The sequence below is a fragment of the Acidovorax radicis genome (genome assembly GCF_020510705.1).
GTDB classification, from domain to species: Bacteria; Pseudomonadota; Gammaproteobacteria; order Burkholderiales; family Burkholderiaceae_C; genus Acidovorax; species Acidovorax radicis_A.
The window spans coordinates 3,154,483-3,211,719 of the sequence record NZ_CP075184.1 but is presented as its reverse complement, the minus strand read 5'-3'; the positions used below and the strand labels follow the sequence as shown (position 1 = coordinate 3,211,719).

General features: G+C 62.9%; 47 protein-coding genes, 3 tRNA genes, 1 other RNA gene and 2 pseudogenes (1 of these 53 only partly in view). 29 read left to right on the top strand and 24 right to left on the bottom strand.

Going from position 1 to position 57,237, the window contains the following annotated elements; all coding sequences use genetic code 11:
- Positions 1 to 228 carry the 5' portion of an elongation factor P maturation arginine rhamnosyltransferase EarP gene (earP, locus tag KI609_RS14660; RefSeq protein WP_226450432.1) on the bottom strand. It extends 954 nt beyond the left edge of the window, so the window shows 228 of its 1,182 coding nt (coding positions 1-228); it begins with the start codon at positions 226 to 228; the stop codon falls past the left edge of the window.
- A 35-nt stretch (positions 229 to 263) separates the two neighbouring features.
- Complete coding sequence (locus tag KI609_RS14655) at positions 264 to 1,184, bottom strand: LysR family transcriptional regulator (RefSeq protein WP_226444334.1); 921 nt, start codon at positions 1,182 to 1,184, stop codon at positions 264 to 266.
- A 148-nt stretch (positions 1,185 to 1,332) separates the two neighbouring features.
- On the opposite strand from KI609_RS14655, the gene KI609_RS14650 reads away from it, so the two are divergent.
- The 12 genes from KI609_RS14650 to KI609_RS14595 all read left to right on the top strand — a co-directional run bounded on the left by KI609_RS14650 (position 1,333) and on the right by KI609_RS14595 (position 13,603).
- A complete protein-coding gene (locus KI609_RS14650) occupies positions 1,333 to 2,562 on the top strand; it encodes a CaiB/BaiF CoA transferase family protein (protein ID WP_226444333.1) in 1,230 nt (409 codons plus the stop codon).
- Positions 2,559 to 3,545 (top strand): hydroxymethylglutaryl-CoA lyase, encoded by a 987-nt coding sequence (locus KI609_RS14645; protein ID WP_226444332.1) that lies wholly within the window; start codon positions 2,559 to 2,561, stop codon positions 3,543 to 3,545. Before KI609_RS14650 ends, KI609_RS14645 begins: the two co-directional genes overlap by 4 nt.
- Before the next feature lie 47 nt (positions 3,546 to 3,592).
- Entirely contained in the window at positions 3,593 to 4,573 is a 981-nt protein-coding gene (locus KI609_RS14640; RefSeq protein WP_413463325.1) for a Bug family tripartite tricarboxylate transporter substrate binding protein, read from the top strand.
- 79 nt (positions 4,574 to 4,652) lie between these two features.
- On the top strand, positions 4,653 to 5,633 hold the full coding sequence (locus tag KI609_RS14635) for a Bug family tripartite tricarboxylate transporter substrate binding protein (protein ID WP_226444331.1): 981 nt from the start codon (positions 4,653 to 4,655) through the stop codon (positions 5,631 to 5,633).
- 393 nt (positions 5,634 to 6,026) lie between these two features.
- Positions 6,027 to 8,111, top strand: a complete 2,085-nt coding sequence (gene uvrC / locus KI609_RS14630; RefSeq protein ID WP_226444330.1) for an excinuclease ABC subunit UvrC — start codon at positions 6,027 to 6,029, stop codon at positions 8,109 to 8,111.
- Between the two features lie 45 nt (positions 8,112 to 8,156).
- Positions 8,157 to 8,723: a CDP-diacylglycerol--glycerol-3-phosphate 3-phosphatidyltransferase gene (gene pgsA, locus KI609_RS14625; RefSeq protein ID WP_226444329.1), complete on the top strand. Its 567-nt coding sequence runs from the start codon at positions 8,157 to 8,159 to the stop codon at positions 8,721 to 8,723.
- 70 nt (positions 8,724 to 8,793) lie between these two features.
- Complete coding sequence (locus tag KI609_RS14620; protein WP_226444327.1) at positions 8,794 to 9,888, top strand: tartrate dehydrogenase; 1,095 nt, start codon at positions 8,794 to 8,796, stop codon at positions 9,886 to 9,888.
- Positions 9,889 to 10,154: 266 nt separating this feature from the next.
- Positions 10,155 to 10,460, top strand: a complete 306-nt coding sequence (locus KI609_RS14615; protein WP_226450428.1) for an HU family DNA-binding protein — start codon at positions 10,155 to 10,157, stop codon at positions 10,458 to 10,460.
- Between the two features lie 15 nt (positions 10,461 to 10,475).
- Positions 10,476 to 10,551 (top strand) — tRNA-Val (locus KI609_RS14610).
- Positions 10,552 to 10,611: 60 nt separating this feature from the next.
- Positions 10,612 to 12,540 carry a SurA N-terminal domain-containing protein gene (locus KI609_RS14605; RefSeq protein ID WP_226444325.1) on the top strand — a complete coding sequence of 643 codons (1,929 nt, stop codon included), beginning with the start codon at positions 10,612 to 10,614 and terminating at the stop codon, positions 12,538 to 12,540.
- Positions 12,541 to 12,589: 49 nt separating this feature from the next.
- Positions 12,590 to 12,665: transfer RNA gene (locus KI609_RS14600), tRNA-His, on the top strand.
- Between the two features lie 110 nt (positions 12,666 to 12,775).
- Complete coding sequence (locus tag KI609_RS14595; protein WP_226444323.1) at positions 12,776 to 13,603, top strand: DUF6538 domain-containing protein; 828 nt, start codon at positions 12,776 to 12,778, stop codon at positions 13,601 to 13,603.
- A gap of 43 nt (positions 13,604 to 13,646) precedes the next feature.
- Here the strand turns inward: KI609_RS14595 and KI609_RS14590 are convergent.
- From KI609_RS14590 to KI609_RS14570, 5 genes and pseudogenes are all read right to left on the bottom strand, one after another.
- Positions 13,647 to 15,185: pseudogene (locus tag KI609_RS14590) on the bottom strand (IS3 family transposase).
- Positions 15,186 to 16,021: 836 nt separating this feature from the next.
- A tRNA-Arg gene (locus KI609_RS14585) sits at positions 16,022 to 16,098 on the bottom strand.
- Positions 16,099 to 16,352: 254 nt separating this feature from the next.
- Positions 16,353 to 18,218 carry a M14 family metallopeptidase gene (locus KI609_RS14580; RefSeq protein ID WP_413463431.1) on the bottom strand — a complete coding sequence of 622 codons (1,866 nt, stop codon included), beginning with the start codon at positions 18,216 to 18,218 and terminating at the stop codon, positions 16,353 to 16,355.
- A 490-nt stretch (positions 18,219 to 18,708) separates the two neighbouring features.
- A complete protein-coding gene (locus KI609_RS14575) occupies positions 18,709 to 19,269 on the bottom strand; it encodes a nucleoside-diphosphate sugar epimerase (protein ID WP_226444319.1) in 561 nt (186 codons plus the stop codon).
- 97 nt (positions 19,270 to 19,366) lie between these two features.
- Positions 19,367 to 21,187, bottom strand: coding sequence for a DEAD/DEAH box helicase (locus KI609_RS14570; RefSeq protein WP_226444317.1), 1,821 nt, complete (start codon positions 21,185 to 21,187; stop codon positions 19,367 to 19,369).
- Positions 21,188 to 21,429: 242 nt separating this feature from the next.
- Between KI609_RS14570 and ettA the strand changes: the two genes are divergently transcribed.
- Entirely contained in the window at positions 21,430 to 23,091 is a 1,662-nt protein-coding gene (ettA, locus tag KI609_RS14565; protein ID WP_226444315.1) for an energy-dependent translational throttle protein EttA, read from the top strand.
- A 53-nt stretch (positions 23,092 to 23,144) separates the two neighbouring features.
- Entirely contained in the window at positions 23,145 to 25,631 is a 2,487-nt protein-coding gene (locus KI609_RS14560) for a DUF1631 family protein (RefSeq protein WP_226444313.1), read from the top strand.
- 102 nt (positions 25,632 to 25,733) lie between these two features.
- Here KI609_RS14560 and KI609_RS14555 read toward each other — a convergent pair whose 3' ends face one another.
- The 11 genes from KI609_RS14555 to KI609_RS14505 form a co-directional block, all read right to left on the bottom strand.
- Entirely contained in the window at positions 25,734 to 27,056 is a 1,323-nt protein-coding gene (locus KI609_RS14555) for a TAXI family TRAP transporter solute-binding subunit (protein ID WP_226444311.1), read from the bottom strand.
- Positions 27,057 to 27,228: 172 nt separating this feature from the next.
- Complete coding sequence (locus KI609_RS14550; protein ID WP_226444309.1) at positions 27,229 to 28,245, bottom strand: P1 family peptidase; 1,017 nt, start codon at positions 28,243 to 28,245, stop codon at positions 27,229 to 27,231.
- A 165-nt stretch (positions 28,246 to 28,410) separates the two neighbouring features.
- Complete coding sequence (locus KI609_RS14545; protein WP_226444308.1) at positions 28,411 to 28,803, bottom strand: copper-binding protein; 393 nt, start codon at positions 28,801 to 28,803, stop codon at positions 28,411 to 28,413.
- On the bottom strand, positions 28,800 to 29,258 hold the full coding sequence (locus KI609_RS14540) for a DUF411 domain-containing protein (RefSeq protein ID WP_226450426.1): 459 nt from the start codon (positions 29,256 to 29,258) through the stop codon (positions 28,800 to 28,802). Before KI609_RS14540 ends, KI609_RS14545 begins: the two co-directional genes overlap by 4 nt.
- Before the next feature lie 125 nt (positions 29,259 to 29,383).
- Positions 29,384 to 29,881, bottom strand: coding sequence for a plastocyanin/azurin family copper-binding protein (locus tag KI609_RS14535; RefSeq protein WP_226444307.1), 498 nt, complete (start codon positions 29,879 to 29,881; stop codon positions 29,384 to 29,386).
- 13 nt (positions 29,882 to 29,894) lie between these two features.
- Positions 29,895 to 31,289, bottom strand: a complete 1,395-nt coding sequence (locus KI609_RS14530; RefSeq protein WP_226444306.1) for a multicopper oxidase family protein — start codon at positions 31,287 to 31,289, stop codon at positions 29,895 to 29,897.
- A 1-nt stretch (position 31,290) separates the two neighbouring features.
- Positions 31,291 to 32,718 (bottom strand): TolC family protein, encoded by a 1,428-nt coding sequence (locus KI609_RS14525; RefSeq protein WP_226444305.1) that lies wholly within the window; start codon positions 32,716 to 32,718, stop codon positions 31,291 to 31,293.
- Positions 32,715 to 33,056, bottom strand: a complete 342-nt coding sequence (locus tag KI609_RS14520; protein WP_226444304.1) for a hypothetical protein — start codon at positions 33,054 to 33,056, stop codon at positions 32,715 to 32,717. The genes KI609_RS14525 and KI609_RS14520 overlap by 4 nt, the downstream gene beginning before the upstream one ends.
- A gap of 642 nt (positions 33,057 to 33,698) precedes the next feature.
- Entirely contained in the window at positions 33,699 to 34,328 is a 630-nt protein-coding gene (locus KI609_RS14515) for a YitT family protein (protein WP_226444303.1), read from the bottom strand.
- A 153-nt stretch (positions 34,329 to 34,481) separates the two neighbouring features.
- Positions 34,482 to 35,384, bottom strand: coding sequence for a DUF3703 domain-containing protein (locus KI609_RS14510; protein ID WP_226444302.1), 903 nt, complete (start codon positions 35,382 to 35,384; stop codon positions 34,482 to 34,484).
- Positions 35,381 to 37,603 carry a heavy metal translocating P-type ATPase gene (locus KI609_RS14505; protein ID WP_226444301.1) on the bottom strand — a complete coding sequence of 741 codons (2,223 nt, stop codon included), beginning with the start codon at positions 37,601 to 37,603 and terminating at the stop codon, positions 35,381 to 35,383. Before KI609_RS14505 ends, KI609_RS14510 begins: the two co-directional genes overlap by 4 nt.
- 80 nt (positions 37,604 to 37,683) lie before the next feature.
- On the opposite strand from KI609_RS14505, the gene KI609_RS14500 reads away from it, so the two are divergent.
- The 4 genes from KI609_RS14500 to KI609_RS14485 all read left to right on the top strand — a co-directional run bounded on the left by KI609_RS14500 (position 37,684) and on the right by KI609_RS14485 (position 40,966).
- Complete coding sequence (locus tag KI609_RS14500) at positions 37,684 to 38,148, top strand: Cd(II)/Pb(II)-responsive transcriptional regulator (protein ID WP_226444299.1); 465 nt, start codon at positions 37,684 to 37,686, stop codon at positions 38,146 to 38,148.
- Positions 38,149 to 38,337: 189 nt separating this feature from the next.
- Positions 38,338 to 39,138, top strand: a complete 801-nt coding sequence (locus tag KI609_RS14495) for an MlaE family ABC transporter permease (RefSeq protein WP_226444297.1) — start codon at positions 38,338 to 38,340, stop codon at positions 39,136 to 39,138.
- Positions 39,139 to 39,224: 86 nt separating this feature from the next.
- Positions 39,225 to 40,262 carry an MlaD family protein gene (locus KI609_RS14490; RefSeq protein WP_226444296.1) on the top strand — a complete coding sequence of 346 codons (1,038 nt, stop codon included), beginning with the start codon at positions 39,225 to 39,227 and terminating at the stop codon, positions 40,260 to 40,262.
- On the top strand, positions 40,259 to 40,966 hold the full coding sequence (locus KI609_RS14485; protein ID WP_226444295.1) for a hypothetical protein: 708 nt from the start codon (positions 40,259 to 40,261) through the stop codon (positions 40,964 to 40,966). The genes KI609_RS14490 and KI609_RS14485 overlap by 4 nt, the downstream gene beginning before the upstream one ends.
- Before the next feature lie 92 nt (positions 40,967 to 41,058).
- Here the strand turns inward: KI609_RS14485 and KI609_RS14480 are convergent, their stop codons facing one another.
- Both KI609_RS14480 and KI609_RS14475 read right to left on the bottom strand, forming a co-directional pair.
- Complete coding sequence (locus KI609_RS14480; RefSeq protein ID WP_226444294.1) at positions 41,059 to 41,436, bottom strand: hypothetical protein; 378 nt, start codon at positions 41,434 to 41,436, stop codon at positions 41,059 to 41,061.
- Between the two features lie 153 nt (positions 41,437 to 41,589).
- The gene (locus tag KI609_RS14475; RefSeq protein WP_226444293.1) at positions 41,590 to 41,766 is read right to left on the bottom strand and encodes a hypothetical protein; all 177 of its coding nucleotides are present in this window, start codon (positions 41,764 to 41,766) and stop codon (positions 41,590 to 41,592) included.
- Between the two features lie 454 nt (positions 41,767 to 42,220).
- Here KI609_RS14475 and KI609_RS14470 point away from each other — a divergent pair, with 454 nt between their 5' ends.
- The 5 genes from KI609_RS14470 to KI609_RS14450 all read left to right on the top strand — a co-directional run bounded on the left by KI609_RS14470 (position 42,221) and on the right by KI609_RS14450 (position 47,442).
- Positions 42,221 to 43,453, top strand: a complete 1,233-nt coding sequence (locus tag KI609_RS14470) for a SpoIIE family protein phosphatase (protein ID WP_226444292.1) — start codon at positions 42,221 to 42,223, stop codon at positions 43,451 to 43,453.
- Positions 43,454 to 43,459: 6 nt separating this feature from the next.
- Positions 43,460 to 44,032 carry a SiaB family protein kinase gene (locus KI609_RS14465; RefSeq protein WP_226444291.1) on the top strand — a complete coding sequence of 191 codons (573 nt, stop codon included), beginning with the start codon at positions 43,460 to 43,462 and terminating at the stop codon, positions 44,030 to 44,032.
- A gap of 31 nt (positions 44,033 to 44,063) precedes the next feature.
- Positions 44,064 to 44,453, top strand: coding sequence for a DUF1987 domain-containing protein (locus tag KI609_RS14460; protein ID WP_226444290.1), 390 nt, complete (start codon positions 44,064 to 44,066; stop codon positions 44,451 to 44,453).
- Positions 44,454 to 45,215 carry a GGDEF domain-containing protein gene (locus KI609_RS14455; RefSeq protein ID WP_226444288.1) on the top strand — a complete coding sequence of 254 codons (762 nt, stop codon included), beginning with the start codon at positions 44,454 to 44,456 and terminating at the stop codon, positions 45,213 to 45,215.
- A 94-nt stretch (positions 45,216 to 45,309) separates the two neighbouring features.
- Complete coding sequence (locus tag KI609_RS14450; protein WP_226444286.1) at positions 45,310 to 47,442, top strand: putative bifunctional diguanylate cyclase/phosphodiesterase; 2,133 nt, start codon at positions 45,310 to 45,312, stop codon at positions 47,440 to 47,442.
- Positions 47,443 to 47,499: 57 nt separating this feature from the next.
- Here the strand turns inward: KI609_RS14450 and KI609_RS14445 are convergent.
- Positions 47,500 to 47,622, bottom strand: a pseudogene (locus KI609_RS14445) (IS5/IS1182 family transposase); the annotation flags it as partial.
- Between the two features lie 66 nt (positions 47,623 to 47,688).
- Positions 47,689 to 48,849 carry an IS30 family transposase gene (locus KI609_RS14440; RefSeq protein ID WP_226450124.1) on the bottom strand — a complete coding sequence of 387 codons (1,161 nt, stop codon included), beginning with the start codon at positions 48,847 to 48,849 and terminating at the stop codon, positions 47,689 to 47,691.
- A 99-nt stretch (positions 48,850 to 48,948) separates the two neighbouring features.
- Here KI609_RS14440 and KI609_RS14435 point away from each other — a divergent pair, with 99 nt between their 5' ends.
- A complete protein-coding gene (locus tag KI609_RS14435) occupies positions 48,949 to 50,463 on the top strand; it encodes an alpha/beta hydrolase domain-containing protein (protein ID WP_226444284.1) in 1,515 nt (504 codons plus the stop codon).
- 617 nt (positions 50,464 to 51,080) lie between these two features.
- Here the strand turns inward: KI609_RS14435 and ffs are convergent.
- Both ffs and KI609_RS14425 read right to left on the bottom strand, forming a co-directional pair.
- Positions 51,081 to 51,177, bottom strand: an RNA gene (gene ffs, locus KI609_RS14430) — signal recognition particle sRNA small type.
- Positions 51,178 to 51,215: 38 nt separating this feature from the next.
- Positions 51,216 to 51,764, bottom strand: a complete 549-nt coding sequence (locus KI609_RS14425) for a cytochrome b (protein WP_226444282.1) — start codon at positions 51,762 to 51,764, stop codon at positions 51,216 to 51,218.
- A 121-nt stretch (positions 51,765 to 51,885) separates the two neighbouring features.
- Between KI609_RS14425 and dnaX the strand changes: the two genes are divergently transcribed.
- The 5 genes from dnaX to KI609_RS14400 all read left to right on the top strand — a co-directional run bounded on the left by dnaX (position 51,886) and on the right by KI609_RS14400 (position 56,977).
- Entirely contained in the window at positions 51,886 to 53,949 is a 2,064-nt protein-coding gene (gene dnaX, locus KI609_RS14420; protein WP_226444280.1) for a DNA polymerase III subunit gamma/tau, read from the top strand.
- 45 nt (positions 53,950 to 53,994) lie between these two features.
- Positions 53,995 to 54,327: a YbaB/EbfC family nucleoid-associated protein gene (locus KI609_RS14415; RefSeq protein ID WP_226444278.1), complete on the top strand. Its 333-nt coding sequence runs from the start codon at positions 53,995 to 53,997 to the stop codon at positions 54,325 to 54,327.
- 240 nt (positions 54,328 to 54,567) lie between these two features.
- Positions 54,568 to 55,158 carry a recombination mediator RecR gene (gene recR, locus KI609_RS14410; RefSeq protein ID WP_226444276.1) on the top strand — a complete coding sequence of 197 codons (591 nt, stop codon included), beginning with the start codon at positions 54,568 to 54,570 and terminating at the stop codon, positions 55,156 to 55,158.
- 104 nt (positions 55,159 to 55,262) lie between these two features.
- Positions 55,263 to 55,688 carry an MAPEG family protein gene (locus tag KI609_RS14405; protein ID WP_226444274.1) on the top strand — a complete coding sequence of 142 codons (426 nt, stop codon included), beginning with the start codon at positions 55,263 to 55,265 and terminating at the stop codon, positions 55,686 to 55,688.
- Between the two features lie 233 nt (positions 55,689 to 55,921).
- Positions 55,922 to 56,977, top strand: coding sequence for an ABC transporter substrate-binding protein (locus KI609_RS14400; protein WP_226444271.1), 1,056 nt, complete (start codon positions 55,922 to 55,924; stop codon positions 56,975 to 56,977).
- The last annotated feature ends 260 nt before the right edge of the window (positions 56,978 to 57,237 follow it).

Here is a 57,237-nt window from a genome sequence, read left to right as displayed (position 1 = left end):
TGGGACGGGTGGCGGTGAACCCCAGGTGCGCAGTTCCACGCCGGGGCAGCCAGCGGGCGCCATCCACTCCAGGGCCGAGGCGTCGTCCAGCCACAGGCGCACGCGGTGGCCCAAGCCGGCCAACTGCGCCACCAGGCGCCAGCACACGCCGATATCCCCAAAGTTGTCGATCACGCGGCAGAACACGTCCCACTGGAGGGCGGGCAGGGGCTGCCATGCAGATGGCAGGTCACTGTGCGATGAAAGGTGATGGGTTGGTGGGGTCACGGGGCAGGTTGATGAGGGGGCGAGGGCGGGGTTGATACGTCGCGAAGGTGGTCCACCAGCAAACGGGTCACGCTGGAGAGCGACTCTTCCGATCGCACGCACAGCGCCAGTTGTCGCTGTGCCCAGGGCTCATCGAGTGTGACGGTGCGCACCGCCAACTGCCCTTGGTACAAAGCGGCGCTGCCGCGCGGCATCACGCCGACCCCCAGGCCTGCGTTGACCATGAGGCACATGGCGTCGTAGCTGGTGACCTGGATGCGCAGGCGCAGCGGCAGCCCCGCAACCGATGCGGCCTGCGCCAGCTGGTTGTTGATGGCGCTTCCGGGGTGGGCGCCGACAAAATCAAACGGCAATGCGTCGACCAGCCGCACCGTGCGGCGGCGCGCCAGCGCGTGGCCCGTGGGCACCACCAGCACCAACTCGTCCGTTCGATAGGGCAGCAGCGTGACCCGTTCGCCGTAATGGCCTGCGTTGAGGATGCCCACGTCGGCGGCGTTCTCTGCCACCGAGTGCGCGATGGCGCTGCTGATCTGCTCTTGCAGCCGCACGTCCACCTGCGGGTGCAGCGCCATGAAGCCTTGCAACTGCGCGGGCAAAAACTGCGTGATGGCCGAGATATTGGCCACCACCCGCACATGGCCGCGCACGCCAGTGCCGTATTCGCGCATCTGGGTGGCAATGCCGTCCAGGTCGTTGAGCACACCCCGCGCCAGGTTGAGCAGCGCATAGGCGGCGGACGTGGGCTCGGTGCCTTTGTTGCTGCGCGTGAACAGGCTCACCTGCAAGGCGTCTTCCAGGTCGGCCAGGCGGCGGCTCACGGCCGAGGCGGCCAGGTGCTCGCGCGCAGCGGCGGCGGCAATGGTGCTTTCTTCCATCACGGCCACAAACAGGCGCAGGGAGACAGGGTCGAGTTTCATGGGGCGCCCATGGTACCAAGCGGGCCGGCTTGCCATGCCGGTTTGCGATGGTGGCCTGTTGCATGAGCGTTTTGCGGGTGGGCGGACTGTGCGCATCATTCGCGCCAACAAGCCACGGGCCGACGCCCCGCAGGAGACACGCATTTCCATGGATTCCATCGCTTCCCCCGCCGCGCTGCAAGGCGTGCGCGTCATCGAAATGGGCCAGCTCATTGCCGGGCCGTTCTGCGGCAAGACGCTGGGCGAATTTGGCGCCGACGTGATCAAGATCGAGGCGCCCGCAGACCCGAGCCGACCCGGTGCGTCGGGCGGCGACCCCTTGCGCAACTGGCGCCTCATCAAGGAAGGCACTTCCGTCTGGTGGCAGGTGCAGTCGCGCAACAAGCGCTCGGTGGCGCTGGACCTGCGCCAGAAGGAAGGCCAAACCATAGCCCGCCAGCTGATTGCCGAGGCCGATGTGCTGATCGAGAACTTCCGCCCTGGCACGCTGGAAGGCTGGGGCATGTCGCCTGAGGAGCTGCACGCACTTAACCCCGGGCTGGTCATGCTGCGCATCTCCGGCTATGGCCAGACCGGCCCCTACCGCGACCTGCCAGGCTTTGGCGCCATTGGCGAAGCCATGGGCGGCCTGCGTCACCTGACCGGCGAGCCGGGCCGCGTGCCGGTGCGCGTGGGTGTGTCGATTGGCGACACGCTGGCGGCACTGCACGGCACCATCGGCGTGCTCACGGCGCTGTACCACCGCAAGGTCAACGGCGGCCAAGGCCAGGTGATCGACGTGGCGCTGCACGAGGCCGTGTTCAACGTGATGGAAAGCCTGATCCCCGAGTACAGCGCCTTCGGCGCCGTGCGCGAGGCCGCAGGCAGCGCACTGCCGGGCATTGCGCCGAGCAACGCCTACCCCTGCACGGACGGCTGGGTGCTGGTGGCAGGCAATGGCGACAGCATCTTCAAGCGGCTGATGGATGCGATTGGCAGGCTCGACCTGGGCACTGCGCCTGACCTGGCCAACAACACCGGCCGCGTGGCGCGCGTGGAAGAGATCGACGCCGCCATCGGCGCCTGGAGCGCCCAGCGCACGGTGCAGCAGGTGTTGGACGCGCTGGGCGCCGCCCGCGTGCCTGCGGGCAAGGTCTACACCGCCAAGGACATCGCCGAAGACCCGCACTACCGCGCCCGCGACATGCTGCTGACACAAGAGACGCGCGACGGCTACAGCGTGGAAGTGCCCGGCATCGTGCCCAAGCTCTCGGCCACGCCCGGCACCATTCGCAGCAGTGCGCCGCATTTGGGCGACGACACGGATGCCGTGCTGGCCGAGGCAGGGTTGACGGCTGAACAGATTGCGCTGTTGCGCAGCAAGGGGGTGATTCAATGAGTACGTCCAACAACAATGCCGTATGGCAGGGCGCGAACCGCCGCATCCACATGCAGGAAGTCGGCCTACGCGACGGCCTGCAGATGGAAAAAGCCTTTGTGCCCACAGCCGACAAGATCGCGCTGTGCAACGCGTTGTCGGCGGCGGGCCTGGCCAAGATCGAGGTGACCTCGTTCACCTCGCCTACGGCCATCCCTGCGCTGCGCGACGCCGAGATCGTGATGCGCGAGATCACGCGCCGCCCTGGTGTGGTCTACACCGCGCTGGTGCCCAACCTGCGCGGGGCAGAGCGCGCCATCGAGTCGCGCACGGATGAGCTGAACCTCGTCATGTCGGTCAGCGCCACGCACAACCTGGCCAACCTGCGCATGACGCAGGAGCAGTCATTCGCAGCGCTCGCGCAGGTGGTGGCCCTGGCGCAGGGCGCCAACGTGGCGGTGAATGTGTCGCTGTCCTGCGTGTTCGGCTGCCCCATGGAGGGCGATGTGGACCAGGCCGATGTGTTTGGCTGGGTGCAGCGTTTTGTGGACCTCGGGGTGCGCGGCATCACGCTGTGCGACACCACGGGCATGGCCTACCCCACGCAGGTGCATCAGCTCACGGCTGCAGCCCGCGCGCGCTGGCCGGGTGTGGAGTTCACCCTGCATTTCCACAACACGCGCGGCATGGGGCTGGCCAACGTGCTGGCCGCCATCGACGCGGGTGCGGACCGCTTCGATGCCTCGCTGGGCGGCCTGGGCGGCTGCCCCTATGCACCGGGCACCAGCGGCAATGTGTGCAGCGAAGAGATCGTGCATGCGCTGGCGCTGATGGGCTACGACACGGGCGTGGACCTGGCCCGGCTGGTGGCAGCGGCGCAGCAGTTGCCTGCGCTCATCGGCCACGATATTCCGAGCCAGATCGCCAAGGCGGGTCCGCGCCTGGCGCTGCATTCGGTACCTGCGGATTTCGAGGCGATCCGCGAAAGGGCGCTTTCCCGCTGAACACGGGCGAGCCAGCATTCCCTTCATAAAACCAGGAGACAAAAGCCATGACCTTCCACCCCATGCTGCCCCGCCGCATCCTCACGGCGGCCATACTGTGTTGTGCTGTTTTTGCTGCGGGCGCACAGGACAAGTTCCCCTCCAAGCCCATCACCGTGGTCGTGCCCCAGGCCGCAGGCGGGGCCAACGACGCGATCGCCCGCGTGGTGGCCCAAAAGCTCAGTGAGCAATTGGGGCAGAGCGTGATCGTGGATAACCGTCCCGGCGCGGGCGGCACCTTGGCCACGGCTGCCACGGCCCGCGTCCGCAACGATGGCTATACGCTGCTGCTGACCTCGGACAGCGCGCATGTCATTGGCCCGGCGCTGTACAAGAGCCCGGGGTTCGATCCCACGAAGGACTTTGAACCTGTGGCGCCCGTCGCCACCGCCGGTTATGTGCTGGTGGCCCACCCGTCCTTTGCGGCCAATAACGTGGCACAAATGGTGGCATTGGCCAAGGCCAGTCCCGGCAAATATGCCATTGCCTCGGCAGGCAACGGCACGCTGAACCACCTGATTGGCGAGATGCTGCAAAAGGCGGCGGGCATCCAGCTGCAGCACATCCCTTACAAGGGTTCGGCGGCTGCGGCCACCGATGTGGTGGGCGGGCAGGTGCCGCTGTCGGTGCAAAGCCTGCCCTCGGTCATTGCCTTCATCAAGGCGGGCAAGCTCAAGGTGTTGGGCGTGGTCAATGAAAAACGCGTGGCGGCCTTGCCCGATGTGCCGACGATTGGCGAGACGATCAAGGACTTTGGCCAGGCGCCCTGGTATGCGTTGTTTGCCCCGGCGGGCACGCCTGCGTCCATCGTGGCACAGCTGCAGGCCGAAGTGACCCGCGCGCTGGAGCACAAGGAGGTGGTCGAGAAACTGGCCACCGTGGGCTGCGAGCCTTTCAAGGGAACGGCCACGCAATTGGCGGCGCTGGTGAAGTCCGACCTGCCTAAATGGAGCCGCGTCGTGAAGGACACCGGCGCCACGGTGGACTGAGATGCTGAGACAGCGGTCGCTGACGGCCCTGCTGCCACCCCGAAACGAAATTCAACAACAGAGAAAACGGAGACATCGCATGAATCTGCATCGCAAGCAATTCACCACCCTGGCCCTGGCGGCCATCGCCACGGGGTTGTGGGGCTCGGCCTTGGCGCAGGGCGCCTACCCCAGCAAAACCGTGGTCATGGTGGTGCCCACCGCAGCAGGTGGTACCACGGACCTTTCTGCGCGCATGCTGGCGCAGGCCCTGGGCCCGGTGTTAGGCCAGACGGTGGTGGTCGACAACAAAGGCGGGGGCAACGGCAATATTGCGGCCAGCATCGTCAAGCGCGCCGAGGCCGATGGCTACACGCTGCTGATGCAGTACTCGGGCTACCACGTCATCTCGCCCCACATCACGAAACAAAAGCAGTGGGACCAGGGTGACTTCCAGCCCGTGGCCAATGTGATCTCGGCGCCGCAGATCATCGTGGTGCGGGCCGACCTGCCGGTGAAGACGCTGCCCGAGCTGATCGCCTACGCCAAGGCCAACCCCGGCAAGCTCAACTACGCCTCGTCGGGCAACGGCTCGCTGCAGCACGTGACCGGTGCCATGCTGGAGCAGCAGGGCGCCATCAAGATGGTCCACGTGCCCTACAAAGGCACGGGCCCTGCGCTGCAAGACCTGCTGGGCGGCCAGGTGGACCTGACCTTTGGCACTGCACCGCCCTTCATGCCCCACATCGCCAGCGGCAAGCTGCGCGTGCTGGCCGTGACGGGCAAGCAGCGCCTGCCCAGCCTGCCCGATGTGCCCACCACCGCCGAGGCGGGTTACCCCAAGGTCGATGCCACGTCGTGGTTTGCCGTGTTTGTGCCTGCCGCCGTGCCCAAGCCGGTGGTGGACAAGCTCACCGCCGACATCCGCACGGTGGTGCAAAGCACGGCCTTCAAGCAAAAGGCGCTGGAGCAGGGCGCCACGGCCGACTACCAGAGCCCTGCGCAGCTGGGCGACAAGGTCAAGGCTGATCTGGCCAATTGGGCGTCCGTGGTGAAAACCTCGAAGATCGAAGCAGAATAACAGTCAAATTGGCCTCTGGCGCTTGATGGATAAGCGCTAGAAGCTATTGATTGCATAGCATCTGGTGGCCCTGTGGCTGGGCGCCATGTTGCGCGCAGCCACAATACGCGCCATGTCTAAGAACCTGTTCAATGTTTTTTTGGAAATCACATTGGAGTGCAATCGGGATGAGTGGATGCTTCTGATGCGCCGCATGGGCTCGTGCCCATGCAAGCGGCCGAGGCATTCAATCGCCCGATTTCACTCCAACCCTACGGGCAAGTGTCTTGCCGGGCGGTCTGCGGCGTTGCGGCGCTTGCCGATAACACGGGCTATCGGCTGCACCCCGCGCCTGGCATCCCATCCCGGCAAGGCACTTGTGTGACTCCAAAAAGACATTGAATAGGTTCTAAAGTGCATTCCGAAGAACTCCTGGCGCAGGTGGCTGCGCTACCCGCGCTGCCGGGCGTGTACCGCTATTTCGACGCGCAGGATGCGCTGCTGTATGTGGGCAAGGCGCTCAACCTCAAGCGCCGGGTGTCCAGCTATTTTCAGAAGAACCATGGCGGCACCCGCATCGGCCACATGGTCAGCAAGATCGTGCGTATGGAGACCACGGTGGTGCGCTCCGAGGCCGAGGCGCTGCTGCTCGAGAACAATCTCATCAAGACGCTGAACCCCAAGTTCAACATCCTGTTCAGGGACGACAAGAGCTATCCGTATCTCAAGATCACCGGCACGCCCGGTGCGGTGGCCAGGGGGGACGATGCGCCCGGTCAGGTGTTTCCGCGCATGGCTTATTACCGGGGCTCGGTGGACAAAAAGCACCGCTACTTCGGCCCCTACCCGAGCGCGTGGGCGGTGAAAGAGACCATCCAGCTGCTGCAAAAAGTGTTCAGGCTGCGCACCTGCGAAGACACCGTGTTTGCCAACCGCACGCGGCCGTGCCTGTTGTACCAGATCAAGCGCTGTACCGCGCCCTGTGTGGATCTCATCTCGCCCGAGGCCTATGCCGCCGATGTGCAGCATGCCGAGGCCTTGCTGCGCGGCGAAACGCAGGAGCTGTTGCAGGCGCTGGAGGCACGCATGATGGCGCACTCCGGCCAGCTCGAATTCGAGCAGGCCGCTGAGGTGCGCAACCAGATCCAGGCCCTGTCGCGGGTACTGCACCAGCAGTCCATCGAGATTGCGGACGACAAGGATGTGGACATCCTGGCCGTGCGTGTGCTGGGCGGTCGCGCCTGTGTGAATCTGGCGATGGTGCGCGGTGGCCGCCACCTGGGCGATAGGCCCTATTTCCCGGTGCACGTCGAGGATGCGGCTGCCGTCTATAACGCCGAGCGCACCGATGACGAGGATGCGGGGGCTGAACGCCCTGATGGCCCCCATGGTGTTGACGGCGTTGGTGGCTCCGAGCCTCTTGCACGCGTCGAGCGCCCCGAGCGCCCCGATCGCCCGGGGCGTGCCGTAGAGGCGCTGGTGCTGGAGGCCTTCATCGCCCAGCACTACATCGGCGTGCCCGTGCCCCCGCTGCTCGTGACCAGTGTGCCGGTGGACAAGGCGCTGCTGGAAGCCTTGTCCGAGCAAACGGGCGTGCGGGTGACGGCCATCCACCAGCCGCGCGAGCAGCGCCGTGCCTGGCTGGACATGGCGCAAAAGAACGCCGACCTGCAACTGGCGCGCCTGCTGGCGGAAGAGGGCTCGCAACAGGCGCGCACGCGTGCGCTGGTGGAGGCGCTGGACCTGCCACCCGAAGACCTGGATCAGCTCACCATCGAGTGTTTCGACATCTCGCACACGGCGGGTGAATCCACCCAGGCGTCGTGTGTGGTGTTCCACCACCACAAGATGCAAAGCAGCGAATACCGCCGCTACAAGATCGAGGGCATCACCGGTGGTGACGACTATGCCGCCATGCGCCAGGTGCTCACCCGCCGCTACAGCAAGGTGGTGGAGGCCGCGCGCGAGGCCGGTGGCATCGACTTTGCCGCCACCCCGCCGCCGAACGCCGAGGGTGCCGAGGGCACCGTCAAGTCCAAGGGCGTGGCGCGCCTGCCCGACCTGGTGCTGATCGACGGCGGCAAGGGCCAGGTGGGCGTGGCGCGCGAGGTGTTCACCGCGCTGGGGCTGGATCTCATGCGCATCGTGGGCGTCGAGAAAGGCGAGGGCCGCAAGGTGGGCCTGGAAGAGCTGGTGTTCGCCGATGGGCGTGAGAAGGTCTATTTGGGCAAGGACTCGGCCGCGCTCATGCTGGTGGCACAAATCCGCGACGAGGCGCACCGCTTTGCCATCACCGGCATGCGCGCCGCACGCGCCAAGGTGCGTGTGGGGGGCGGGCAGCTTGAGGAGATTGCAGGCGTGGGGCCGAAGAAGCGGGCGCGTCTGCTGCAACGTTTTGGTGGCGTGCGCGGCGTGGCATCGGCCAGCGTGGAGGACCTGGTCACGGTGGATGGCATCTCGCGCGAGCTGGCGGAAGAAATTTACAAGGCATTGAGATAAGCCCCGTGTGCCGTTCCACGGCCGTGCCGTGACACAATCGCCGCCATGTTCTGGACTATCCCCACCCTGATGACCTGGACGCGCATCGTCGCGATACCTTTGATCGTGGGGGTGTTTTATGCACCGCTGGATCCGGCCACGCGCAACCTGATTGCCACCGTGATGTTTGTGGTGTTTGCCGCCACCGACTGGCTCGATGGGTATCTGGCGCGCAAGCTCAACCAGACGTCTTCTTTTGGCGCCTTTCTGGACCCGGTGGCCGACAAGTTTCTGGTGTGCGCGTCGCTCCTGGTGCTGGTACACCTGCAGCGTGCCGACGTGTTCGTGGCGCTCATCATCATCGGCCGCGAGATCGCGATCTCGGCCCTGCGCGAATGGATGGCGCAGATCGGTGCGAGCAAGAGCGTGGCGGTGCACATGATCGGCAAGGTCAAGACCACGGTGCAGATGCTGGCCATCCCCTTCCTGCTGTACGACGGACACCTGTTTGGTGTGGTTGACACGGGCGTGTGGGGCACCTGGCTGATCTGGGCATCGGCCGTGCTTACCGTCTGGTCGATGGTGTATTACCTTCAGAAGGCGCTGCCCGAGATCAGGGCGCGCGTCAAATAAGTTTGAAGGCTTTTATGCCTGTAGCGCTTTATCAATAAGCGCGGATAGCTATATTTTTAGGAGCAAATGAATGGCGAAGCATCGGATTGCAGTCATCGCCGGTGACGGCATTGGCAAGGAAGTCATGCCCGAGGGCCTGCGCGTGATGGACGCCGCTGCGCGCCAATTCGGGATCGACCTGCAATTCGACCACTTTGACTTTTCGAGCTGGGACTACTGCGAAAAGCACGGCAAGATGCTGCCCGACAACTGGAAGGACCAGATCGGCGGCCACGAGGCGATTTACTTTGGCGCTGTAGGCTGGCCCGAGAAGATTGCCGACCATGTCTCGTTGTGGGGTTCGCTGCTGCTGTTTCGCCGCGAGTTCGACCAGTACATCAACCTGCGCCCCGCGCGCCTCATGCCCGGCGTGATCGCGCCCGTGGTGCGCCGCGACGGCAGCCCACGCCTGCCCGGCGAAATCGACATGCGGATCGTGCGCGAGAACACCGAGGGCGAATACTCCAGCATCGGTGGCCGCATGTACGAAGGCACGCCGCGCGAGATCGTGATGCAGGAGACGGTGATGTCGCGCCACGGCGTGGACCGCGTGCTCAAGTTCGCCTTCGACCTGGCCCAGTCTCGCCCCAAGAAGCACCTGACCAGCGCCACCAAGTCCAACGGTATCGCCATCACCATGCCCTACTGGGACGAACGCGTGGCCGAGATGGCCAAGGCCTATCCCGATGTGAAGGTGGACAAGTTCCACATCGACATCCTCACCGCTCACTTTGTGCAACGCCCCGACTTCTTCGATGTGGTGGTGGCCAGCAACCTGTTTGGCGACATCCTCTCGGACCTGGGGCCGGCGTGCACCGGCACCATCGGCATTGCACCCAGCGCCAATCTCAACCCCACGCGCACGATGCCCTCGCTGTTTGAGCCGGTCCATGGGTCGGCCCCGGATATCGCGGGCAAGGGCGTTGCCAACCCCATTGGCCAGATCTGGTGTGGCGCGATGATGCTCGACTTCCTCGGCTATCGCCCCGCACACGACGCCGTGGTGGCGGCGATAGAGGCTGTTCTGGATCCTGCAAATGGCGGCCCTCGCACCGCCGATCTGGGCGGAACATCCAGCACGAAGGACGTCGGCCAGGCCATCGCCCAAGCGCTGAGTGCCGTTTGAGTGTTGCTGTGATTGAGGTGTCAATCCGTAATGCTGCCCATACGGCGCGTTTGAGACAAAAACACCTTGCGAGCCCTGTCGCAGCTTGAAATGCGACTAGAATTCAACGCAACGCTGACTCAAAACAGCGTGTTGTATTGACACCCTGAACTCGATGGCTTTAATCTGATGCAGCAGCCACTGCTGTGTATGCCAGTCATTCCCCCGTCTACGACCCCCAGCTATTTGCTGTGCTGTCAGACGCGTGAAGACCAGATATCGTCGAGATATTCCATCAACGCTTTTCCGAGAGGCCTCTTGTGAACAAAACCGAATTGATTGAGCACATCGCTACCAACGCTGATATTTCCAAGGCCGCCGCTGCGCGCGCTCTGGAGTCCACGATCGAGGCGGTCAAGAAGACTCTCAAGAAGGGCGGCACGGTGTCGCTCGTCGGTTTTGGTACGTTCGCCGTGGGCAAGCGTGCTGCACGCACTGGTCGCAATCCCCGCACCGGCGATACGATTAAAATCAAAGCTGCTAAAGTTCCAAAGTTCCGTCCAGGCAAGGCATTGAAAGATGCCTTGAACTGACAATCAGTTTAGGTGGGGTCCTTAGCTCAGTTGGTAGAGCGGCTCCTTTACACGGAGTAGGTCGGCGGTTCGAGACCGTCAGGACCCACCATCACCGAACAAAGGCGAACGCAAGTTCGCCTTTTGTTTTTCCCCCTCTGAAAGATCGACCATGTTTGAATCCATCCGCAAGCACTCCAAGATCGTGATGGTCTTCTTGTTCTTGCTGATCATTCCATCGTTTGTACTGGTAGGTATCGACAGCAACTACTTCTCTGAAAAGAGCCCGGTGGTGGCGCGCGTTGATGGCCAAAAAATCAACCAGACAGACTGGGACAATGCCCACCGCATGGAGACAGACCGCATTCGTGCGCAATCCCCGTCGGTCGATCCCAAACTGCTCGATTCACCCAGCGCGCGCTATGCCACGCTGGAGCGTCTGGTGCGTGATCGCGTGCTGGCAGCGGCCGCGCAGAAGATGCATCTCTTGACCAGCGATGCGCGCTTGGCACGTAGCCTGCAAGAAATCCCTGCCATTGCAGGTCTCAAGCGCCCCGACGGGACGCTCGACGCCGATGCTTACCGTGCCTTGGTAGCGGCCCAGGGTCTCACCCCCGAAGGTTTTGAAGCCAACGTGCGCCGCGATATTTCGGTCAACCAGGTGATGGGCGGCGTGATGGGTTCAGCCTTTGCCACCGATGCCCAGGTCAAGCTCGCGCTGGATGCCCTGTATGAGCGGCGCGAAGTCCAGGTGGCGCGTTTCAATGCGTCGGATTTTGCCGCCAAGGTCACACCCACCGACGCGGATCTGGAGGCTTACTACAAGGCCCATCCAGAGCAATTCCAGCAGATCGAACAAGCAGCCGTTGAATACCTGGTGCTCGATCTCGACAGCGTTCGTGCCAGCATTGCCCTGGGCGAAGACGATCTGCGTACCTACTACAAAGAGAACGTAGGCCGCATGGCTGGCAAGGAAGAACGCCGCGCCAGCCACATTCTCATCAACGCCGCCAAGGATGCCCCCGCAGCGGACCGCGAAAAGGCAAAAGCCCGGGCGGGTGAATTGCTTGCGCAGGTGCGTAAGAATCCAGCGAGTTTTGCCGAGCTGGCAAAAAAATACTCGGATGACAAGGGCTCGGCTGTGGCAGGAGGGGATCTTAATTTCTTTGCCCGTGGTGCCATGGTCAAGCCTTTCGAAGAGGCTGCTTTTGCCCTCAAGAAAGGTGAAATCAGCGATGTGGTCGAGTCCGACTTCGGTTATCACATCATCGAGCTGACAGACATCAAAACCCCTCGGCAGCCTTCATTTGAAGAATTGCGCCCCACCATGGAGGCTGAGCTAAAGCAGCAACAGGCACAGCGCAAGTTCGCTGAAGTGGCCGAATCGTTTACCAACAGCGTATATGAGCAAGCAGACAGTCTGCAGCCAGTTGCCGAGAAGCTCAAGCTGAAGGTGTTGACCGCTACAGGCGTCATGCGCAGTCCAGCGCCGAGTGCGAAGGGCCCCCTGGCCAATGCCAAGTTCCTCGAAGCGTTGTTCTCTGCAGACTCCCTGGAGAACAAACGCAATACCGAAGCCGTAGAGTTTGGCCCGAGCCAACTGGTGTCGGGTCGCGTAACGGCTTACACCCCCGCGCGTCTTCTGCCGCTGGATGAAGTGCGTGCCCGCGTGCGCACCCTTTATGTGACCGAAAAATCGGCAGAACTGGCTCGCAAGGAGGGTGAAACCAAGCTTGCAGCATGGAAGGCCGCTCCAGGCTCGGCAACCGGCTTGGCACCCGCTACTGAAGTGTCGCGCGAGCAAAGCCGTAACCTGCCACGGCCCATCGTTGATGCGGTTTTGCGCGCCCCTGCAGACCCTTTGCCTGGTTGGACAGGGGTTGACCTCGGCTCCGCTGGCTACGCAGTCGTCAAGATCAGTCGCGTGATCCCACGCGAGGCTCCTGATGCACAGCGTGCACAACAAGAACGCCAGCAATACGTGCAGTGGCTCGCCACAGCGGAAGGTTCTGCCTATTACGAACTGCTTAAGCAGCGGTTCAAAGTCCAGATCAAGGCACCCCGACCTTCATTGATCACCGAAGGGGTTGCAGAAAAATAACCCCGTTGCTCTTAAAGAGCAAATTTACGGGCTATAATTTAAAGCTACGGTGGCTGTAGCTCAGTTGGTAGAGTCCAGGATTGTGATTCCTGTTGTCGTGGGTTCGAGCCCCATCAGCCACCCCAAAATTCGATAGAAACGTTATAACGGCTTGATTTCATTAGGAATCAAGCCGTTTTCGTTGGTGCGATAAATTTGGTTGTTACACGGTCTGTCACACGCAGTGAGAAAGACCATGAAAGCAGTAGCCGAACACATCTATCAACGCGGTAAGCGCGGAATCCTCTACATCCGCCGCCGTATCCCAGACGCCATCCGCATGACGTATCCCCTAAAAACGACCCATATCACCTTGAGTCTCGGAACTTCCGACCTCCGTGAAGGGAAAGTGCGAGCGCGTGCCGAGTTGCAGCGAATTGATGCAGAGTTTGAGGAAAAACAGCAAAAGTGCGGCATGGGGTGCGCATCTTGGGCACCCAAGAGCATCAGCAGTCTCACCGATGAGCAGCTACAGCTTGTTGGCCAATCTTGGCTTTCCAACGTACTTGCCGGTGACGAGAAGCGTCGCCAGGAAGGGCTGGATGACGAGGACTTCGATGAGCTCGGCGTTAAGCTGAGTACTCAGCGTGCATATTTTGGTCGCTTGCTTGCGCAAGGTAAGACTGAGGGCGTGCATCGACCGCTGTTTGAGTACCTCTCTCTTTGTGGGATTGACTATGTTCCGTCAGAGGAGGAAGCCAAAAGAGCAGGCTTTCTATTTACCCGCGCGGTCGTCGAAACGCTTGACCATCAGCTTGTCCGCCAAGGCGGCGTACTGCACACCGATTCCATCCCCTCACAACCGCCTCATCCGCTTACCGTTGTGGCGGGGATTGGGTCGGTCGATAGTTCCGACAAAGTCGAAGGTGGGCCGACCTGGGATGAGGTGTTTGAGCTGTGGCGGACTTACGTTGCTGATAGACCGAAGTCGACCTCCATCGCGGCTCAAACGCCCTGGAGGGACTTGCAGCGATTTGTGAAGGAAAAAGAGGTTGTTTTTCCTGGTGATGTGACAGCCTGTTAGTGCCAACCCAAAACGGGGGTGCGGATAAAAACTTGGACTGGTTTTATGCCGTGAGTCCAAGGCTCTCTCGGTATTCGATGGGACTGAGTGAGCCAAGGGAGATCTTGATCCGCTTCTCGTTGTACCAGCGGATGTAGTCGTCGACTGCCTCAATGAACTGCGCAAGGGTGACGCTCTTCCAGTCCCGAGGATAGAACAGTTCGTTCTTCAGCCGACCGAAGAACCCCTCGCAGGCTGCGTTGTCAGGGGAGCATGCCTTGCGAGACATCGAGCGGGTGAAGTTGGCATCGCGCATCCTCGATATCCAGCCTGGCCAGCGGTAGTGCCCCCCGCGGTCGAAGTGAACCACAGGCCGGTCAGCGGTGTCTGTCACCGTCTCGATGGCTGCATCCAGCATGGTATTGACCAGCTCAGCATCCGGGCTCGTGCCAATGGTCCAGCTCACCACCATCCCATCGAAGCAGTCGATGATCGGCGACAGGTAGACCTTACCTGCAGGGATCTGGAACTCCGTGATGTCCGTGAGCCACTTCTTGTTCGGTGCCGCGGCCTGGAAGTCTCGGTCGATGATGTTCTCAGGCGCGGGGCTGATCTCGCCAAGGTAGGACGCATACCTGCGCCGCTTGGGCTTAGCCACGACTAGGCTCTCTTGCTTCATCAGGCGCTGCACCACCTTCTCGGAGATTGTGACGTCTTGCCTAGTCAGCGAGGCCTGCAGCCTGCGGTAGCCGTAGCAGCGATGGTTCGACTCGAAGATATCGGTGATGGACTGCCTTACTTCAAGGTACTTGTCGCCGGCGGCCGCTCGGACCCGATGGTAGAAGTACGAGCTGCGTGCAAGACCCAACTGTCCAAGGAGCTTTGGCAGACCATAGTGCTCCTTGAGGGCGTCAATCAGCAGTGTCTTCTCCCGGTTGGACAGGAGCTGCAGATCGACGCCCAGGCCTTTTTTTAGCAGTTCATTGGCCTTGTTCAAGAGGTCCTGCTCAAGGCGCAGTTGCCTGACTTCGCGGCGCAACGCCTCAACCTCGCGCTCGAGCTCATCGCGCTCTTGAGCCCGCGGGGACTGATTGGTGTGTTTCATGGATGCGGGTGCCTCACGTCCCAGAAGCTGGTTCTTCTAGTTGTACAACGTCGGCCTGCTCACGCCAAGCTTCTGAGCAACCGCCTGCGCACTTCCCTCACGAGTGCACAGCTCGAGGACTGCCTGCTTCTTCAGTTGCGGCAGCCGAGGCGCACTGACGGCTCTGCCGACAACGCGCTGGCGGGAGTCAGGGTCCAGTTCATCAATCCAGGCACGCAGCAAATCGCGGCACGGATAGCCCAGCGCCTTGACCGTGGCGACGATGCAGCGCCCGTGCTCGGCGTAGTGTTCGACAGCCTTCTTCTTCTGAATTTGAGAATACTTCGGCTTTGAGCGCGCGTAGCCGGACGGCAGGTCCAGGCGCCGCTCGTACTCCTCATGCCAGCTCATCAACGAGTTCTTCGTCGGATATCCCAACTGGCGGATAGTGGCACCGGTGCGCTTGCCCAGTTTGATGTAGAGCTCGACCGCTCGGATTCGATCTTCGTAGGAATACATGAACTACCTCCTGGTAGTCCAAGTTTTTGTCCGCACCCCCGTTAGTTGTTTATTAAAACAACCAACCAACAAACTACCGGTTTCTCTAGTCTCCTCGGTCTGTGGATAACTTTTCCAGGGCGTGGCGCTCATGCTGCACCCCCTGCGGACTGCTGAGCATCCTTGCGCGGGCGCCCGCGCCCGCGTTTAGCTGGAGGGCAGACAACAGCAGGGGAAGAGGGTCTCTCCTCGCCCCGCAACCAAGCCATGACCTCGTCGGGGAGCCATAGATAAACGCGCCCGATTCGCCTCGCGGGCGGAGGCAGGAGGTCAGGGTCTGTTTTCAGAATCCGGTGAACGACCGGCCGACTTTTCTTAACGACTTCGGCGAGATCGCCGACATCCCACGTGAGCTTCTCGCCCGTAGTTGATTTAGCAGCCATGCTGCACCACTCCATCCAAGCAACCCGCGCAGCGGATCGCAGTTGCGCCGCTTGGTCGCACAGCGGCACACCGGTTCCGAAAAACCGGGCCAAAAGCTCGCGAATCAACGCGAGCGCGACCGGGCGGCACAACTATGGATGGGTGGGTGAGTCACCGTCGTGGTGTGACTCGTGCTTCCAAGTGGGTGCCCATTCCCACCTGGCAGTCCAAGATCCTAACCTTGGACGTCCGGCCAAACCTCGTCGGCTTGGTAACGGTTAGCGCTAGTTTGGCTCGATTGAGGAGTATGTGTCAACGTCCGCGCCACAAAAAAATGTGCGGAATTTGTGCGGATGCAGGGGTATTCGAATGTGCTCCAAAGTGCTCGAAAAGCATTTGGCGTATCTCTACCTCATTGATTTTATTGAGATTGCTGGCCTGCCCGGAGGGACTCGAACCCCCGACCTATAGCTTAGAAGGCTATTGCTCTATCCAGTTGAGCTACGGGCAGATTTTTTCTGTGCTGCTAGTTAGCTAAATGCATGTCCATAGGTTGAACTGCCGCTTGTTTGCAGGGTATGGATCATAGCTGCCTAGCCTCACTCGTTTCGATATCTTTGCTTCTGATCTTCGCATTTTCGACATCTGTTGAATACTCACTCCGGCATGAGCAATCTTTGAGCGCCACGTTCGTGTTTCGATAGAGTCCTTGAGCAGTTCGAAAAAGCTTGCTGCCAAGGCGGCGGCATCAGGCCTTGACGTCGGCTACTCGGTTTCTTCGAACACAAGGGAGGGGTTGCTCATGACTCGCGCTGTCTGATCGAGGTCTGCGATGACATGGTTGGCAAAATAGCTATTTTGCGTGTCAGGCTCCAATGCCGCTACAGCAAGGTTGGCGCGGGGCTGGTTCAGGGGCACGTAAAAACTGCCCGCAGGAGCATCCACCGCGCTGCGCACTGTGGATACTTGCACCCGTACGATGTCTGAATTGCCAGCGATTGTTCCAATGACGTCTTGTCGTTCGGCCGTCCCCCGCGAGGTCTCACGATAAGTTTCTGCCACCATGGAGCCGGGCTCGGCAACGCGCATGACTTGCAAGCCGAGCAGCTTGAGCCGCTCTACCGCATCCGTCGATCCTGCCGCCAGCCAGTAACCGCAAGGACGGGGTCGCGATTTGATCGTGCGCAGCGCCAATGATGAATTCCAGTTGACGTGGATGGTGCGATCTGCTCCGGTGTCCGGGTCGAGAAAGATGAGATCACGTTGCGTTGGGGTTGCTGCGGCCTCTACCACTACTTGGTCGCGGCAGGCTTGGGCGCTCACGTCTCGCGAGACAAACGAACGGACCTGTTCCAGGTTGGCCGCCCGATCGGCTGTACTGCGCAAGGCGCTGGTGATCGCGGTGACTTGTGAATGCACGCGACGCTGAATGTGCATGCGCCCAATGCCAACGCCACGGGTTTCGACGAGCAAACTGACGGCGTTCTTCAGCCCGTTGACGTTGCGGCCGGTATCAGGCTGGGTTCCACCCATTGAGACCTGCTTGTCATCGAGGTTGGTTGGTGTGGTGTAGTACAGCTCGCTGGTGAGTCCCTGGCTTTTGAGCGCCGTCACCATAGGCTGGTAGTACCACTCCTGGGATGCCTTGGTCAAAAACTCAGGATAGTTAGCTGTGGTGGTGTATTGCAGCAACGCGTCGTAGCGCTGGATTGCGTTGAACTTTTTCAGATAGCGCCCAGCCACTGTGTATTCGTGGGCATCCATCACCAGAATAGGGCGGTAGTCGTTGACGACCTTTGCTAGAGCACGGGCTTCAGGGGTGTTAAGGAGCAGGTGATCGCGATTCATGTCAACGCCATTGGCGGTAACGCGGGTCCCAACTTCCGCTCCGTCCGGGTTGGCGCGGGGTACTACGACTACGTTGATGCGGCTCAGCAATGGCTCAAGCAAGCCCTGCGTCAACTCTCTGCTGACTACCAGCAAGGCTTCGCTGCCGGCGGGTTCGTCACCATGTTGCTGACCGATCAGCACTACGGTCGGACGGCCGCTCGCGTCGAGTGCTGCAGGATCTGCGCTTGGGGCGTGAGTGACGAGAAGGCCCCAAATGGGTTCGCCGCGCTGGGAGTCACCGAGATGAAGCAGTTTGGTATGTGTGGCGCTGCGTGATGGTGTGTCTGCGAGTGATTTCAACCACTGGCCCAGTTCGGCATTGGTAGTGAATGCCCTGCGGTCCGGCGTGAGACCGGGCGTGCTATAGGCCGTGGACGGGTCTGGGAAACGGGCGGCAACGGCATCGCCGTAGGGCGGCACCATGGGGCCTTCGTCTCGCACCACCAAGGGGGTTGGCTGGGGCAAGGGGCTGGACACCACATCCGCGTGTTGTGATGGTGGTTGGCCAAGGGGCGTAGGGACAACCGTGCCCTTTTGTGCACGCGGTGGCAATGGTGCCGGGGCATTGGTGCGGTGACCACTGGGCGGCGTGGATGGCCAGGGGGGCAGAGGGGTGCTGCCGCATGCGGTCAACAGCAATGCCGCTAGCGTGAGGGAGGTTTTCCAGTAGGTGGGCCGTGCCGGGAGCGGGTTGGGCTGGTCGGCGCAGGAAATTAACGTAGAGCGAAAGGATGAATGCATGGTCATGGTGGGGGCTGCCAATGGATGCCCCCACAGAGGGCGTTTGTTACGGCGATGTTACCTGCGTGGGTACGCATGTCGGTGTCAGCGTACATCCCGTTGCAAAGCTGCGATTGACATGGTCAGGACGTGTTTTCTCACGCCTTTTGATCCGCCGAATCCATAGAGGCTCGGGGTGTTACCGGCATCTTGAGTTGGAGCCGCGCGTACACAGAACCATGATTGTTGGAGCGCGCGCAGTCACGACCTTTGTGACGGTGGCCATCAACACAATCGACCCTGCGCGCATCTCTGCTGTTGTTGCAACCTGGCGCCATGAATTCTTCGCTCGCCGGAGACGGCTGGTTTTCGTGGAGCACCTGTCCTGGATTTACCAGGTTGATCACGTTGGTGGCGGCTGCCATCGGCGTAGCCAGGGGGTGGTGAAGGCCGTGAGGGCGCATGGAGGGCAAGCGCAGCATCAGCGCGGGCAAAAATGCTGCGGGCCAGGTCAGGTGGCCTGCAGCGCACGACCCGACAGCACGCGCAGTCCGGCCGGGCCTGTCTGTACGGCACGAACCAGTGCACGCGCGATATCGGCGCCGGGGCGGGCGCGGTAGTTGGCGGGGATGATCGGGTTCAGCCACCTGAAAAGCTGGATGGAGAGGGATTCCGCCGGGCGTATAGCCTGCTGCAACGCCTGACGGTCGCCGATCATCAGAGAGGGGCGGGCAATGACCAGTGTGGTGAAGCCCAGCGCCTGCAGGTCGCGTTCGACCTCGCCTTTGATGCGGTTATAGAAGATGCGCGAATGCGCATTGGCACCCATGGCTGTGACCACACCACACCGGGTGGCTCCAGTTGCGCGCGCTGCACGAGCGGTGGCCAACACGGCGTCGTAGTCGACGGCGCGAAAGGCGCTTTGACTGCCGGCTGCCGCGATGGTGGTGCCCAGGGTGATGTAGACATCATCCACCGGTGGTAAGGCCGGCAGGGCCGCGAAGTCGACCGCGTGCAGTTGAAGGCGGGGATGGCTCAGCGCGGGGACCTGCCGGTCCCGTGCATGCAGCACATGCACGGCAGCTGGGGTTTGGCCGTCTGGAGAGAGGCGTGGCGAAGCGGCTGCAATGGATGCTGCCGGTGCCTCGACGTCCCTCTGATGGCCTGTCTCAGCGGTTAAAAGAGCCGCGAGAACCGCCCGGCCCACGAGACCCGTTGCCCCGGCCACCAGAACCACCCGTGCCTCCGCCATAGCCGCCACCTCCTTCGTTGCCGCCACGATAGCCACCGCCGCCACGGCGCCCACCGCCGCCCATGCTGTCCACGCTGGTGCGCATCGGGTCGGGTTGGCCGCCAGCGCCGGCTGCATGGCCTGAGTTGCGGTTGCCTGGGTTGGCGTGGCCCATATGTGTGCCCAGGTGGGCATTGGCGCGCGGGGGCTGCGAGTCGTCGTAGCGGTTGCCGCCTTCGTAGCCGCCACCATTACCACCGGTGCGGCCGCGTGCAGGGGCCTGACCGCCAGCGCTGCGTGCGCCGCCGCCCTGGCCGCCACCACCGGCGCGGCCGCCACGCGGGCCATTGCCGCCACCGCCGCCTGCTGCGGCACCACCACCAGCCCGGCCGCCACGGCCGCCGCCGCCACCATTGCCACCACCGGCAGGGCGGGGACCACGTTCACCACCGCCACCACCAGCACCCTGGCCAGCCTTGTTGGTGCGGATGCGTTCCATCATTTCACTGCGGGCAGCCTTGGCTGCGGCCTGCATCACGTCACGGCTCGGGGGCTTGCCAGCGCCGCCCCAGATGGTTTGGCGGCCCATGGCAATGGGTTCTGCCTTTTCACCTGCGTCGGGGCCGAAGCCTTCAATGATCTGGACGGGAATCTGCTGCTTGGTAAAGCGCTCGATGTCCATCATGAAGCCTTCTTCGTCCATGCAGACCAGGCTCACGGCTTCGCCGGTAGCGCCGGCACGGCCCGTGCGGCCGATGCGGTGCACGTAGTCTTCCGAGACGTTGGGGATTTCAAAGTTGACGACATGGGGCAACTCGTCAATATCGATGCCGCGCGCTGCGATGTCGGTTGCCACCAGGGCGCGGATGTCGCCGCTCTTGAATCCGGCCAAGGCTTGCGTGCGGGCACTCTGGCTCTTGTTGCCGTGCAAGGCCATGGCCTGCACGCCGTTCTTCGTCAGAAACTCGGCGACATTGTTGGCACCAAACTTGGTGCGGGTGAACACCAGCACCTGGCTCCAGTTGTGTTGCTGGATGATGTGCAGCAACACTTGCTTCTTCTTGCCGCGGCCCACGGGGTGGATCACCTGGGTGATGCGCTGCACGGTGGTATTGCTGGGCGTGACCTGGATGCTTTGCGGGTTCTTGAGCAAGGTGTTGGCCAGCTCGCGGATTTCATCGCTGAACGTGGCCGAGAAAAGCAGACTCTGCTTGTCCTTGGGCACCAGCGCCAGCACCTTTTTCACGTCGTGGATGAAGCCCATGTCGAGCATGCGGTCGGCTTCGTCGAGCACCAGCACCTGCACGGTGGAGAGGTCAAGGAAACCCTGTTGCTGCAGATCCAGCAGGCGGCCGGGGGTGGCTACCAGAATGTCAACGCCGCGCTTGACGCGGTCTATCTGTGGATTCATGCCCACACCGCCGAAAACGACAGTGGAATTGATGTCCAGGTATTTGCCGTACTCGCGCACGGATTCTTCCACCTGGGCGGCCAGTTCGCGGGTAGGTGTCAGCACCAGGGCACGGATGCCCTTGCCGCCGAACTTGTTCTTTGGGGCCGCGCTCAGTGAGAGGCGGTGCAGCATGGGCAGGGTGAACGCGGCGGTCTTGCCGGTGCCAGTCTGCGCGCCAGCCAGCAGGTCGTGGCCTGCAAGAACAGCGGGAATGGCCTGGGCCTGAATGGGCGTAGGGGTTTCGTAACCCGCTTCGTGTACGGCCTTCAGGATGGCAGGAGCCAGATTCAGTTCGTCAAATGTCATGTCTTTGGATGCGCCCGTCCGGGGCGCTGGGTATCGGCCTGTCGTGCAACCGGTGGGTTGCCGAGCCAGTCTCAGGCTGATGAGGTTCAGGATTGGGAGCCCGGAAGCGTTGCTTCTTTCGTCCCCAGCAGTGTGCTGATGTGACGGGCAACTGGAGCCCGCTACGGCCAGTATTGTCGCATGGCCCGATAATCTCGGTTTGAACGCAGAATTTCTGCTCACTTTTGCAGGTTTGACACTCAATGGCCCAATACGTTTTCTCTATGAACCGCGTCGGCAAGATCGTGCCGCCAAAGCGGCAGATCTTGAAAGACATCTCTCTGAGCTTTTTCCCTGGCGCCAAGATCGGCGTGTTGGGCACCAATGGTTCCGGCAAGTCCACGCTGTTGAAAATCATGGCGGGCCTTGACAAGGAAATCGAAGGCGAAGCCATCCCCATGGCTGGATTGAACATCGGCTACCTGCCCCAGGAGCCTCAGCTGGACCCCACGCAAACTGTGCGCGAGAGCGTGGAAGCAGGCATGGGCAAGGTGTTTGCCGCCAAGGCGCGACTGGAAGAGGTTTACACCGCCTACGGCGCCGAAGACGCCGACTTTGACGCCCTGGCCGCCGAGCAGGCTGAGCTGGAAGCGATCATTGCCACCGCCGGGACCGACTCCGAGCACCAGCTCGAAATTGCTGCGGATGCGCTGCGTCTGCCGCCGTGGGATGCCAACATCGGTGTGTTGTCCGGTGGCGAAAAGCGCCGCGTGGCCCTGTGCCGTCTGCTGCTTTCCAAGCCCGACATGCTGCTGCTCGACGAGCCAACCAACCACTTGGACGCCGAATCGGTGGACTGGCTGGAGCAGTTCCTGCAGCGCTACTCGGGCACCGTGGTGGCCATCACCCACGATCGCTACTTCCTGGACAACGCCGCCGAGTGGATTCTTGAACTGGACCGTGGTTCCGGTATTCCCTACAAGGGCAATTACTCCGACTGGCTGACCCAAAAGGGCGCTCGTCTGGAGGCCGAACAAAAGGGTGAAGAAGCCCGTGCCAAAGCCTTGAAGAAGGAACTGGAATGGTCACGCCAGAACCCCAAGGCCCGTCAGGCCAAGAGCAAGGCGCGCCTGGCCCGCTTTGAGGAGCTGAGCGACTACGAATACCAAAAGCGCAACGAAACCAACGAAATCTTCATCCCCGTCGCTGACCGTTTGGGCAGCCAGGTGATTGAGTTCAAGAACGTCACCAAATCCTTTGGTGACCGAGTGCTGATCGATAACCTGAGCTTCAACATTCCCGCAGGCGCTATCGTCGGCATCATCGGCCCCAACGGCGCCGGTAAATCCACCTTGTTCAAGCTGATCGCAGGCAAGGAAAAGCCGGATTCTGGTGAAGTCGTCATTGGCTCCACCGTCAAGATGGCATTTGTAGACCAGCACCGGGACGATTTGTCGAATGAGAAGACTGTCTGGGAAGACGTGTCGGGCGGTCTTGACATCTTGAATGTCGGCAAATTTCAGATGGCCAGCCGCGCCTACTGTGGTCGTTTCAACTTCAATGGCGGCGACCAGCAAAAGAAGGTGGGGATGCTTTCCGGCGGAGAACGCGGCCGCTTGCATCTGGCCAAGACCCTGATTGCGGGCGGCAACGTGCTGATGCTCGATGAACCATCCAACGATCTGGATGTGGAAACCCTGCGCGCACTGGAAGACGCACTCCTGGAATTCGCGGGCACGATGTTGGTCATCAGCCATGACCGCTGGTTCCTGGACCGCATCGCCACCCACATCCTGGCCGCCGAAGGCGACAGCCAGTGGACGTTCTTTGATGGCAATTACCAAGAGTACGAAGCGGACAAGAAAAGGCGCCTGGGTGAAGAAGGTGCGAAACCCAAGCGAATGCGTTACAAGGCCCTCAAATAACGCATCAGTTCAAGTAGGATCGCAATCGGAAACCTGCTCGACTCCTTCCCACCATGTCCCAACCCGCGTCTCGTCCGAGAACCGTTTTCCGTGCCTGTGTTGTCAACGCCGTGCGCGGGGGCGAGGCACTCATGGGCAAGCTGATCAAAGTCACGCAAGGGGCATTGGCCAGCGAGGAGTCGGGTAGCCGCGACATTCAGCAGCGCAATCTGATCAGTGACAGCTTGCGCCTGCTCAACCAGCATGAGCAGGCCCTCTCCAAGGGCTATCCGATGGCCTTGCTGGAGATTTTTGCCGAAGGGCCGGCCATGGCCAAGGGGCGGGCGGCCGAAGACACCGGTATGGACTTCGGTGAGCTTTCGCTCTTGGACGAAAGCGAGATGCTCGCGCAGGTCGAGCTCTCCAAAGCGCAGCAATCCGCCCTGCACGCGACCGATGCGGTGCTGGCAGATCTCAACACCCTTGTCAGTTCCGCCCAAGGGCTGCGCAGCGTGCAGCCCGAGCGCAACCCCCTTCGCCCAGAGAGTTACATCCGTGCGCTGCAGCAGGTGGTGAGCGAAACAGGCGTGTCGTCCGAAGTCCGGCAACTGTGGATGCAGCACATGCGCGACCTTCTGGGCAAGCTGCTGGTCGATGAGTACAAGAGTGCCGCCAAGAGCTTGCGTGAGCACGGGGTGCAGCCGGTGGGCTACGCAGTCGTTGGTGCCCCTGGGGGCGGCGGTGGCCGAGGTGGCCCGGGCACCGGGTATGGAGGGACCGGTTATGGCGGCACCGGACACGGCACGGGTTACGGCGGCCCCGGCACCGGGTATGGCAGCAGCTACGAGGGTTACGGCCAGTCGATGAATGCGCCTGTGGGCGACTATGGCAACACGGGTTACGGGCGTGGCATGGCGCCGGGGTGGGGCGGAGAATCCCAGCAAGGCGCCATGGCCCCGGCGGCTGAAGAGGCACTGCTCACTGTGGGCATTCTTCGCCAGATGCTGGCCGGTGGTGGTGATCCGTTCGACCCCCGCGCCTATGGCGGCGCGCCTATGCAGCCGGTAGGTGTTCACCCAGGGGCGGTGCCGGTGGGCTGGGTCGACCCTCGCGCTGGTGGGGCGAGTGCACAGTCTTCACTGGCTGGGGACTATTTCCCATCGGGCGCGGCCGCAGAGGCGATGGAAGACATGGCCCAGCTCGAGCGGCTGGTAGGACGGCTTGCCAATGCTGGCGGAGTCAGTCGTCCCGCCTCACTTCCTGTTCCTTTGCCAAATGGGCGCGTGGCTGGCGTGGCGCCACTGATTTATGCGGCGATGCCCATGGAGGCCGCCGCACGATCACCCGCCTTGGCCATCGAGGTGGTGCGCCGCATGATGGAAAACATCGCGCAGGATGCCCGTTTGCTGGCGCCTGTGCAGCTCGCGGTGAAGAGCCTTGAGCCATCACTCAAGCAGTTGGTGCGACATGATGGACGGTTTTTTACCGACGAAAACCACCCGGCGCGCCGTTTGCTCGATGAGCTGACGCAGCGTAGCCTGGCATACACCGCCGAGACCGCGCCGGGCTTCAGCCGCTTCATGCGGCTGATCACCGAAGCGGTGGGGCATTTGTCCGCCAACGAGATCAAGGATTCAGGCCCTTTCGATACGGTGCTCAAGGCCCTGCAATCTGCCTGGGACGCCCAGGAACAAAAGGCCAAAGAGAAGCAGGACGCGGAACGCCAAGCCCAGCTTCATGCCGAGCGGCGCGAGATGTTGGCCGAAAAAATGGCAGCAGACATTCGCAAACTGCCTGATCTGGAGCGGGTGCCTGCCGATATCCTCGACTTTGCTGCGGGGCCTTGGGCCGATGTGGTGGCCCTGGCGCAGGTGATGAAAGCAGAGGATGACGCGAATGACGACCCTGGCGGTTATCTTGCGTTGGTCCCTGTACTGCTCTGGACTGCCCAGCCTGATTTGACTCGGCAAGAGCCTGATCGGCTCAATGAAGCTATTCCGGGGCTTTTGGCCAAGCTGCGCAAGGGCCTCAAGACCATCAACTACCCGGCGGTGCAAACCAGTGCCTTTTTGCAGCGGCTGGTGGGTTTGCACCAGGCGGCGTTTGAACCCGGCGGGCTGCCGTCGCCGCTGGCTTCCCCACCTGAGACCGGCGGCGATGCGGTGGCCCTGGCGCCAGACGAATCCTCCATGTCGTCGCTGGCCCCGCAGGATAGCCAGCAGGCCCCGGTCGACGCGCCGGATCCGTACGCTTACTTCAAAATCGGCGTTTGGGTGGAGTTGGTCACGAATGGGCGCGTGGTCCGCACGCAATTGACCTGGACCAGCCCGCACGGCACGCTTTTCCTGTTCACAGCGGCCGACGCCAGCACGCAATCCATGACCCGGCGGATGCGTGACAAGCTCGCCGCAGAGGGCTTGCTGCGTTTGGCACCCACACCCGTCACCACAACGCGGTCTGCGGAGCTTGTGGCGGCCGAACCGGCACATACCAAATCTGTGGGGGCCAAATCGTCGTCAGCGCCGCTGTCTGCGGCCCCCCGCTCGGGGAAGAAGCGCTGATATTGGCGTTGCTGCGGCGCCCCGCTGGCGCTGATCCCGTGCCGCACGCGTGAAACGCCGGCTCGGTGCGCTTGGGGCGGGGTTTTTTCTATATTTCCTGTGTCACGTGCGCAGCAGCTTTTTGCGCACCAGATGGATGTGGTTGCGCAACGCGTACAACTCGTCGGCATACGACAGCGGTACGGTGACCTTCTCGGCCTGCGCCTCCAGTGCATCCAGCGCCTTGATGAGTTCTGCGGGCGGCGCCATCCCCTTTTCCATGTCGATCTCAATCTCCCGCAGTCGCCCATACCAGCGGAACACGCGCGAGCGCACCCGGAACTGGTACAGAGGGGGCACGATGCGCGACAGCGGCAGCATGATGGCCAGCAAGATGCCCAGCACCAGCCACATGCGTTCGATCAGGTTGGCCAGCCAGAACGGCAGGTAGCGCTGCAGCATGGGCACGGGCTCGTTCATGGCGCGGTCGCCTTCCTTGGCAATCGGTAGCTCGCTGCCCCGCGTGTTGGGGAACTCGCGTGCCCGGTTGAACCAGCCTGCGCCGCTGTGCAGTTTTTGTGCGTTTTGTGCGAATAAGGTCAGCAGCGCGGGGTGTGTGCCTTCGCGTGCCAGCAGCGAGGTGGTGGGTGCCACCAGCCGGACATCCCGAGCAGGCACGTTGGTTGCCAGGTCCACCACGCCGCGCGGCAGCGTGACGGGCGTGAGAAATGGAAACCTCCGCGTATAGGCCTCGTGCTGTGCAAAGTCCAGCAATTGCACGCCCGGTGTCTGCAGCAGCATCTGCACCATCAGTGATTCGGGGGCCGATGCGAACACAATGGCGTCGAGCTTGCCCGCCAGGAAGTCCACGGTGGCTGGGGTCTGCTCCAGCTGGGAGATTTTCACGGCGCCGGGCTCCACCTTGTTGGCTTCCAGCAAGCGCTCCATGAGCGTGGGCACCCCGCTGCCTTCTGATCCCACGTTGACACGCCAGCCCCGCAGTTGGCGCAAGCTGTCCAGGCGGTTGACCTTGTGCTGCCTCCAGGCCGTATCGGTGCGGTAAAAAACCCACACGGGCTCCACAAAAAGGCTGCCCAGAGACACCAGTTCGTCGTGATCGTCCGGCATCAGTTCGGCCGTGCCCCCTTGGACAAAAGCGACATCGGCCTTGCCTTCGCGCAGCAGTTGCAGATTGGCCGACGAACCTTCGCTGGGCAATAGTTTCACCTCAATGCCTTCAACCGCCAGCGCCTTCTGGTAGCGCTTTCCAAATTCTTCATACGCGCTCTGCGCAGGGCCCGTGGCAAGGGTGACGGTCTTGGGTGGGTTGGGGTTGAGCCACCAGTACGCGAGCACAAGCACAGCCACGCCCACAAAAGCCAGTGGGCCGGCAGACACGATCAAATCGCGCAAAGAGAGCAGGGTGTTGCGTAGAGCCTGGGACATAGAGGACGGGCAAAAAAAAGGGGCAGGCGGGCGACAAAACCGGACGATGGCAACGGACGAGAAGGTAGCGAGGGCGTGCGGGTTGCAGGATCGTGGGGCTGCGTGTACTTGGCATGTGTGGATGCCGACGAACACCTCGCTCAGAGCCGTTGCGTCCGCTAGGCCTGCGCCGTTACAGCACCTGCTTCATATCGCTGATGGCGGGCAAATACAACCCTTCAGCGGTGGTGAGCGAACGGGCCGCTCGCGCAGCGCGGGCGGTGGCAATGGCGGTGGCTTCTGCTGCCATGGTGGCCAGCACCATCATGCCCACACTTTTGCCCGCACGGCCCGTGCCCAGGCAAAAAAGGGTGTCGCCGTCGGACATGGTGTGCACCGGGTTGATGCTGCGGGCCAGGCCGTCATGTGCCGCCACGGCCAGGCGGTGGGCCTGCACCTTGGTAATGACGGCATCCGTGGCCACGACGCCGATGGTGGTGTTGGTGCCTGCCAGCAGGGGCTGGGGTAGGTCGCCGCGCAGCAGCGCGCGGCGCGTGTCGCGCAAGTGCAGGCCGTCGTCGGTGCGGGCGCCAGCAATCACCTGGGCAGTGTCGGGGTCGATCACGTCGCCCAGGGCATTGCAGGCAATGAGGGCCCCCACAGTCACACCGTCCACCGTGATCGACGCCGTGCCGATGCCGCCTTTCATGGCCCGCTGGATGCCAAAAATCTTGCCCAGGGCGGCGCCAGTGCCTGCCCCCACGTTGCCCTCGGCCGGGTCGTCGGTGGATGCTGCGTCGCACGCCGCGTAGCCTGCCGCGGCATCGGGGCGTATGCGCATGTCGCCCACCAGCAGGTCGAACAGCACGGCCGCAGGCACGATGGGCAGGCGCCCCACGGCCACATCAAAACCTACGCCACGCTCTTCGAGCCAGCGCACGGCGCCGGTGGCGGCGTCCAGCCCCCAGGCACTTCCGCCGGCCAGCATGATGGCGTGCACCTTGTCCACCAGGTTGGAGGGGTTGAGTAGGTCCGTCTCGCGCGTGCCCGGAGCGGCGCCGCGCACATCCACGCCTGCCACCGCGCCTTCGCGGGTGATGATGACGGTGCAGCCGGTGGGGCGGCGGGTTTCGGTGAAGTGGCCCACCTCAATGCCCGCCACGCGGGTGATGCTGCCAGCGTTGCCGGCCAGAACGTGTTGAGAACTCATGGCCGGTGATTATGGTGCGCGGCGCTGGGGCAGGCAGGAAGGCCCCGTGTTGCCACGCTCTCGGCGCTCGCGCATCTTTCTTCTCAACGGCAAACTATTCGCCATGCGGCCGCTGAGTGCCGCGCACAGAGACGGGCCGAGGGCGGGATGCGGCCGTGTGGGGCTTTAGCGTGCGGCTTCCATGCGGGTGATGACATACCCGACAGCTTGCCGCTCTACGCGAAAGCGCACCGTATCGCCGGGCCGGAAGGGCGCGAGCATGCTGGCGTCGTTCACGCGGAACACCATGGTCATGGGCGGCATGCCCAGGTTTTTGATCTCGCCATGGCGCAGCGTGACCTTGAGCGTGCGCGGATCCCAGCGGATGATTTCGCCTTGGCTCAGTTCGGTCATGGCGCTGGCTTCATTGCCTGCGGCCTGTGGTGGCGGCGTGACAGCGGCGGGCTCGCTGGGATGGTGGCTATCGTGTGCGTCGGCCGGTGCCTGCGTCTGCGCCAAAGCGGGGCCCATGGCACCGGCCAGCACCAGAGCCCAAAGGGGGGAGACAAGTGTTTTCATGACGAGGCCTTCTGGTTGTAGCTCTTGAAGATGCGGGTGCTGCCATCGCGAGCCACCAGCAGCACGTCGTAAGGGTCGCGGCGGTTGCCGTACACCGCGCCGTCCATGCCGGGCGAACCCACGGGCATACCGGGCACCGTGAGGCCCAGCGCCTTGGGCTTTTGCTGCAGCAGCGCGCGCACGTCGCTGGCGGGCACATGGCCTTCGACGAGGTAGCCGCCCACCAGTGCGGTATGGCACGACCCGAGTTTTTGCGGCAGGCCCAGGCGTGCGCGCACCGCATTGTTGCCGGTGTCGTGGATGGTGATGCGGAAACCATTGGCCTCCATGTGCGCGATCCAGTCATGGCAGCAGCCGCAGCTGGGGTCTTTCCAGACTTCGACGGGGGTGCTGGTGGCGGCGCGCACCAGGCGCGGCGCGAGCAGGGTTGCGCCGGCCAGGGGCAGTGCGGCCATCAGCAGGTGGCGGCGGCTCAGGCCTCTGTGGGTTGCGGCGGGGGCGGAGGAAGAATCAGGGGTTCTGAACATGGTGGAGTCCTTCGAGTCAATAGTGCAACTTGTGAGCCACTTGCGTTGGCAGGTCAGCGATTGCGCGGCCGCACGGTGATGGTTCCGGTCATGCCGGCCTCGTAGTGGCCGGGGATCAGGCAGGCAAAGTCAAAAGTGCCAGGGCGGTTGAAGTGCCAGACGATGTCGCCGCGCTGGCCTGCGCGCACATGGGCCATGTAGGGGGCGTCGTGCTCCATGTCGGGAAACTTCTGCATCAACTGCGCATGCTGGTCGAGTTCGGCTTTGGTGCCCAGCACGATTTCGTGCAGCACCTTGCCCTTGTTTTCGGCACGCAGGCGCACGGTGTCGCCTTCGTGCACTTCGATCTGGCTCGGCATAAAGCGCATGTCGTCGCCCATGCGCAAGGTGATGGTGCGGCGCACGGCCTTGGCGTCGCCCGCAATGCCCCAGTCCTTTTGCTCCTTGGCCACGGGGGCGCCAGCGGCATGGTGGGGCATGGATTCATGGCCAAAAGAGGCGGTAGCGCTTATGAATAAAGCGCAAGCAGCTATGAATTTGATAGTTTTCATGGAGGGTCCTTGTTCAGTGTTGGTGCGTGCCGGTGGCGGGCTTGCGTGCGCTGGCCGCACCGGGGGCGGTGCCTGGGGTGTCGGTGCGCACTGGGCGCGGGGTGTTGGCTGCTGCGCCTTGCCATTCATAGGCCTGGTTGCCGCTTGGCTGCTTGAAGTCGCCGGGGTCGGCGTAGCTGCCTGCGGGCTGGTCGGCACGCACCTTGAGGGTGGTGAACATGCCGCCCATCTCCAGCGGGCCAAAGGGCCCGGTGCCGGTCATCATGGGGAAGGTGTTGTCGGGCAGCGGCATCTCCATGGCACCCATGTCGGCCATGCCGCGCTCACCCATCACCATGTAGTCGGGCACGATCTTCTGGATCTTGCCCACCAGGCCACGGTGGTCCACGCCGATCATGGTGGGCACGCTGTGGCCCATGGCGCCCATGGTGTGGTGGCTCTTGTGGCAGTGCAGGGCCCAGTCGCCTGGCTCGTCGGCAATCAGCTCGATCTGCCGCATCTGCCCCACCGCCACGTCGGTGGTCACCTCGGGCCAGCGCGCGCTTTTGGGCACGGGGCCGCCGTCGGTGCCGGTCACTTCAAATTCGTGGCCGTGCAGGTGGATGGGGTGGTTGGTCATGGTGAGGTTGCCCACACGGATGCGCACGCGCTCGCCCTGGCGGGCCACCAGTGGGCTGATGGCGGGGAACACGCGGCTGTTCCAGCACCAGATGTTGTGGTCCAGCATGGTGTTGACCTTGGGGGTCATGCTGCCGGGCTCCACGTCAAAGGCGTTCAGCAAAAAGGCGTAGTCGCGCTGCACCTTGGCGATGTGCGGGTGCGTGGCCCCCTTGCCCACATTCGGGTGGGTGATCCACAGGCCCATCATGCCCATGGCCATCTGCACCATCTCGTCGGCATGTGGGTGGTACATGAAGGTGCCGGGGCGGCGCGCCACAAACTCGTACACGAAGGTCTTGCCGGGCTGGATGGCGGGCTGGGTGAGGCCGCCCACGCCGTCCATGCCGTTGGGCAGGCGCTGGCCGTGCCAGTGGATGGTGGTGTGCTCGGGCAGGCGGTTGGTGACAAAGATGCGCACGCGGTCGCCCTCGACCACCTCGATGGTGGGGCCGGGGCTCTGGCCGTTGTAGCCCCACATGTTGACCATGAAGCCGGGCGCCACCTCACGCACCACGGGCTCGGCCACCAGGTGGAATTCCTTGACGCCCGCGTTCATGCGCCAGGGGGCGGTCCAGCCGTTCAGGGTGACCACGGGGTTGTAGGGGCGGCCGGTGGGCGGGTGCAGCGGTGGCGCGGTGTCGGCGCTGGACTGTGTGGCGGGCTCGGGCAGCGCGGCCAGGGCCACGCGGCTGACGGAGGCTGCAGCCACGGCCGTGGCGGCGCCAGAGAAGAAATTGCGGCGGTTCATGTCAGTGGCCTTGTGGGGTGGTGGAGGCAGCGGCGCCAGAGGTGAGGCCCTGCAGTGCGCCGGGCGAGGTGCCCGTCAGCGCAAGTTGCAGGTCGGTCTCGGCCAGCCAGAAGTCGCGCTGCGCTTCGATGGCGTTGGCCACGGCCTGGGTGCTGTTGCGCGCTTCGGTCAGCATGTCCCACACGCTGGCCAGCATGCCGTTGTAGCGCAGCGTGGTCTCCTGGGCGATGAGCTGGCGCAGGGGCACTACTTCAGCCTGCTGCTGGCGGGCCAGGTCGAGGGCCGTGCGGTAGGTGAGCCAGGCGGCGCGCACCTCGCTGCGGGCGCGCACGGCGGTGTCTTGCAGCTGGGCGGCGCTTTGCTCTACCTCGGCCTGCGCACGGGTGCGGGCGGCACCGCCCCAGTCGAACAAGGGCAGGGGCAGGTCGATCTCCCAGCCGCGCTTGATGTCGCTGCTGCCGGTGGCGCGTTCGGTGGTGGTGTTGCGGCTGTACGCCAGGCCGATGTCGCCAAACACGGCGCCCGCGCGGCTCCAGCCTTGGCGCGTGGCCTGGGTGTCGAGTTGGCGGCGGGCCGCCTGCACATCCAGCCGCTCGCGCAAGGCCGTGGCTTCGATGCCGTCGGCGGGCAAGGCGGCAGCGGGCAGCGGTGGCAGCTGGTTGGCCAGCTGGTATTGGGTTTGTTGCCCCCACAGGCCCATGCGGCGGTTGAGCTGTTCGCGCTCGGTGGCGGCGGCCAACTGGGCACGCGCGCGCTGGCGGGTGGCCTCGTGCAGCACGACCTGCTCGCGGGCCTGCTGCAGGCGGCTCCAGTTGCCCACCTGGGCCATGCGGCGGGCCAGTTCGGCCCCGGCCTCGGCGGCTTCGACCATGCGCTCGTGTGTGGCAGCCACCTGCTCGGCCGCCACGGCACGCAGCCAGGCGCGGCGGGTGTCGGCGGCGAGCGTGACCACGTCCTGCGCGGTTTGCAGCGTGGCGATCTGCAGGCGCTCGGCCTGCCGCGCCGTGCGCCAGGGCAGGGTGATGAGGTCCAGCAGGCCAAAGGCCAGGGTGCGCTCCATCTCACGTTCCTGGCTGGTGGTGAAGCGCCCCAGGGTCAGGTGCGGGTTGGGCAGCGTGATGGCCTGCACGCGCTCGGCATCGGCCACGCCCAGCGCGGCCAGCCGGGCCAGCAAGCCTGGGTTGTTGAGCAGGGCGATGTGCACGGCGGCGTCTTGCGTGAGGGGCTGGGCCAGCCAGTGGTCGATGGACTGTTGCGCTTGCGCGCGGGCGGCGGGGGCCATGGCGGGCAGGGCGGCCTGTGGCACACCGGCGGTACGGCCTGCCGTCAGTGCAGTCACGTCGCCGCGCAGGCCGTCGGGCGAGACGCTGGCGCAGCCGGCCAGCAGGGCGGCGGTGGCCAGTAGCGAGAGTCGGCGTGCGGTGGTCATGGCGTGTCCCCTTGCCTGTGCATCGGTTTGTGCATGGGCTGGTGTGGGGCCGCAGCGGGTGTGGCGCCAGACTGCTTCTCCCACGCCAGGATGTCGGCATGACCGCGGGGAAAGGCGGCAACCGCGTCGTGGGCCTCGCGCCAGGCGTTGGGGGCTGGCGCATCGTCCCCTTGCTTGAAGGGGGGCATCTCAGGGTGAATGAGCGGGGCTCCAGGGGCATCGGGGTTGGCGGCATCCGGTGCGGATGCCAGACCCTGGGCGAGCGCCATCAGCGGCGTCAGCAGCAACAGGCATGCGGCCTGCCGAAGCAAAAAAAACAGTGGATCAAGGGGGCGCAAGGCGATCTCCAGACAACAAACAGAACATTGCGCTGCCGCCTGTTGCACGCTCGTGGTGCAAGGTCAGGCCATGGCAGACGCACTTCGGGCGTTGGAGATCAGGCGATGGGCGGTTTGATGGCCAGCGCTGCAGGGGCGCTGTGAAAAGGCGCAGAGGCCAATGGGCGCGTATGCCCCCGGGGGAGAGCCGCGTGTGCCAATGGCGCAGACGGCGCGAGCACGGCAGAGTGGCAGATGTCGCAGGCCGAGCAAGTGCTTGCGTGATGCCCCTGCGCGCCACATGCACCGGTAGCACCATCGCACGGTGCGGCTACCTGCGAGGGGTGACCCGCTGGGCTCGCGTGGTGGCCGTGGTGATGGTCCAAGTCGTCTGCGGCTGCCACAACCACCGCCGCAGCATCAACATCTGCGGCATCGCCATGCGTGTGGCCGGCCTGCGCCAGCACGGAATGCGCACCAGCGGGCATCAAGGGCGGCAAAAGCCCTGTGGCCATGGCGGTGCCTGTGAGGCCCCGAAGGACCAACACCACCATCAGCACGAAAAAGAGGCCGCGACGCATACCGTAATGATACGGCTGCGGCCCCGATGGTTCCCTGGGGCTTTTCAATCGACTGTGTGAGGTGGGATGGGGTGGCAGGCGCTCACACCGCCATGTACCGCCCTGGCCGATGGTTCATGGTCAGCACCAGGTTCAGTGCCACGGCTCCGGCAATGGACCAAGCCACGCGCAGGGGCTCCACCGTCCACAGCGCCAGCAGCACGATGCAGCAGTCCACGGCCATTTGCACTTTGCCCGCGCGCCAGCCATAGCGGTCTTGCAGGTACAACGCCAAAATGCCGACCCCGCCCAAGCTGCACCGGTGGCGGAAAAGCACCAGAAAACCTGTGCCCGTGATCAGGCCACCCGCGATGGCCGCATACAGCGGCTGGATCTGCGCAAACTGCAAAAACCGCGACTGCAGCTCGGTCAACACCGACAGCAGCAGCACGGCGGCAAAGGTCTTGAGCGTGAACGCACGCCCCAGCTTGCGCAGCGCCAGCCAATAAAACGGCAGGTTCAGCACAAAGAAGATCTTGCCAAAGCCGACGCCCGTTGCGTAGTGCAGCAAGAACGCGAGGCCGGCGGTGCCGCCCGTGAGCAGGCCGGCGCTGGTGAAGAAGGCCACACCCACCGAAATCAGGAGCACACCAGTAAACAGCGCCATCGCGTCTTCGGTGTGGCTGTGGGGTACCGACAGTGGAAGTGGTGCGGTGGTGGCGGGGGGGTTCATGGGCGACGTCAACAAACAAAACAGCGTGGCAGGGGGGGTGCATTGAAGCATGCAAGGCCTGTGCCCGGCTTGTGCTGCGTCAAATCGGTTGCGTGGCTGTGTCAAACATCTTGCTATCAAAAAAAGTAGCTGAAGACGCTTTATGTATAAGCGCTAGATGCCGATTTGGATCGAATCTTTGTGAACAAGTGGTGGCTGGGTGGCGGCCAGTGCTGCGTCAACCAGCTCAGTCAGCGGGGCACTGGGTGGCATGGGGCGCCAGATGTTGACGTGGGCCCGCCCCGTGTTGCCTGTTGGCAGGCGCTGCAGCAAGTGGCCCAGCGGCACGAGCGCCAGGCGCAGTCCCTGGGCCGACACCTCGCGCCAATCGCCTTGTTGAAATGCCAGGCGGAACATGGCCAGGCGCGCGCGCCAGTGCAGGCCCAGCAAGGGCTGGCCCAGCACATGGGCGGCCTCTAGCCACCGCCAGCGCTCGGCAGGTGGCTGGCCCATGCTGGCTTCAAACGCAGCCAACAGGTGCTCGAAAGCCTGTCGGCGCCAGGGCGGAATCGGGCCGTGGCCGCTGGTGTGCTGCTGCGCAAGCTGCCGCCAGCGGCGCTGGCGGTGGCGGTAGAAAAGCTGGGCAAACGTGGCACTCAAAGGTGTCATGAGCCAGGGAAGATGGCGCGCTTGCAGCACGACTTCATCGGTATAGCGGGTGCTGCCGTCTGGCAGAGACTGCAGCGTGATGCGGTGGTCCCATTGGCGCATGAGCTGTCCATGGCCGTTGTCGCGCAGTTGGGGCCAGTCGCCCGCAGCCGCGCCGGGGCTCACGCTGATTTGCGCAGTTTGCCTCCCCAGGGGCAGCAGACCGAACAGCGACAGGCGCAGTTCCAGCGCGCCCGGTGTCCAGTGCGCAGGCCAGGGGCCGATCGATGGCGCAAAACACAGCAGCGGCGCTGTGATGTGGCGAAACACGGCGGTGCTTTGCAGCTGCGCAGCCACCCACTCGGCGGGTGCGGGGAGGGTGACGCTCAGGCGCACGCGCCGGGTGCGCTTGGTGGCGGCCGCGCTCATGCCCGGGGCGCCTGGGCGGGCGCACGTTCGGGGCGCAGCATGCGCAGCCCGTTGCCCACCACCAGCAGGCTGGCGCCCATGTCTGCAAACACGGCCATCCACATGGTGGCATTGCCCGTCAGCGCCAGGCCAAAGAACACCAGCTTGATGCCCAGCGCCACCGCAATGTTCTGCCGCAGCACGGCATGGGTGCGGCGGGACATGCGCACTGTTTCGGCCACGCGGCGCAGGTCGTCGTTCATGATCACCACGTCGGCGGTTTCCATGGCCACGTCAGTGCCCGCACCGCCCATGGCAAAGCCGATGTCGGCCTTGGCGAGGGCCGGGGCGTCGTTGATGCCGTCGCCCGCCATGGCGGTCATGCCGTGTTTTTGTTGCAGGGCGGCGATGGCTGCAAGCTTGTGCTCGGGCAGCAGGCTGGCCTGCACGTGGTCGATGCCGGCGTCGCGCGCGGCGGCGTGGGCAGAGGCGGCGTGGTCACCCGTCAGCATCACGGCCATGATGCCCATCGCGCGCAGTTCGGCCACGGCTTGCACGGCCTGCGGCCGCAGGGTGTCCGACACGGCATAAAGCGCACGCACCGCCTGGCGGTCGGCCAGCAGGGTCACGCTGCGGCCCTGGGATTCGTGCTGTGCGGCGGCGGCTTCTACCGCGTCGGTCCACAGGTCGTTTTCCTGCATCAGGCGGCGGTTGCCCAGCAGCCAGGTCTCAGCGCCCACGCGGGCCTGCACGCCGCGGCCGGGCAGGGCGGTGAAGTCCTGCACGGGCAGCGTTTCGCGCGGCGTGGTGTCTTGCGCACGCAGCCCTTCGACAATGGCCAGAGAGACGGGGTGGTCCGACCGGCCCGCAAGTGCGGCGGCCACGTCGCTGGCGTTGTCGCCGCCCAGCCTGTCTTGCCCCACCAGCACCGGGCGGCCGGCAGTCACGGTGCCCGTCTTGTCGAAGGCCACCACGCGCACCCCGCGCGCCAGTTCCAGCCAGTTGCCGCCCTTGATGAGAATGCCGCGCCGTGCGGCAGCCGCCAGGCCGCTCACCACCGTGACGGGCGTGGCCAGCACCAGTGCACAGGGGCAGGCGATCACCAGCAGCACCAGCGCGCGGTAGATGGCCTCGGGCCAGGTCCAGCCCAGCAGCAAGGGCGCGCCCAGGGCCACACCCAGGGACAACACAAACACGGCAGGTGTGTAGATGGCGGCAAAGCGATCCACAAAGCGCTGCGTGGGCGCACGCGCGCCTTGTGCTTCTTCCACGGCGTGGATGATGCGGTCAAGCGTGGTGTGCCCGGTGGCCGCCGTCACCCGAAGCGTGAGCTCGGATTGCGCGTTGAGCGTGCCGGCATAGAGCGGGTTGCCCGGCGTCTTGTCCACCGCCAGGCTTTCGCCGGTGACGCTGGATTCATCCACGGCGCTGCGGCCCGCTGTGACGACCCCGTCCAGCGGCACCCGGCCCCCGGGTCGCACGCGCAGGAGGGCGCCCACCGGCACATCGGTGGCGGGCACGGTGCGCCACTGGCCGTCGATTTGCTGCATGTCGGCCTGGTCGGGGCTCAGTGCTAGCAGCGCCCCGATGGCATCGCGCGCACGGCCCACGGCGCGCTCCTCAATGCGCTCGGCCAGCGCATACAGCGTCATCACCATGGCTGCCTCGGGCCACTGGCCGATCAGGAAGGCGCCCGTGACGGCCACCGACATCAGCGCGCTGATGCCCAATTGCCCGCGCAGCAGCGACTGCCAGCCGCTGCGGTAGATGCCCACACCAGCCAGCCCGATGGCCAGCGCTGCCAGCCCCATCCCAGCGTAGTGCCAGACCGGTGTGTCCGGCGCGGCAAGGTGCAAGCCCTCGGCGCACAACGCGGCGAACAGGGCGGCGCCGATGCGGCCCCAGCCGGGCAGGGCGCTGTGGTCGTGGCCGTCATGGCCGTCACCCTGGCTGTCGTGGTCTTTGTGCCCATCGTTCCCATCGTTCCCTTGGTGCCCATCGTGTGAATGCGCGCCGCTGCGCCTGTCGGCTGTGTTGTGCCCTTGCGCAGCGCTGGCCTTGGACGCAGCGACCGGGCTCGACGCAGAGCAGCCGCCTGCACTGCAGCACGACACCTCGATGCGCGGCTTACCGCTGCGCGTGGTGGGGACGCTGGTTCCGGCCGTGGGCAAGGGCTCATGGGCGTCTGCGTGCCCTGTATGGCTGTGGCGTGGGGTGTGCGTAGGGTGATGGTCCGTCATGGTTTTCCTGGCGTTGCGCAGCAGCGGTGTGCGCTGCCATGCCATCATTAAAAACGTTGAAGTCACTAGAAGGTCAAAACATGTCCACACAAAGCCCCTATTTGCGCATTGGCCAAGCGGCCGAGCAGTCGGGTGTGTCGACCGCCAACATCCGCTATTACGAAAAAGAGGGCCTGCTGACCCCCGGTGTGCGCGGCGACAACAGCTACCGCCTGTACAGCGATGCCGACGTGCACCACCTGCGCTTCATTCGCCTGTGCCGCGCCATGGACATGTCGCTCGATGAGGTGCGCAGCTTGCTGGCGCTGGACTGGAGCCGCAAGGAAGACTGCGCCGCCGCCTGCACCACGCTGGACGACCACCTGCAGCATGTGCGCACCCGCCTGGCCGAGCTGCAAGCGCTGGAGGCAGACCTGCTGGCGCTGCGCAACCGCTGTGACGGCACAGACTCGCGCTGCCACATCATCGCCACCTTGCATGAACGCGCCGACGCGCCGCAGCCCGCCCTGCCAGCATTGGCGGGTGTGGGTAAACGGCATGTGTGAGGCCCGCACCGCGCCGCATGGGGCGATGCGGGTGGCATCGGCTGGATTGCCTGCACGCCACAGGGAACAAGCCATCGTGCATCAAAACGCTCTATATTTGATAGCTGCTTGCGCTTATGAATAAAGCGCAAGCGGCCAAAAGACCAATACTTTGACGGTGCTTGCCGCGCCCGCCGCTATGATCCGGCCATGATCTCGCGCTTGCCCGGCCTGTCCCTTCCTGAACGTGTGTGGAACACGGCACGGCGCTGGGCGTTGGCATGGTGGCGCATCCTTTATCTGGGCGCTGTGGTGCTGGTGCTGGTGCTGTCGCCATCGAGCTACGGCAAAAGCACGCGCAGGGCGCTGGCCCGCCACCTGTACCTGGACACGGCCCCCGTGCTGCTGGGTTTTACCGTGCTGGCCGCCTTGATAAGCCTCGTGCTCACGCGCATCGTGGTGGTCACTGCGCTCAGTTATGGCCTGTCGCGGTATGCCCTTGAAATGGTGATTCGCGTGCTGGTGCTGGAGCTCATCCCGCTGACCGCGGCACTGTTTGTGGCCATGCGCTGCACCATCCCCAACGGCGCACAACTGTCGCGCCTGCGCCAGACAGGCCGTTTCGTTGCGCTAAGCCAGCAGGGCGCCGATCCGGTGCGTGTCGAATTGCTGCCCCGTGTGGTTGCCGGCGTGTTCGCCTGCGTCACGCTGGCGGCGCTCAGCTGTGCGGTGGCACTGGTGCTGGCGTATCTGGGTGTGTATGGTTTCAATGTGGCGGGCCTGCCGGGCTACACACGCATGTTTGGCCAGGTGTTCACGCCCAGCGTGACCCTGCTGTTTGCATTGAAGACGCTGTTTTTCAGCCTTGCCGTGGCGCTTATTCCCATGGCTGCAGGTTTGTATGGCACTGGTGAACGCACGCAGCCCCATTCTGAATTGGGTGGGCTGGCCCGCATGTTTGCCGTGTTGCTGCTGATTGAAGTGGCCTCACTCATGGGCAACTATTACTGACACTGAGCACCCCCATTGCTGCCCACCCGGATTCTTATGTTCCTTTGAACAGGCTCTTACACCTCGATGAACCCTGCTTTGGTCTCATGAACGAACAACCCCGCACGCCACCCCCCATTGCTTCGGCGCCAACTGCCGCGTCTGGCACCGCTGCTGACGTTTCATCCGCCGAGGTGTTGCGCCCGGTCGCCTATCTGGAGCTCAAGGCCGCCGCGCTGCTGCTGTTCACGCTGGCGCTGATCGTGGGCTCGGGGCTATATCTGCTGTACGCACGCGGCGCCTTCGAGTCCACCCAGACCCTGGTGCTGACCGCCGACGATTCGGAAGGGGTGGTGGTGGGCATGGACATGACGTTCTCGGGCTTTCCCATCGGCCGTGTGCGCCGCATCGAGCTGGCGGAAACCGGCAATGTCCGTATCCTGGTCGACGTCCCTCGCAAGGACGCACATTGGCTGCGCGAATCCAGTGTGTTCACTCTGGTGCGTGGCCTGGTGGGCGGCACCAACATTCGCGCCTACTCGGGCATCCTCACCGATCCCGCGCTGGCCGATGGCGCCGTGCGGCCCGTGTTGCGCGGCGATGCCACGGCCGAGATCCCGCAACTCATGTCGTCCGCGCGTGAGCTGCTGGGCAACCTCAATACGCTGACTGCGCAGGACGCAGCACTCGGGAGCAGCCTGGCCAATGTGCGCGCCCTCACCGAGCGGCTCAACGGCCCTGGCGGCATGCTCGGTGTGCTGATGGGCAATGAGACCGACGCCAAGAAGATGGTTTCCACACTCGAACGCGCCAACGCATTGCTTGCCCGTCTGGACGGCATGGCCGCCCGCGCCGACAAGCAGGTGTTTGGCAGCAACGGCAGCAACGACGCGCTGGTGCCCGAGGTGCGTGCCACGGTGGCCCAGCTCAACGGCCTGCTGGCGGACACCCGCAACAGCTTGCAGAAGGTGGACGCCGTGCTGGTCGAGGCGCAAGCCATCGGCGCCAACGCCCGCGAGGCCACCACCGACCTGGGCGCCTTGCGCGCCGAGGTCGAGAGCAATCTGCGCAAGGTCGAAACGCTGGTCAATGAGATCAACCGCAAATGGCCTTTTGCACGCGACACGGAGCTGAAACTGCCATGAAGCCACTTGTTTCACTGCGCCTGCGCTCAGCGTCTTCATGGTGCTGTGTCGCGGTTTGCACCGTGATGTCGGTGGTCGGTTTGATCGCCTGCTCCAGCAAGCCACCCACACCCGACTGGCAGATGAACGCACAGGGCGCCGCGCAAAAAGCCGTGGAGGCCTATCTGTCAGGCAACACGCGCGTAGAGCAGCTCGAATGGAACAACGCCCGTGCCGAGGTGTCCCGTACCGGCCGTCCCGATCTGCTGGCTCGGCTGGAGTTGATGCGCTGCGCCGCGCAGGTCGCCAGTCTGGCGGCACAACCCTGCGATCGTTTTGAAAACCTGCGCGCCGATGCTGCAGCCCCCGAGCAGGCCTATGCAGACTATCTGGCCCATCGCTTGCAGCCGCAGCAAATACCTCTTTTGCCCGAAGCGCAGCGCCAAGCTGCGGCGTCGGGTGATGCTGCCGCGCTGGCGGGTATTGCAGACCCACTGTCGCGCCTGGTGGCAGCGGGTGTGCTGTTCGAAGGGGGCCACGCCAGCCCTGAGGTGATTGCCTCGGCGATCAACACCGCGTCCGCACAGGGCTGGCGCAGGCCACTGATGGCGTGGCTGGGCGTAGAGATAAGCCGGGCCGATGCCAGCGGAGACGCAGAAGCTGCCGCTGCACTTCGCCGCCGTATGGCCATCGTAGAGAAAGTGGGCGGCGAAGCGCCGCGCTAATTGTCGAATATCACAGTGCGCCCCGAGCGCACGCCTGGTCGACCTCGACCGTTGCAGGCATGCCTGCAAAACCGTTCATTCTGGGTGAGGGGTCAATGCAGGCGTGCTTGGAGCTGGGTCTCAATATCGTTGCGCTGCAAAGCAAACTGCTGAGCGCTGATTTCGTTGGACTCGAACTTGCGCGCGGCCGATAGCAGAAGCACGGTGTTCTCAAGGCGCCTATCTTGCTGGTACGACGAAGGCAGTGCAGTGAGCCGATCAAAGCTCTGTTTGTAGAGATCACTCCAGCTCAAGGAGCCCGCCTGGGCCTGCGCGTGCGCGCCATCATGCCAGCGGCTAAATTCATCCCAAGCATTGTCGCGGGGGCTGCTGCAGCCCCACAGAGGAACCACGACCGCCAACGCGGTCAAAAATCGAGATAGGAAAAGAACCGACACCGAAAGTGCAGAGTTTTGTTCACGTGGCTTCACGATCATCCTCCATTCTTGAATGCTACCCAGGACTGGGGTATGCAGCGCCGAATGGTACTCTGATGCTATGCTTTTTGCCATCGTTTCGCGTTGAGGCCCCGCCTCACGCAGTCGGTGTGGCTGCTCACGCCAATCGTCGTGGGCCTCCGTGGCTCAAAAACGAGTGGTCAATAACTCGTCCCACCCTGTCGGCAGGTGTGACATCGAATCCACCGACTGCACCGCCGTATCGGGCATCAGCACCAGCACTGCAGCCAATACGGCCAGAACCACGGTTCCAATGAACGCAGCCAAAGGGCGCGCGCCGGGAGTGAAGACATGGCGTTTCATTGCAAGTCCTTCCAAATCAAAAAGGAACGGGAACCTCAATGGCCCCCAACAGCCTCAATGGCTGGTGGAGGCATTTCAGCAAACGGCTGTCAGGCCGTCTGTCAGACAAAGGCGATACCGGCTGTTTTTGAGGAACGTTACCGTTGGTTGCGCTGTGGCGCGAGGGGCTCCACCCGGGCCCAGAATTCATCCGTCACGTCCCACGATTGGGCTGAGCCTTGACCATCTCTCTTGCCTGCGCCGAGTCACGGTCGGCTCAAGGCCGTAATTTGCTTAATTTACGGCTAATTTTTAGGCAATCATGCCTGGGGGCGAGCGTGCGTGACTAGCCTGCGACCGTTCTGGCGGAATTCATATCAGATCGCTCGCCCAACGCTGAGCGTGTCACGAAACTGCAACCTGGCAGCCGTAACATTTTGACACAGCGACCTCCACTCCCCTTTTGCCACGCTTCATGCCCGAAACCACTGAATACCTAAGCGATTTCCGGCCCCGATTCCGTCAGCCCAGCGCGGCCGATCTGTGCATCGAAGTGCCGTGTATGACCACTGATCAGACGAACGACAAAGTGATGGAGGTATTCAACCGCCACCGCGATCTCGTGAGCCTTCCCGTGGTGGAGGGCAATCAGCCGATCGGTCTCATTAATCGGAGCATCTTCTTGTCGCAGATGAGCAAGCAGTTCCGTCAAGAGCTGTACGGTCGAAAGAGCTGTATCGCCTTCATGGACAAGGAGCCGTTGATCGTCGACGAGGCCCTGGACATCGACGCGCTGACGTTCAAAACGGTGGAGTTCGGAGAAAAAGCGCTGTCCGACGGCTTCATCATCACGCGCGACGGCGCGTTCGCAGGCATCGGCAACGGATTGCAGCTCATGCGGGTGGTGGCAGACATGCAGGCCTCTCGCAACCGCCAGATCATGCACAGCATTGAGTATGCGAGTGTGATTCAGCGGTCCACCCTCCGTAGCTCGCTGGATGCCCTGGCACGGGCCTGTCCAGAGGCCGACCTGGTTTGGCAGCCGCGGGACATCGTCGGAGGCGACTTTTACCAGTTCAGCACGGACTCGGACGGTTGGTTCGCCACGGTGGCCGATTGCACTGGGCATGGGGTTCCGGGCGCATTCATGACCTTGATTGCGTCCGCCAGCCTGAACCAGGCCATTGAGCAAAACGGACCTCGGGATCCCGCGAGATTGCTGGGTCATGTCAATCGCAGCATCAAGCAGATGCTGGGCCAGATGAATGGCCAGGATGGGACGCCCGGTTCTGATGACGGCATGGATGCCGCCTGCTTCTGGTTCGAACCTGCCAACGGTCGGCTGATCTTCGCGGGCGCTCGGCTTTCAATGTTCGTGCTCCGCCCTGAAGCCGATGCTGTGGAAGTGCTCGATGCACAGCGCAAGGGAGTGGGCTACGTGGACAGCGACTTCGACTACGCGTGGCAGAACCAGGAAGCAACTCTTCCCTCGGGGAGCGTGGTCTTCGTCAGCACCGATGGGCTGGTTGACCAGATCGGCGGGCCTCGCGGCATTGCTTTCGGCAAGCGCCGCGTTCGGGAGCTATTGCTTGAGCATAAAGACAAGACACCTTCGGAGGTCAACGCGGCGTTGCTGGAATCGCTGCGCCTTTGGCAGGGCGAGCACCACCGGCGCGATGACCTGACCTTCTTCTGCTTTCGCACATAGACAGATATGACGTCCTGCAAAATTGCCGACAAGTACGGCTCGTTCTTCAACCTGGCGCGTGAGCACCAGATTATCTTTTATTACGTCGGGTATTTCTCACAGCACATCGTGGCTGCCATGGCCGACGCGGTGAAGCTGCAACTGGAAGTCGCCGGGGTCGCCGCACCAACCCGACGCAAGCTTTTCTCGTCGTTTGTCGAGATGGCGCAAAACATCATTCATTACTCAGCGGACTCGCTCACCCCAGCCAGCCAAACCGATGGCGAACTGCGCCACGGCTCGGTTTGCATCCGCCGCGAATTCGACGGTAGCTTTTCCCTGCTCTGTGCGAATCCCATCGAACCTCTGATGGCCGAGGGGCTTCGCGTCAAGCTGACTGCGCTGCGCAGCATGACACTCGAAGAGATCAAGCTGGCCTACCGCCAGACGCTGCGTGAGGACACGCCGGATGGGAGCAAGGGCGCGGGATTGGGGTTCCTGACAGTGGCGCGGGACGCTCGGGAGCCACTTGAGTTTGATTTCGACGCCAACGATGAGTCTGGCGATTCCCCCGTCTTCTATCTGAAGGCGGCAATCTAAGCATTGAGAGATCGACGCATCGAGACTACTGATGGACAACCTCTATATCGCACCGACGCCCAGTTCGCCCGAGGTGGACTTCAAGTTTGACACGCACATCCTCAGTCTGAGGGGCGAGTCATATCCCGAGAACGCAGCAGCCTTCTATGGGGATATCGTCGCGCAACTCAGAGAGTTTCTGGCGATGCAAAGCGCAATCACATTGGAAGTGAACATCGCATTGGCTTACTTCAATAGCTCCAGCACCAAAATGCTGTTTAACCTCATTGAAGCGCTGGACAACGCCGCCGCAGCCGGGAACCGCGTCGTGCTCAATTGGTATCACGACGAAGAAGATGACACCATTCTCGAGTTCGGTCAGGAACTGAGTGAAGATTTCCCGGCCATCGAGTTCATCAACCGTTCGGTTGGAGCCGTTTGAATGGTAGGCGCTCCTGCCGGACCCGCTCCCGACATTTTCGACGCAGAGAATCGAACACTATTGGCGGCTAGAGCTGCACAGGCGGCCTGCGCACGCTCCCCGCAAGATGCGTGTGGGCAAGCGCTCGGTGACTTAATTCTTGCCTACGAACGACTCCTTCGGGAAACGCGTAGGCTTGTGCGTCGCAGCGACCGGGCCGAGTTGGAAATGAACCAGATGAACACGCGGCTTCAAGACCTGGCTGCCGAACTGGAACACCGCGCCAATCACGACCCACTCACCGGCGTCCTCAATCGAGCGGCTGTGATTGAGTTGGTCAATCGACACTTTGGCCGCGAAGATCTCGCGTTGATTGTTCTAGACATCGATCATTTCAAGCGAGTCAATGACAGCTTCGGGCATCCGATGGGTGATCGGGTCATCCAGGGCGTGGTGGCTTGCCTTCAGGCTGTCGTTCCCGCGACTGCGCACATCGGGCGCGTTGGAGGCGAGGAGTTCACGGTCGTGCTTCCGCAACACGGTGGATCGGCGTCCGAGCGCGTAGCGCAAGAGTTGCGCCACGCTATCGAGGCCTACGCGTTCAATCTACCTGACGGAAGTGGCGTCACTGCCAGCTTTGGTGTGTGTTGGGGGCCTGCCGGCAGTGACTTCGACAGCGCGTACGGTCTTGCCGATGAAGCGCTCTATGTCGCCAAGCGAGGGGGCCGAAATCAGGTCCATCTCGCGACCAACGCCTTGCCGTCCGCCGAGCATGTTGTCTGAGACTGAGGGGCGCTGGACAGATGCAGGGTTGGTCACTGCGGACACAGCACGACAAGACGAGCGTGACAGCAGGACCAGTTGGCGAATCCTCGTCGTGGACGGCGATCCCGATGTTCACACTGCAACTCTCAGTGCGCTGGAGGGCCAAACGCTGTTTGGACGACCCTTGGCATTTACGCATGCGTTCTCGGATGACGAAGCAAGATCGCAGCTGCTGCGTACACGTGATCTCGCCATGGTCATACTCGACGTGGGGACGGAGCAGGCCGGATCGGAACTCGACCTGGTCGACTTCATCCGCCATTCCGCAGGTCTGAGAAACACCCGCATCGTCCTTCGAACGGGCCAACCGGGGCAAGTCCCTGATTTGGAAACACTGCTCAGGTACGACATCAACGACTACCGGACCAAGGCGGAACTCACGAGAGACCGTCTTTTGGCGATGGTCGTGACAGCAATTCGGTCCTACAAACAGCTCTGCGCTGTAGATGCCAGCCGATCAAGCCTCGAACTCATCGTCCGATCAAGCGCATCTCTTCTCGAAACGAAGGGCGACTACGAGTTCGCTTCGGCTGTGCTGACCCAAATCTGTGCACTGCTGAAGGTAGAACGAGAAGGCCTGGTCTGTGCACAGCGCGGGGAAAGCCATCGTGACTACTACGTAATGGCTGCTTCCGGGAAATTTTCCGAGTTTATTGAACTGCCGCTCTATCTGGTCACGCCAGGACCGGAACTGGACCTGCTTCTCAAGTCGGTGGAAAGCAAAGGCAACGTCTACGGTCAGGACGGGGGGCTGGCACTGCACATCGGTCACAAGGATGAGCAAGACCTCGTCGTGTTCATCCATGTGCCCAGGGACCACTATGGACTTGACCAGCAGGTACTGGATGTGCTGCGCACCAATTTCGGAACCCTCCTGCACAACCGGGGTCTCCTTCATCGTCTGCATGAGAGCGCGTACCACGACCCATTGGTCAATCTTCCCAATCGCGCCCACTTTGTCCACGAGGTCAACGAGTGCGCACGGCACGGAACGAACGGCCTCCTTATGGCGTTGGTCGACATCGACGACTTCAGCGCTACGAACGACGTAATGGGTCACCGTTTCGGTGACCGCCTTCTGGAAAAGGTCGCCCGCTGCCTTGAAGCGTCTTTGCCCCCTGGTGTGCTCCTGGCCCGTCTCGGAGCAGATACCTTCGGCGTCCTCGGATCAGTACGACAAGTGCAGCCTAGACAGCTGCTGGAGTGCATCCGGCACCCGCTGAACATTGATGGCGTTCCGCACAAAGTCTCGCTCACCTGTGGGTATGTGCTTTTGCCAAAGGAGCCACGAGCGGGGGCTGACTTGGTCAAGGATGCCACCATTGCCCTCAAGCGTGCCAAGCGAGACCACCGAGGCCATGAACTCCAGTATGCGGATCTGATGGGGACGGAGGCACGAGCTCGCGCATTGCTGCGATCCGAGCTGAGAGAAGCCATTGAAAACAAGCAGCTGTTCCTCGTCTATCAGCCTCAGCTGAACCTCAGCAGCCATGCTCTGGTCGGGCTCGAAGCTCTGCTGCGATGGCGCAGGGGAGACGGGGAATTTGTCCCTCCAGATCAGTTCATCCCCGTTGCCGAACATTCCGGCCTCATCGTGGGATTGGGCGAGTGGGTGCTCAACACAGCCTGCGCAACGATGCGCGAGCTTCTGAATGCAGGTACTGCGCCCCAGAGAATGGCCGTGAATGTTTCCACGGTGCAGTTGCAAGATCCTGGGTTCTTTGACGTTGTCCGTGCAGCGCTCGCGACCAGCGGATTGCAGGGACTGCACCTGGAGCTGGAGATCACAGAATCAGTCGCTGCGCTTCCAACGCAATTCTTGGAGCAAACCCTCTCAGCGCTGCGTGCCCAGGGCATATCCATTGCAATCGATGACTTCGGGACCGGATACTCGTCGCTGAGCTATCTTGAGCGGCTGCCTCTGGATCGCATCAAGATTGATCGTTCCTTTGTTCGCCAGTTGCGTGAGCCGCGCGGCGCCCGAATCGCCGAGATGGTGGCTCAGTTGGGTCGAAAGCTGGGCCTCAGCGTACTGGCGGAAGGAATTGAGGATGCCACTGTCTGGGACGCACTGGTGGGAATGGGCTGCCAGGAAGGCCAGGGGTACCACATCGCAATGCCTATGGAAGCGATCGCACTGGTCGACTGGGTTCAGCGCCATATGGAGCGACGTGCCACGCTCTAAAAAGTGGCGGATGTTCCAGCGTTGGATCATCGCAGTCGCTATTCTATTTTTCGCAGGCTGTCCCGTGTAAGCCAGCAACTTGTGCCTTGCCATCCACAGATTGCCCAGCGCAAACAGCGTGACGATCTGCGCCGTGTTCTTCAGGAGTCCTCAGTAGCGCACCTTCACGTCCCCAAGCTGGACAGCCTGGCTCGGTGTAAACGATCATTACGCAGGAACGCTCACCGGTCACTATGGGCGGCAGATTCAACCGGTCGATGCAACACATTCGCTGAACATCTCAGCGGGTGTGTGGAAGCCCAGCGTCTTGCGCGGCCTCTCATTCAATTGTCTCGCAATGGCGTTGAGCTGAAGCTGTGAGAGACCCGAGAGATTCATGCCCTTGGGCATGTACTGCCTGAGTAAGCCGTTCGTGTTCTCGTTGCTTCCCCGCTGCCATGGGCTTCGCGGGTCGCAGAAGTACACCTGGATGTCGGTAGCCATCGTGAATTGCTTGTGAGCATGCATCTCCGAGCCTCTGTCCCAGGTCAGTGACTTGTACAGTTCCTGCGGTAGCTTGCTGGCGCTCTTGATGAGTGCCTTGACGACCGACTGCGAGTCTTTGCCATTCAGCTTCACCAGCATCACGTATCGCGTTTGACGTTCAACCAGTGTCGCAATTTGGCTGTTGCCACTGCCAAAGACCAAGTCGCCTTCCCAGTGACCAGGCACTGCCCGGTCCTCGACGCAAGCGGGGCGCTCGCTGATCGAAACAGCGTCAACGATCTTTCCGTGAATTGCCGTCTTCTGTGTGTAGTGCCGTGATCGGCGCATTCCACGAGTGCGTCTGAGGTGCTCCAACAGCTCCTTCTTCAAGGCGCCACGCGCTTGAATGAACAGACTGCGGTAGATGGTCTCGTGTGACACGTGCTGGCTCTCGTCGCAAGGATAAGTTTGCTTGAGCCAACCTGCAATTTGCTCCGGCGACCACAGCATCCGCAGCTTGTGAGCCACGATCCGGGCCAATGCACGGTTCTGCCTGAGCTTGCAGCGCTTTGGGCGCTGCGCTCGATTCCAAGCCGCTTCATCTGCCTGAGTTGCACGGTAGCCATCACAGCCGCCATTGCGCTTGATCTCTCGGCTGATCGTCGACGGTGCTCGCCCGAGCCGCGTTGCGATGGAGCGAATCGATTCGCCTGACACCATCGCCCGCGAGATCTCCTCGCGCTCTGCCAACGTCAATGCAATTGCTGCACGTGATCGCTGCGCAGGCCGGAATCCGCCCGTCTCTGCAAGTATCCGATGGATCGACGAGTGGGCGCGATCAAAGAGCTTGCCGATCTCATGCAGCGTCCAGCCTTGCTTCCAGCGCTCCCACATCAGCGCCTTCTGGGTATCTGAATAGTAGATTCTTGGTCGCTGTTTCATCTGCAACACTCCTTGCGCCTACGCGGTGGTTAGTGTGTTGCATCGACCGGTTGAATCTGCCTCCAAGACCTGGCACTGGCAACCACCAACGCCAAGGGCATGGTCGAGTACAAGGCCGACTTCGTCATGCTCAAGCCCAAGAACATGGCCAAGGCCACCCGCCGCGCCAACGAGACCGATGCGCGTGTGCCCGTGCCCGCCAGCGACTGGAAGTTCGCCACTTGCGACACGGGCGCCAACGCCTTCCCCGGCACGCCCAGCCCTACCAGCGTGTGCCTGAAAGACGGCTTCGACCCGGCGTACCTGTATGAATTGGTCTACGTGGCCAAAGACCCGAAAGTGATGGGCGTGGGCCTGGCCGCGCTGCGCGACACGGTGAGCTTCTTCCGCAGCAAGGCAGCGGACTCGATCGGCACCCCCAACCCACTCGCAGGCCGCATCCAGTACACGCTGGGGCAGGGCACCTCGCAGTCGGGCAACGCGATGAAGACCTTTTTGCACCTAGGCTTCAACCAGGCGCTGGATGGTGGCAAGGTGTTTGACGGCGTTTTTGCCCATGTCGCAGCACGCCAGACGCACATCAACACCCGCTTTGCCGTGCCCGGTGGGGGTGGTGGCCTGCGCACCGACCATACGGCCTTTGGCCAGACGGCACCGCGCGGGCTGGACAAGGACTACATGGACGACATCAGCGGCCGCCAGGGCGGCGTGATGAAGCGCTGCGCCGCCACCAGCACCTGCCCCAAGTTCTTCCTGGGCCTGTCGGGCACCGAGTTCTGGCAACTGCAGGGCTCGCCCGTGCTGACCGATGCCAACGGCACCAAAGATCTGGCGCAGCCCGACAACGCCCGCATCTACTACTACGCCAGCACCCAGCACGGCGGGGCAGGGGGCACGGCCAGCATCGGCTATGCACCCACGCGCGCCACGTACCCTACGGGCACGGTGGTTCACTTCAATGACACCTTCCGCGCACTGTTCCTGAACCTGGAAGACTGGGTGGTGCGCGGCACGCTGCCGCCCGCCAGCCAGGTGCCCAAGGTGGCCGATGGCACGCTGGTGCGGCCCGAGGCGCTGGCATTCCCGGCCATGAAGGGCCTGACCTGGGCGGTGGGTGGTGTGCAGACGGCTATTCCTGACTTCAGCTATCGGGGCCTGTACAACAACTTCCCGCTGTTCGACTTTGGCCCGCAGTACGTCCCGCAGGATGAATCGGGCATCGCCACCATCCTGCCCCCGCGCAACCTGGGTCGCGACTACGCGATCATGGTGCCGCAGGTCGATGCCAGCACGGGTCTCACCCGCACCGGTATCCGCAGTGTGGAAGCGCGTGCGCCGCTGGGCACCAGCATCGAGTTCAACTACGTGGCCACGCCCGGCATCACCGATCTGGCCAACCTTACGGGCAGCTACATCCCCTTCCACAAGACGCGCGCCGCGCGGCTGGCGGCAGGCGATGCGCGGCCCTCGCTGGAAGAGCTGTATGGCACGCAAGAGGGCTATGTGGCGGCCGTGACCGAGGCCGCCAACACGCTGGTGGCGCAGCGCCTGCTGCTGCAGCGCGATGCGGATGGACAGATCGCCCGCGCGAAAGCCACGGTGGTGCTGCCTTAGTGTCGATGTAACCGCCCGACAAGGGTGCCGCGTGGGTGGGCGGCGATGCCGTGAGTCATGTTGACGCCCAAGACAACTGAACCCAGGCGGCGTGGTGGAGCAGCCTGGGTTTGGTCTTTCAACGGAAAATTCTGAATGAAGGCTACCTTGCGGTGTTCTGCAAACGCTTACCTTTTCCCTTGGTTTGGTGGGAGTCACCAAGCCATGGTGCCTCCACCAACGATGGTGCAGGTTGGCTGCGCAGGGATGCGTCTCTCAAGACATGTTGAGCCCCATCGCGCCGGGCGGCAGAGCCTGCGGCGGTGTAGTGCGTACCGCCCGATATGCTGAAATGGCACCTTCTTGTAAACCGAGATGCAGCACACGCGGCAGCCCATATGCAAGACGGTCAGCGGGCTCTACAGCGCAAACCGATGCGATATGAATGGGTCAAGGCGGCGGCGTGGCGAGATTGTGCATGGCGGCAACCACGCGAAGGAGCTGCTGGACCGCTGCAAGAAATGGCGCACTCCCCATGGAGCCCATGGCCGCTGTGTAGGAGATTCTGGAATGCGCAATAGCCGCAGATCACGGGCTTTGGCAAAAACGCCGGACGAATGCCCGGCGAAAAAAGAGAAGTTGACGAGCCTTACCCCCGGCACTGGCTCCACAGTTAGGGCTGCTTGGTTCCCCACCTGACCCGGTTGGCCGCTTCACCATGCGGGGAGGCCCGTCAAGCGCTATTGTACGCCATGGCGCGGGGCGTTATCAGCTCAGCGCCTGCCCGGCAGCATGCGCAGCAAGGTGTTGTCGCGCTGAAAGTAATGGTGAAACAGCGCGGCAGCGGCGTGCAGGCCGACCAACACGTAGCCCACCGTAGCCCCGGTTTCGTGCAGTTCTTTCAACCAGTATGCGTTGTCGCGGCTCGCCTCCAGTGGCAGCAGGGGCAGTTGCCAGCCCCACAACAAGGCGACAGGCTTGCCATCGGCGCTCAGGGTGAGCAGGCCCAGCACGGGCAGACCGATCATCAGTACATACAGCGCAATATGCACAAACACGCCGAAACGCGCTTGCCAGGCGGGCAACGCGGGTTGGATGGGCGGTGTGGAACCTACCGAGCGTGCCAGCAGGCGCAGCCACACCAGGATAAAAATGCTCGCACCGAGCATGTAGTGCACGGCCTTGAGCGTGTCCCGTGCTGCACTGCCTTTCGGGTAGATACCCTTTAATTCCATGGTGGCGGCGGTGGCTACCAGCAGAGCGGCCATCAACCAGTGAAGTGCGATCGAGGCGTTGGTGTAGTGCTGTTTGTCGTGTTGCATGGCTGTTTGTGACTCCTTCAAGGAGGCTGATGATGGCCGCTGAATCTGAAGATACGCTGAAAACGCCAGTGCAATTGTTTCGCGCCGTGGCCGGGTATGCCGGGCACATAGAATCACGCCCATGTCTTACCTCGTGCTCGCCCGCAAGTACCGCCCCCGCAATTTCACCGAAATGGTGGGGCAGGAGCATGTGGTGCAGGCTCTGACCAATGCGCTGACCCAGCAGCGTTTGCACCACGCCTACCTTTTCACGGGCACGCGGGGTGTGGGCAAAACGACGGTGTCGCGCATCCTTGCCAAGTCGCTCAATTGCCAGGGCCCCGACGGGCAGGGTGGTATCACGGCCACGCCGTGTGGAGTGTGCCAGGCTTGCCGCGACATCGACAGCGGCCGTTTTGTGGATTACACCGAGCTCGACGCGGCATCCAACCGGGGCGTGGACGAGGTACAGAGCCTGCTGGAACAGGCGGTGTACAAGCCGGTGCAGGGCCGCTTCAAGGTCTTCATGATCGACGAAGTGCACATGCTCACGAACACGGCGTTCAACGCCATGCTCAAGACGCTGGAAGAGCCGCCCGAATACCTTAAGTTTGTGCTCGCCACGACGGACCCGCAGAAGGTGCCGGTCACCGTTCTCTCGCGCTGCCTGCAATTCAACCTGCGGCCCATGGCCCCCGAAACCGTGCTATCGCACCTCACGCAGGTGCTGGCCGCCGAAAACGTGGGCGCAGAACCCCAGGCGCTGCGCCTGCTGTCGCGCGCGGCACGTGGGTCCATGCGCGACGCACTCTCGCTGGCGGACCAGGCCATCGCGTTTGGCAGCGGCCAACTGCACGAAGCCGCCGTACGCCAGATGCTGGGTGCGGTGGACCGCTCTTATGTGTTTCGCCTGATTGAAGCCCTGGCGCAGGGCGACGGCAAAACCGTGGTGGAGACGTCGGACACCCTGCGGTTGAATGGCTTGTCGGCGGCATCCACCCTGGAAGAAATGAGCGCCGTGCTGCAGCGCATGGCCGTGTTCCAGGCTGTGCCCCAAATAATGTCCGGTGCGCTGGATGCGGACGACCCTGAAGCGGCCGAAACTGCCCGCCTTGCCGTCCTGATGCCTGCGGATGAAACCCAGCTGCTTTACAGCCTGTGCCTGCATGGGCGCGGTGAGCTGGGCCTGGCGCCGGATGAGTATTCCGCACTGACCATGGTGCTGCTGCGCCTCCTGGCCTTCAAACCCCACGGCGGATCGGCTGAAAAAAAAACTCTGACGCTGCCTGAAAGGGCGGTGACAGGGGGGGCTTTGGCTGCGGGCGAGGCGGCTGCGTTGGCATCTGAGGGCTCCTCTGCGGCGGCCCCTTCGCCTTTGGCGGCGCCGGCCGAATTTGTGTCTTCTGCCGCTGGAGCTGCGCCGGCTGGGGCTGCTCCGGCTGGAGTTGCGCCGGCTATTGCGCCAGCCCTGCCGCCAGTGGTTTTGACGGCTGCTGTGCAGCCGCCCACCGTTGCTCCGGCCGTTGTGACCCCCGCAGTCGAACACCCAGAGGCCGCTGCGCAAGATGCGTCGTCAGAACCGCCTCCGTGGCCGGGCTCTGAGGAATCAGACCACGCACTTGGGGCTCCGCCTGTCGCCATGGCGCTGCCTGTGCGCCCATCAGAGCGTTTTGAACAAAATCAGCCTCTGGCGCAAACAGGCAAAGCGCAGGCAGCTCCTGAATTTGTAGCAATTCCCGTGCGTGAAGTGCCTGAACCCGGTGCCCGCCTGCAACCCACGCCCCATTCGGTGCCGGTGCCTGCATCGGCCCGCTACACGCCCACCCCTGAGGGCGATATATGGCACGCCACAGTGCAGCAGATGGTGGTTGCCGAGGCTATTACCGCGCTGGTGCGCGAGTTGGCGCTGCAGTCTCAACTGGTGGCGCGCGATGGTGGGCATTGGCTGCTGCGTGTGGAGCGCGAGTCGCTGAACCAGCCCACCGCGCGGGAGCGCCTGCGCGCGGCGCTGGAAGCCGCGGGCCACGCTACCCAGATCAGCGTCGAGGTGGGCGTCGTCATCGACAGCCCCGCTCGCCGCAATGCAGCTGCGGCTGCGGAGCGCCAGCGCCGCGCGGAAGAAATTGTCAACAACGACCCCTTTGTGCAGTCGTTGATGCGTGACTACGGCGCGAGAATCGTGCCGGGCAGCATCAAGCCTGCATGACCGACCCTCTCCACATTCCACAGAAACTGAAAAGGAAACCACACCATGTTCAACAAGGGACAACTCGCCGGCCTCATGAAGCAGGCCCAGGCCATGCAGGACAACCTCAAGAAGGCACAGGACGAACTGGCCTTCGTCGAGGTGGAAGGCGAATCGGGCGCCGGCCTGGTGAAGGTGCTGATGACCTGCAAGCACGACGTCAAACGCATCACCATCGACCCGAGCCTGCTGGCCGAAGACAAGGACATGCTGGAAGATCTGGTGGCTGCTGCATTCAATGCGGCGGTGCGCAAGGCCGAGGAGACTTCCCAGGAGAAGATGGGCAAGCTCACAGCAGGCATGCCAGGCCTTCCCGGCGGCATGAAATTCCCTTTCTGAGGCTGGCTACCGAGCGGGCGATCTGCGTCGTTGGGCGGTGCTCGGAATCCTCACGTACAGGAAGTACGTTCCGGTTCCTGCGCTCCGGCCGCCTAGCAGCTCATCCCGCTCGCTACGCCCTTGAGGGCGGGGGGTGAAGGCAGGGTAGAAGTCCGCTCCTTGACAACCGTTCGGGCTGAGCTTGTCGAAGCCTGTGCCCGCCTTGCCCATATTTTTGCCCCGTCCCCTGATTGCCCACCCATGTCCTCCACCAACGCCCTTGATGTCTTGATTCAGGCGCTGCGCCGTTTGCCGGGGGTGGGGGTCAAGTCTGCGCAGCGCATGGCGTTTCATTTGATGCAGCATGACCGTGCGGGGGCCGAGGTCTTGTCTGCGGCCTTGCATGATGCGGCGCAGAACGTGCACCACTGTGCGCGTTGCCACACGTTCACGGAAGACGACATCTGCAGCACCTGCCTGGACCCGGAGCGCGATGCCTCACGGCTGTGTGTGGTCGAGACCCCGGCCGACCAGTCGGCGCTGGAGCGCACGGGTGCGTTCAAGGGGCTGTATTTTGTGCTGATGGGGCGGCTCAGCCCGCTCGATGGCATTGGCCCGAAAGAAATTGGCTTGCAAAAACTCATGGACCGCGCCACCAACGGTGAGGTGCAGGAAGTGATCTTGGCCACCAATTTCAATGCCGAGGGCGAAGCGACGGCCCATGTGATCAGCGAGGCGCTCAAAAGCCGGGGGCTGCATGTGACGCGCCTTGCGCGGGGAGTGCCGGTGGGCAGTGAGCTCGAATACGTCGATCTGGGCACGATCGCCCATGCACTGGTCGATCGACGTTGAGATCGGGCAGCGATTAGTACCAGTGGAACCTCGCTAGAATACTCACAAATTAATAGCTGCTTGCGCCTATGAATAAAGCGCTAGAGCCCAAAATAGCTTAAAAAATGAATACCACCATGCATGTTGCGCGCTTCACGGTTGCCTATTGGTGCGTGCTGATTGCGGCCTTGCTGCCGCTGGGGTGCGCATGGCTTGCCAAGAGTGGCAACCTGGGCAAGCCGCGCAAGGACGGCGGTTATGACAACCACGACCCCCGCGCCTGGATGGCCCAGCAAAAAGACTGGCGGGCCCGCGCGAATGCCGCGCAGGCCAACAGCTTTGAGTCACTGCCGTTTTTTATCGGCGCGGTGATCATTGCGCACACGCTGGGTGCGGGGCAGACGCTGCTCGACATCCTGGCGTTTTTCTACATCATGCTGCGCATCTTCTACGTGATGACGTATGTCTCTGACATGCCCACGGCGCGCAGCGCGGTGTGGGCTGCGGGTTTTTTCGTCAACATCGCGATCCTCTTTATCGGGTATCGCTGAGCCTCTCTGGGGCCGCAGGCGCCCTTGGCGTTTGTTTCTGCGCGGCGGCGCGTCCAAGGTGCCCGCGCAACACGCGATATGCGGCACGCGCTCCACGATGGGGCGCTTTGTGTGTCGCTTCGTGTTCTTTACCCTCGGTATACGTAGTTCTCCGCAGGGAATCACCCTGATTCGATTTGTTCAGCACGGCGGCACAATTGTTGCGGTGCAGCATTGTGTGTTCTCCTGATTCCATGACCTCCTCCGTACTGAATCGACGCGCTTTTGGCGCCGTTTCCGCCTTGTCGGCGGCGGCGGTGTTCGCGCCTGCCATCGTTCGTTCGCAAGGTGAGAGCATTCCCGCGTTGGGGCGCGTCACGGTTGCCGTGGGAGGGCAGGGGTTGCTGTACTACTTACCCTTGGCCCTGGCGGACTCTCTGGGGTTTTTTCGCGCACAGGGGCTGGAGGTGGTGACACGCGATTTCCCGGCAGGGGCGCGGGCGCTTCAGGCGGTGCACGATGGTGCGGCGGATGTTTTTTCGGGTGCTTTTGAGCACACGCTCCGTGCCCAAGCGAGGGCGCTACCCCTGCGTTCGCTGGTGCTTATGGGGCGGGCTCCACAATTGGCGCTGGGGGTGTCAACGCGGGTGTCGCCAGGGGGCAAGGATTTTGGCGACCTGGCTGGGCGTCGCATCGGGGTGTCATCCATCGGCTCTTCCACCCACCTGGCCGCCAGCCTGATGCTGCTTCGGGCGGGGCTCGCGTCGCCGGACGTAACTTTTGTCGGCGTGGGATCTGCGGGCAATGCCATGAACGCGTTCCGCTCAGGGCAGGTGCATGCGCTGTGCCATGCCGATCCAGTCATGACGCGGCTTGAGCAAACCGCAGACATGCGTATCGTGGGCGACTTGCGCTCACTCAAGGCAGCGCAGGAGGTTTTCGGCGGCGCCATGCCCGGTAGCAGTTTGTGTGCGCCTCAAGCCTTTGTGCAAAAACAGCCGGCGCAGGCCCAGGCGCTTGTGGACGGCATTGTCCACGCACTCAAGTGGCTGCAGACAGCGGCCCTTGCAGACCTTGTGAAGACGGTGCCTTCAGCATATTTGATCGGAGATCGCAGCGCTTATCTGGCCGCCTTCAGTCGCGTGCGCGAAACCTACTCCGCCAACGGACAGATGCCGGACGATGGCCCGGCCACCGCGCACCGGGTGTTGTCGCGCGTCTTGCCCGGCTTTGCCGACACCAAGCTTGACCTTGCGCGCACCTATACCAACGACTTTGTGCGCAAGGCGCGGCAGAAGTACAACGTCTGATAGGGCTTGGGGAGCAGGGCCACGGGGCCCTTTGGCCGATCATGGCGGTTTTGTGTTTTTGTGCTTTTGCTGAAACCCGTGCTCCAGCGGGGGGCCGTGCACGCAGCGGCGGCTTGGGCCCACGAGGGGGTAGGCGAAACGGACCTACGCCATGGCACGCATTGTCTGTAATACATTGGGTGCTGACGGCATTTTTGTGCAGAACAAAGTGCCACGGCTTTCACCGGTTTTCATTGATTTTCACTTTTTCAAGGATTTTT

Bases quoted from the DNA above. Each gene is read 5' to 3' on its own strand.
- KI609_RS14655 (WP_226444334.1), bottom strand. From the start codon at position 1,184: ATGAAACTCGACCCTGTCTCCCTGCGCCTGTTTGTGGCCGTGATGGAA.
- KI609_RS14650 (WP_226444333.1), top strand. From the start codon at position 1,333: ATGGATTCCATCGCTTCCCCCGCCGCGCTGCAAGGCGTGCGCGTCATC.
- KI609_RS14645 (WP_226444332.1), top strand. From the start codon at position 2,559: ATGAGTACGTCCAACAACAATGCCGTATGGCAGGGCGCGAACCGCCGC.
- KI609_RS14640 (WP_413463325.1), top strand. From the start codon at position 3,593: ATGACCTTCCACCCCATGCTGCCCCGCCGCATCCTCACGGCGGCCATA.
- KI609_RS14635 (WP_226444331.1), top strand. From the start codon at position 4,653: ATGAATCTGCATCGCAAGCAATTCACCACCCTGGCCCTGGCGGCCATC.
- pgsA (WP_226444329.1), top strand. From the start codon at position 8,157: ATGTTCTGGACTATCCCCACCCTGATGACCTGGACGCGCATCGTCGCG.
- KI609_RS14620 (WP_226444327.1), top strand. From the start codon at position 8,794: ATGGCGAAGCATCGGATTGCAGTCATCGCCGGTGACGGCATTGGCAAG.
- KI609_RS14605 (WP_226444325.1), top strand. From the start codon at position 10,612: ATGTTTGAATCCATCCGCAAGCACTCCAAGATCGTGATGGTCTTCTTG.
- KI609_RS14595 (WP_226444323.1), top strand. From the start codon at position 12,776: ATGAAAGCAGTAGCCGAACACATCTATCAACGCGGTAAGCGCGGAATC.
- KI609_RS14580 (WP_413463431.1), bottom strand. From the start codon at position 18,218: ATGCATTCATCCTTTCGCTCTACGTTAATTTCCTGCGCCGACCAGCCC.
- KI609_RS14570 (WP_226444317.1), bottom strand. From the start codon at position 21,187: ATGACATTTGACGAACTGAATCTGGCTCCTGCCATCCTGAAGGCCGTA.
- ettA (WP_226444315.1), top strand. From the start codon at position 21,430: ATGGCCCAATACGTTTTCTCTATGAACCGCGTCGGCAAGATCGTGCCG.
- KI609_RS14560 (WP_226444313.1), top strand. From the start codon at position 23,145: ATGTCCCAACCCGCGTCTCGTCCGAGAACCGTTTTCCGTGCCTGTGTT.
- KI609_RS14555 (WP_226444311.1), bottom strand. From the start codon at position 27,056: ATGTCCCAGGCTCTACGCAACACCCTGCTCTCTTTGCGCGATTTGATC.
- KI609_RS14550 (WP_226444309.1), bottom strand. From the start codon at position 28,245: ATGAGTTCTCAACACGTTCTGGCCGGCAACGCTGGCAGCATCACCCGC.
- KI609_RS14545 (WP_226444308.1), bottom strand. From the start codon at position 28,803: ATGAAAACACTTGTCTCCCCCCTTTGGGCTCTGGTGCTGGCCGGTGCC.
- KI609_RS14540 (WP_226450426.1), bottom strand. From the start codon at position 29,258: ATGGCCGCACTGCCCCTGGCCGGCGCAACCCTGCTCGCGCCGCGCCTG.
- KI609_RS14535 (WP_226444307.1), bottom strand. From the start codon at position 29,881: ATGAAAACTATCAAATTCATAGCTGCTTGCGCTTTATTCATAAGCGCT.
- KI609_RS14530 (WP_226444306.1), bottom strand. From the start codon at position 31,289: ATGAACCGCCGCAATTTCTTCTCTGGCGCCGCCACGGCCGTGGCTGCA.
- KI609_RS14525 (WP_226444305.1), bottom strand. From the start codon at position 32,718: ATGACCACCGCACGCCGACTCTCGCTACTGGCCACCGCCGCCCTGCTG.
- KI609_RS14515 (WP_226444303.1), bottom strand. From the start codon at position 34,328: ATGAACCCCCCCGCCACCACCGCACCACTTCCACTGTCGGTACCCCAC.
- KI609_RS14510 (WP_226444302.1), bottom strand. From the start codon at position 35,384: ATGAGCGCGGCCGCCACCAAGCGCACCCGGCGCGTGCGCCTGAGCGTC.
- KI609_RS14505 (WP_226444301.1), bottom strand. From the start codon at position 37,603: ATGACGGACCATCACCCTACGCACACCCCACGCCACAGCCATACAGGG.
- KI609_RS14500 (WP_226444299.1), top strand. From the start codon at position 37,684: ATGTCCACACAAAGCCCCTATTTGCGCATTGGCCAAGCGGCCGAGCAG.
- KI609_RS14495 (WP_226444297.1), top strand. From the start codon at position 38,338: ATGATCTCGCGCTTGCCCGGCCTGTCCCTTCCTGAACGTGTGTGGAAC.
- KI609_RS14490 (WP_226444296.1), top strand. From the start codon at position 39,225: ATGAACGAACAACCCCGCACGCCACCCCCCATTGCTTCGGCGCCAACT.
- KI609_RS14485 (WP_226444295.1), top strand. From the start codon at position 40,259: ATGAAGCCACTTGTTTCACTGCGCCTGCGCTCAGCGTCTTCATGGTGC.
- KI609_RS14475 (WP_226444293.1), bottom strand. From the start codon at position 41,766: ATGAAACGCCATGTCTTCACTCCCGGCGCGCGCCCTTTGGCTGCGTTC.
- KI609_RS14470 (WP_226444292.1), top strand. From the start codon at position 42,221: ATGCCCGAAACCACTGAATACCTAAGCGATTTCCGGCCCCGATTCCGT.
- KI609_RS14465 (WP_226444291.1), top strand. From the start codon at position 43,460: ATGACGTCCTGCAAAATTGCCGACAAGTACGGCTCGTTCTTCAACCTG.
- KI609_RS14460 (WP_226444290.1), top strand. From the start codon at position 44,064: ATGGACAACCTCTATATCGCACCGACGCCCAGTTCGCCCGAGGTGGAC.
- KI609_RS14455 (WP_226444288.1), top strand. From the start codon at position 44,454: ATGGTAGGCGCTCCTGCCGGACCCGCTCCCGACATTTTCGACGCAGAG.
- KI609_RS14440 (WP_226450124.1), bottom strand. From the start codon at position 48,849: ATGAAACAGCGACCAAGAATCTACTATTCAGATACCCAGAAGGCGCTG.
- KI609_RS14435 (WP_226444284.1), top strand. From the start codon at position 48,949: ATGGTCGAGTACAAGGCCGACTTCGTCATGCTCAAGCCCAAGAACATG.
- KI609_RS14425 (WP_226444282.1), bottom strand. From the start codon at position 51,764: ATGCAACACGACAAACAGCACTACACCAACGCCTCGATCGCACTTCAC.
- dnaX (WP_226444280.1), top strand. From the start codon at position 51,886: ATGTCTTACCTCGTGCTCGCCCGCAAGTACCGCCCCCGCAATTTCACC.
- KI609_RS14415 (WP_226444278.1), top strand. From the start codon at position 53,995: ATGTTCAACAAGGGACAACTCGCCGGCCTCATGAAGCAGGCCCAGGCC.
- recR (WP_226444276.1), top strand. From the start codon at position 54,568: ATGTCCTCCACCAACGCCCTTGATGTCTTGATTCAGGCGCTGCGCCGT.
- KI609_RS14405 (WP_226444274.1), top strand. From the start codon at position 55,263: ATGAATACCACCATGCATGTTGCGCGCTTCACGGTTGCCTATTGGTGC.
- KI609_RS14400 (WP_226444271.1), top strand. From the start codon at position 55,922: ATGACCTCCTCCGTACTGAATCGACGCGCTTTTGGCGCCGTTTCCGCC.